Genomic DNA, 57069 nt, shown 5'->3' on the forward strand with positions numbered 1-57069 from the left:
TGACTTTCGAAACAATTAAAACAAGCTCTGCAAAAGGTGTTCTAACGGTTACTTTGAACCGTCCTGAAGCCTTTAATGCACTTAATACATTGCTACTAAAAGAACTTGCCGACCTACTTGAGCAAGTTGAACAAGACCATGAGATCGGTGCCGTAGTGGTAACTGGTGGTGCAAAAGTGTTTGCGGCAGGGGCTGACATCAAAGAGATGGCTGCACTAGATGCTGTAGGCGTAATGAATGATGCTCGCCCAAAACACTGGCGTCGTATTTATCAGTTCTCTAAGCCATTAATCGCGGCTGTCAATGGCTATGCCTTGGGCGGCGGTTGTGAGTTAGTGATGCACTGCGATATCGTCATTGCAGGCGACAACGCACTATTTGGCCAGCCTGAGATTAATCTAGGTATTATCCCTGGAGCAGGCGGTACACAGCGCTTGATTCGAACTGTGGGTAAACCTCTGGCGATGAAAATGGTACTAAGCGGTGAAATGATCGATGCTAAAACCGCCTTAAGCGCAGGTTTAGTAGCTGAAGTAACCATTCCTGAGAAAACCATTGAACGTGCCACTGAGCTAGCTCAAACCATTGCTCGTAAGCCACCTATCGCGGTACGTTTAGCCAAAGAAGCCTTGCTCAAAGCCTTTGAAACTGACCTAGAGTCAGGCTTAAACCTTGAGCGTAAATCTTTTACCTTGCTGGCTGCGACTGAAGATCGCCAAGAAGGTATTGCTGCTTTTATGGAAAAACGTAAACCCAACTTTAAAGGATGCTGATCCATGTCTTTTAACAATATCGAATTCGTAATTGAGGATGGCGTTGCCATTCTGACCTTCAACCGCCCTGATAGCTTGAACAGCTTTAATGCTGAAATGCATGCTGAAGTGCGTGAAGCTTTAAAAGAAGTGAAGAAAAACGCAGAAGTACGTGCGCTGGTCATTACAGGTAATGGTCGTGGTTTCTGTGCAGGTCAAGACTTAAGTGATCGTAACGTTGCGCCAACGGCAGAAGCACCGAATTTAGGTGAGTCGATCGAGAAAAACTACAACCCTATGATTCGTACCATTCGAGCCTTAGAGATGCCGGTAATATGCGCTGTAAACGGTGTGGCGGCAGGTGCAGGTGCCAATATTGCACTGGCTTGTGACATTGTTTTTGCGGCACGCTCTGCAAAATTTATTCAAGCATTCTGCAAAATTGGTTTGATTCCTGATTCAGGTGGTACTTGGACGCTACCAAACATGGTTGGCCAAGCCCGTGCTATGGCATTGTCTATGCTGGGTGATCGTGTTTCAGCAGAGCAAGCGGAACAGTGGGGCATGATCTGGAAAGCGGTTGACGATGAAGACGTGAAAAATGTCGCTATCGAAACGGCTAAGCAACTGGCAACACAGCCTACAAAAGGCTTAGCACTAATCAAGCGTGCGATTCATGCCTCTGCCACCAATACAATGGATGAGCAGTTAGATCTTGAACGTGACTTGCAAACCATCGCGGGCCGCACAGAAGATTATCGTGAAGGCGTAGCCGCATTTATGGCAAAACGCCAGCCAGAATTCAAAGGCCGTTAAGATGACCGTAGCAATGAACCCTTTAAGTAAAAATGATGTGGTTGCGGTTATCGGTGCAGGCACTATGGGCGCAGGTATTGCACAAGTTGCCGCACAGTTTGGTCACAGCGTACTGTTGTTTGATAAAGCGGAAGGCGCCGCACAAGCGGGTCTCGACCGTACCGCCAAAGGTTTGGTGCGTTTGGTTGAAAGCGGCAAAATGAGCGCTGAGGCAAAAGATGCCCTGTTGGCACGTATTCAGCCAACAGAAACTATTGCAGATTTAGCGTCTGCACGCTTGGTGATCGAAGCGATTGTTGAGAACTTAGCGGTTAAACAAGCGGTGTTTTCAGAGCTTGAAGGCTTATGTGCTGAGAATACTATTTTAGCCACTAACACCTCTTCAATCTCTGTGACTGCGATTGGTGCAGGTCTGAAGCGCCCTGAAAATCTAGTCGGCATGCACTTCTTTAATCCTGCGCCAGTCATGAAACTGGTTGAAGTGATCAAAGGCTTAGCGACTGATAACCAAGTGGCGCAGCAGGTGTTTGATCTGGCTCAGGCTTGGGGCAAACACACTGTAATGGCAAAATCGACTCCCGGTTTTATTGTCAACCGTGTGGCACGTCCATTCTATGCAGAAGGCCTTCGGGTGCTGCAAGAAGGTGGCGCTGATGAAGCCACAATTGATGCCATCGCCCGTGAAGCAGGTCAGTTCCGCATGGGGCCATTTGAGCTGATGGACTTGATTGGTCATGATGTGAACTATGCTGTGACCTCTTCTGTTTTCGATGCTTACTATGGTGACCAACGTTTTCTACCTTCTTTGATTCAGAAAGATCTGGTCGAAGCGGGTTTCCACGGTCGTAAAACGGGTCGTGGTTTCTATGACTATGCAGCAGAGGCCGTAAAGCCAGAGCCTAGCACTTTTGATCTGCAAGATGCGCCAAACGCCGTGACGGTTGTAGGTAATCTAGGGGTTGCCGAAGCTTTGGTGGCTCGCATTGAATCTGCGGGTATCAGCCTAACGCGGACTACAGGTGTTGAAGATCAAGCGGGTGAAATTCAAATTGGCAGCTTACGTTTGGCGCTGACCGATGGTCGCATGGCGACAGAGCGTAATGCAGCGCAACCTGACCAAGAGTGGGTGCTGTTTGATCTGGCGTTAGACTACAGCAAAGCCACGCGCATCGCTTTGGCTGCTGCAGATCAGGCTTCTGAACTGGCGCTTAAACAAGCCGCTGGTTTATTCCAAGCCTTAGGCATGAAAGTATCTGTCATTGATGATGTTGCGGGTATGGTTCTGATGCGTACCGTGGCAATGCTAGCTAACGAAGGCGCAGATGCGGTTAACCAGCAAGTGTGCGATGTGGCCGCAGTTGATATTGCGATGCAAAGCGGCGTGAACTACCCAAAAGGCCCTCTGGCTTGGGCGGATCAAGTGGGCTTAGCTCACGTTCATCAAGTGCTGTGCAATCTTGTGATCACTTATGGTGAGGACCGCTATCGTCCATCGCCGTTGCTACGTCGCAAAGTATTTGGAGCGCAAAACTTCCATGGCTGATCAACAGACTTTAGATGCTGCCAAGACATTGGCTGAGAACTGTGCCCATGCCATGTATCAACGTGACTATGCCGCCATTGCCCTTGAGATGAAAATTCTTGAAGTGGATGCAGGCTTTGCTCGTCTAAGTATGGTGATTCGCAAAGATATGTCTAACGGTCATGGCATGTGTCACGGCGGTATGATTTTTAGTTTGGCGGATACAGCGTTTGCTTATGCATGCAACAGCTATAACACGACTACTGTTGCTGCGGGCTGCAATATTGAATACATCGCTCCGGGTATGTTGGGTGATACTTTAATTGCAGAAGCGCGAGAGGTAACGGTCAGTGGCCGCAGCGGTATTTATGATGTCGCTATCCGCAATCAAGATGGTAAAGCCATCGCTTTCTTCCGTGGAAAATCGCGCCAAATTAAAGGCACGGTTATCCCTGATCAGGAGTCTTAAAATGAAAGATGCTTTTATTTGTGATGCGATTCGCACCCCTATTGGCCGTTATGCAGGCACCTTAGCCTCTGTACGTGCAGATGATCTTGGTGCAGTACCTTTAAAAGCACTGATGGAGCGCAACCCATCAGTTGACTGGTCAAAAGTTGAAGACATCATCTACGGCTGTGCAAACCAAGCAGGTGAAGACAACCGTAACGTAGCGCGTATGTCGGCACTGTTGGCGGGCTTGCCGACCACGGTTCCGGGCACCACCATTAACCGTTTGTGCGGTTCGGGTATGGATGCACTGGGCATGGCGGCGCGTTCAATTAAATCAGGCGAAACTGATCTGATGATCGCCGGTGGCGTTGAGTCCATGTCGCGTGCACCGTTCGTAATGGGCAAGGCAGAGTCGGCTTATTCACGTACACCAAACGGTTTATATGACACCACCATCGGCTGGCGTTTTATCAACCCATTGATGAAGGCTGAGTTTGGCGTCGACACTATGCCAGAAACAGCAGAAAACGTGGCAGAGCAGTTCAACATCTCCCGTGAAGACCAAGACGCTTTTGCACTGCGTAGCCAACAGCGTACTGCTGCCGCACAAGAGAAAGGTATTTTTAACGACGAGATCGTCCCTGTTGTGATCCCTCAGCGTAAAAAAGACCCTATCGTTTTCGCGCAGGATGAACACAACCGTGCCGACACTACTCTGGAAATGCTGGCAAAACTGCCAACGCCTTTCCGTGCAGGAGGTTCGGTAACCGCAGGCAATGCTTCTGGTGTTAACGATGGGGCTTGCGCCATTTTGGTCGCATCTCAAGAAGCCGTTGAGCAATATGGCTTAACCCCTAAAGCCCGTATTGTAGCGATGGCAACTGCGGGTGTAGAACCTCGTATTATGGGGATTGGCCCTGCGCCAGCCTCTAAGAAAGTATTGGAAAAAGCAGGCTTAACCATTGATCAGATGGATGTGATTGAGTTAAACGAAGCCTTTGCATCTCAAGGTTTAGCGGTTCTACGTGAACTGGGCTTGCCGGATGATGCGCCTCATGTCAACCCTAACGGTGGTGCTATCTCTTTAGGACACCCGCTAGGCATGAGCGGTGCGCGCTTGGTGACCACTGCAATGTACCAATTGCACCGCACTGGCGGTCGTTATGCACTGTGCACCATGTGTATCGGTGTGGGCCAAGGGATTGCGATGATTATTGAGCGGGTTTAACCGATCCGTTGTTTTGGGCTGTGATGCACAGCCCAAAACAGACAAGCTATAAAAATTATAACGACCGAAATGACACAGACCTAACGACAACTATTATAAGAAGAATATTGGAGAGAATAGCAATGATTCTTGACAGACCCTTGAAAGGCTCGCTAGACCCTATGGAAGTTGCCAGCATTGATCAACTGCGTGCTCATCAGCTGGAGCGTATGCGTTGGAGTTTAATTCACGCCTACAACAACGTCCCACACTATAAAAAGGCTTTTGATGAAAAAGGGGTTCACCCTTTTGATCTGAAATCACTGGATGATCTCGCCAAATTCCCATTTACGGGCAAAAACGATCTGCGTGAAAACTACCCGTTCAATATGTTCGCAGTACCGATGAATGAAGTAGTACGTGTACATGCTTCAAGTGGTACTACAGGTAAGCCAACCGTTGTGGGCTATACCCAAAACGACATCAACGACTGGGCCAATGTTGTGGCTCGCTCTATCCGTGCCGCAGGTGGTCATGCGGGCGATAAGGTGCATATCTCTTACGGTTACGGCCTGTTCACTGGCGGTTTGGGTGCTCATTATGGTGCAGAGCGTCTGGGTTGTACCGTTATTCCAATGTCAGGTGGTCAAACAGAGAAGCAAGTACAACTGATCCGCGACTTCAATCCCGATATCATCATGGTTACGCCATCGTACATGCTGAATTTGGCAGATGAGATGGAGCGTCAGGGGCTGAACCCTCATGAGTTGGCGTTGCGTTGTGGTATCTTCGGTGCTGAGCCTTGGACAGGTGAGATGCGCCGTGAACTAGAAGCGCGTTTAGGTATTGATGCAGTCGACATCTATGGTCTATCTGAAGTAATGGGTCCAGGTGTGGCTCAAGAGTGTATCGAAACTAAAGACGGCCCAACCATTTGGGAAGATTATTTCTATCCAGAAATTATCAACCCAGTTACAGGTGAAGTACTGCCAGATGGTGAGTACGGTGAGCTGGTGTTCACGTCACTCACTAAAGAAGCGATGCCAGTGATTCGTTACCGTACACGTGATCTAACCCGTCTGTTGCCAGGTACTGCGCGCCCAATGCGTCGTATAGACAAGATCACAGGTCGTAGCGATGACATGCTGATCATTCGTGGTGTGAATGTGTTCCCAACACAGATTGAAGAGCAAGTGCTGAAAATGCCAGCGCTGGGTGGTCACTATGAGCTGACTGTCTTCAAAGAGGGTAACTTAGACCACGTTGAAGTGCGTGTTGAATTGAAAGAAGCAGGTGTGAGTGATGGCACTAAGGCTGAGATTGCAGCTGAACTGCAACACCACATCAAGTCTTATATCGGTATTAGCACTAAAGTGAAAGTGGCCGATTTAGGCACTTTGGCGCGCTCAGAAGGCAAAGCCAAACGCGTTACTGATTTGCGTAACGCTTAATCAAAATCAGCCCCGTATGCCATGCATACGGGGTTTATCCCGCGTGCTTTTGATGCCCACTTCACTTACCCAATCGTTTCTCTCGTGGTACTAGTCCCTTAATCAGATGGGACAGTAAGGCTCTGATATTACGTTTATTGGGCAACTGATAGCAGGCTTGGCAATAAGCTTGTATCGCCTTCCAGTATCCACCTTTTTGCACTTGCCAATTTTCAGCTTGTGCCAGTTTTAAGCGCGCCACCGCTGGTGCATAGCAGTGTGGGTTAAGCTGCTGCATGGGTTGTTTAAACCTTTCTAGAATGCTTTGGAAGCTAGCAATACGCCGTTCAGCATTGCGTGAAATGGAGTTACTGCGCACTAAGTAGCCCATGTAACTCTGGTTAATGGCAACAAAGTCACCATAAGCCAGTAAGCGCAGCCATAAATCCCAATCACTGGCAGAGTGCAGAGACTCGTCAAAGCCTTGAGCCAAACGCAAACACTCTGTTTTCACCATAACAGTTGAGGTGCCGATCACATTTTCTTCATAAATTGCTGTTTTCAAACGATCTGCCAAGCGAAGCTGGTAAATACTGGGTTTAAGGTGGCGATAAAAACTAGGCCAAAACTGAAAGCATCGTCCAAGATCAGCACCTTGTTCAGAAAAATGGTCGTAGTCAGTAAAGCTTAATACCAGCTCAGGGTCTGCCAGATGTAGTGTTAACTGGTGTTGTAATTTCCCTTGATACCAAAGGTCATCCGCATCAATAAAAGCGACGTAATGCCCTCTAGCATGACTGAGTGCTAAATTGCGTGCAGCAGAAACCCCCTTATGCTGCCCTTTTAATACCACCACATTCTGATGCTGAGCTTGTAGTTGATTGAGCCAATGATCACTACCATCAGTAGAACCATCATCAACGATGATCAACTCTAGATTCACGGCTTGAGAGAGTACGCTGTCAACCGCTGCAGGTAGATAATCCAAACAGTTCCAAGTAGGCATGATAACGCTGATTAATGGATTCATAATCTATTCCTCACTGATAAAGAGATTGCCAGCACTTGTTAATGCACAACTTGTGCGTTGCATTTTGGCTTTGGCACTCCCTTTGCTCTATCGGTATTAAGGCTCAAGAATCTATTTTGGTTTGCATTTTGAAATTGGTCGTTTGAAAACAAACCTTTTGTTCTTAATCAAGCATCTGCCGTGCCAGCTCATGACAGATCGACAACAGCCAAATCACTAGGCTGAGGAGTTGATCATGAAAACCATCGCCTACTTAATGCCCAGCTTTCCTGTGTTGTCAGAAACCTTTGTTGGTAATGAAATACGCGCTATGCAGGCGCAAGGTCATCATATTGTGCCTTTCGCTTTTGAAAGAAATGAAGGTATAGCGCAACCCATTGATTTAATGTTGGCAGATCAGCTGCAACTATTAATTGAAGCCCCTGTAGCCAAAACTTTATGGCAACTCAGCGCAAGTCCTAGTCGTTTGCAATTTGCGATGCAGTTTGTCAATCAGCAACAGGGTTTACCTAAACGCTCATTACTTTGGTATGGCGCGCGCTTAGCTGCTTTGGTTGAAAAACATGGCTGTCAGCACATTCATGCACATTTTGGTTTGGCTTCTGCTGCTACAGCGATTGTTGCAGCGCGCTTGGCGGGTGTAACGGTTTCGTTTACCTGTCATGGATACGATGTATACCGTGCGCCTGCAGATTTGCCGCTAAAACTGCGCGCGGCGAACTTTGTGGTTGCAGTGAGTGATGAGATGAAGCGCGATATGTTGGCGATGGCTCCTCAGGCCAACATCAAGCGTATTCGCTGCGGCGTTGACCTCGCACAGTTTAAAAGTACAGTGCATAACCCATTTAATCAGAAACGGCTGCTGTATCTCGGTCGCTTGTCTGAAACCAAAGGGGTCGATCGGCTGCTCCATGCTCTGGCGAATATTCCTGCCCGTGATCGTCCGAAGTTAGACATTGTGGGCGACGGCCCGCTGCGCTTGCCTTTATTGAAGAAAATGATCGCGCTAGACCTGATCGGTTATGTCTATTTTGTAGGGGCTAAAAGTAGTACATGGCTCTGCAATAACTATCAACGTTATACCGCGTTGGTAGCGCCTTTCATAGTTACAGAAACGGGGGTAAGAGATACTGGCCCCCTAGTTATCAAAGAGGCAATGGCGCTGCACCTACCTATTATCACCACGAATATAGAAGCCTGCCGAGAGATGTTATGTGACGCACAAGGGCAGTTTATTCCCGTTGGTGCAATGGTTGAGTTTGGTAATCACTTTGCCTTGTCAGCTGCCATTAGAAGCTTGTTAAACCAATCCCCTCAGGTACTACGCGCAATGGGCGATACAGGCCATGAGCATCTACTGGCAAACTTTCAGATTAGTACACAAGCTGCGCAACTGTCTCAAGCTATCGCATCCTGTCAGCAGGAGGTACATCATGTGGCCAATGCCGATTACTAAAAGCTTGTTAAAAGCTGATCAGCCTGTAGAGCGAAGCTCATCAATGCACCGCCAACTCAGCAGTGCTTTAGGTCAGCAAGCCTGTTATGCCGCAGGTTTGTTTGGCATGAAGGTGATTAGCTTTTTTCTGCTGCCCTATCTGGCCTCAACATTAGGAACCGCAGAGTTTGCGCGTATGGAAACGCTGCTGGCCTTGGTGAACGGTGCAACAGTTGTAGTGGGCTTTGGTTTAGTGAACAGTTTATATCGTGAGGCTGGTTTAGCAGATTCAAACCAACAAGCCCAGATCGCTGCCACTATTACAGGCAGTGCATTAAGCATTGCTGGTTCGGTGCTGCTGCTAGCCTTAGTGGCTAGCCCTTGGTCACTACCTTGGCTGAATCAGTACTGGCCTATATCAACCCTTGAGTACTGGCTTTTGATGGTCTTGATCAGCACAGAGGGCATTCTAGCCGTGCCTTTAGCATGGCTAAGAATGCAAAACCGAGCAGGGCGCTTTTTACAAGTGATGCTCACTCGCACATTGCTTTATGCCCTGCTAGCTTGGGGATTGTTAAGCCAGAATTGGGGCTTACTAGGGGTTTTAAGTGCTGCCTGTATAGCCGTTAGTTATCAAGTTCTGCATTTACTTTGGCTGCAATACCATGACAGTGGCATTAGATTTAAGGCTAAACCCTTATGGATGCAAATGCGCTATGGCCTGCCCTTTATCATCAGTGGATTGGCGATGTATGCCAGCCAAGGACTCGATATCGTTTTACTGTCGCAACAGATCGATGCGGAGTCTTTAGCGGCTTATAGTATTGCCATCAAGTTTTTTCTAATGGCTGCACTATTAAGCCAACCCTTTCAGTTGTGGTGGTATCCCCGACGTATTCAGTTGCTCAAACAAGTTGATGGCCAACAGCAGGCTGCTGAAGGGGCGGTAAAAGGAGCATTACTAGCCTTAGTATTGGGCGTAATGGTGGTGGCGGTTGCGCCTGTGGCGATTCGCTTATTTTTTGCTGAAAGTTTTTGGGTGGCAGAGCAGTATCTGCCTTGGTTAGTCTGCGCAGGCATTTTAAAACAGTGGGGGGCCTTGTTTAACTTAGGTTGCTTTACAACAGATAAAAGTGAAATTCAGATGAGCATTGAGTTGAGCACTGGATTGTTGTGCTTTTTATTACTGCCATTTGCGATTGGCTATTATCAGATTACAGGAGCACTGGCTGTTTTGCTGGTCAGCCAAGCCTTGCGATTAAGTGCTTATATTATCATCAGCCAACGCTTGTTAGCCCTAAACTACGCTGTCAAACGGTTACTTTACTTATCTCCTGTCGCCTTACTGTCGATGTTCTTTCCGCTGTACTTCGCACAAGCGTTTCCAAACTTGGCACAAGAGTTGACTGTATTGTTGCTATGGGCTGCTTTATGGAGTGGCGTCACGGTGTTAAGCCTATGGTGCTTATTCGTTAGGCACACCTAAGCAATCAGCCGCTGAAAGTCAGAGAGGTGGAGCATGAAATTTAAACATATCTCTAATCCTATCTCTCAGCGTATGGCGGATGAGTCAACAGCAGTGATGCCAATGACCATCTGCTTAGCTCTTGGTTTTTTATGGTGGCTAATGCCCCACCCTCTACTGATTCTACCCCTTGCTATGTTGCCCTTATTGGCTTGGGTGGCGGTGAATAGCACCGTTTGGATCTGCCTAGGGTTTATTATCTTTTCTTTTTTTCGCATTCACGAAGCTTTTCCGATGCTCTACCCCTTTAAAATTCCACAGCTATTGGCCCTTGGTGCCCTTGCCGTAACGGCTTGGCATATGCTGATTACCCGAGAGATTCAGGTGTATTGGAACAGTCACTTTACGGGGATGGGTATTTTCTTTGGTCTTGTGACCTTGGGCTTGCTCTTTGCCAGCAATCGGGGGGAGGCGATTGCCTCTTGGAGCGGTAATTTCATCAAAATCGGTTTAATGACGCTGATTATTGCTTGGTTGCTAAAATGCAAACGAGATTTCGCAATTTGCAACTGGAGCATCTTATTGTCTGGAGTGTTGATTGCTATTGTCGCGCTCAATAACAAAGCCAATGGGATAGGGCTGGTTGAAGGTACTAGGGTGACCATTGGTCGGAATATTGGTTCAATGTTGGGTGATCCTAACGACTTGGCTTTGGTACTGCTATTTCCCACCAGTTTTGCTTTAGCCTTGATCTTTGCTTACCAAGCCAGCAAGAAAAGCCGTTGTTTAGCACTGGTGGGGTATTTGATCATTGTTTCAGCCATTATAGCGACTCAAAGCAGAGGAGGGCTGTTGGGTATTCTTGCGGTCACAGGGGTATTTGCATGGCAGAAGGTTGAAAACAAAGTTTTGCTGATCTCTTGCGGTGGAGCTGCTGCGGGATTACTTCTGGTATTAGCAGGGATATCAGACCGTGCGTCCGGCGGCGCGGCTGAAGAGGGTATTGATGCTTCTGCAATGGGGCGTATTTATGCTTGGCAGGCGGCTTTTAATATGGCCCTAAGTCATCCGTTAAGCGGTGTCGGCTTGAGTAATTTTTATTTCAACTACTATCTTTATAGTCCTCATTGGGATGGTAAAAACCATGCAGTGCACAGTACTTGGTTGGGCGTTCTGGCAGAAACAGGTTTTGTTGGTTTTATTGTCTTCGTCACCGTGGTTATTCGCCTATTAAAAAACAATATTCAACAGGTGCAACAGATCAATCGCTTGCTTTATCCCAAAGCTCCCGAGAATTTCAGCACAGGGAGACCTTTCGTTAAAAAAACTGTCCCTCAGCCTAATCTAGCCAGTGCTGACGCCCCTACGGCTATTGTCACCAGTGCCCAAGCCACATTAGCGGGTGTGATAGGCTTTATAGTTTCAGGTACTTTCTTAACCCAAGGTTTTACTTGGCCAATCTACATTCTCTTCGCACTCAGTATGGCGGTGTCTCATACCTTAAAACCTTGGCTAGAGCGCCATCAAGTAGAGCCTAGCGCAGTGCAAAATGCGAATGGCACAGAAGCTGCAATTATCCCTTCAGAGCCCAATGTAAAATAAGTTTTATCGATCATCAGAACATTGGGGTAGGAGGCGTTATGACTCAGACCAGCTTAATGTTGCAGATGAAAGGCTGGGCAAAAACCAGCCCCAATCCTATCGCAAAATTTATTCGAAATAATTGGAAGCAGTTAAACCGCATTGAGCTTCCGGTTATACCCGTGCTGCATCCTTTGCTTTTTCAAGTTCATCGCAGTATTAGCCAACTGAGTCATACATTGGTTAGTCGACTGTACTGGTTACCGCTATTTAAAAGTCAAATCAAGGGCGGTAAGCGGCTTTACCTCTATTCTGGAATGCCACAAATATTAGCGCCGCTACAGATCCAAATAGGTGATGACTGTCGCATATCCGGTGTTAGCACTTTTTCAGGTCGCTGGTTTAGTCAGAAAACCCCTGAGCTGATTGTAGGTAATAACGTTGATATTGGTTGGCAAACCACTATCGCAGTGGCTGATCAAGTGATTTTAGAAGACAACGTGCGAATGGCAGGTAAAGCATTTCTGGCAGGCTATCCCGGACACCCTGTTGACCCCATCGCTAGAGCAGAGGGTAAACCTGATCTAGACAGCCAAACGGGCACTATTCACTTGAAACAAAACGTTTGGTTAGGCACAGGGGTTACGGTGCTTGCAGGCGTCACTATTGGTGAAAACAGCATTATCGGTAGTGGTAGTGTAGTGACTAAAGATATCCCTGCTAACGTTATTGCCGCAGGCAATCCTGCCAAAGTGGTGCGTCATTTACTCTAGGTTGTTGGTACAAACCGAGCTTAATCAGAAAGTTGAATGTTATCCGTTATAAAAGCTACTTTGTCGGGGTCAGTATTATGCGTTGGATCGTTTTTGGTGAAGATTGGGGACGCCATCCCAGCAGTACACAGCATCTGTTCAAACAGATTATCCCTCAAGATGAGGTGGTTTGGGTTAACTCTATGGGGTTACGTTTCCCACAGTTAAACAGCCATGATCTACAGCGGGCCAAAGAAAAACTCAGCGCAATGCTGAAACAGGCAAGCCATCAGAAAGGCACTCACAACGATGAACTTCAACCACTGTTACAGCCTCAACATCTGATCCAACCTAACACTATCCCCCTGTTCAAAAGTAGCAAGGTGCGGCAGTTTAATTGTCATCAGCTGCGTAAACAGCTTGTGCGGCTACCGAAAGCTGAAACGTCACCCACGGTTTTATGGATCTCACTACCCAGTGCGGTAGATATGGTGGGGTTGTGCAACGAAGACTTCTCGATCTATTACTGTGGCGATGACTTTAGCTCACTAGCAGGTGTTGACCACGATGTGATCAGTAAAATGGAAGCGGAACTTGTTGAACGTTGCGACCTAATTTTAGCTGCCAGCCCAGCTCTCGCTGAGAAGTTTCCTGTTGGAAAAACACGACTGCTAGAACATGGCGTTGACTATGACCTTTTTAGCCAGCCAAGAACTAAACCTTATCACTTTTCTGAGCGCCCAGTTATTGGCTTTTATGGCCAATTAGCCGATTGGGTAGATATTGAGCTATTAGGGAAAATAGCAGACCAATATCCTGAGTACGACTTGATGATTATTGGTGCAGTTAATTGCAGTACTCAAATCTCAACAGGCGATCTGCTGTCAAAAAGTAATGTGCACTGGATATCTGCTCTGCCCCACCATCAATTAGCCGCTTATTGTCAGCATTGGCAAGTGGCTTTGTTACCCTTTAAAGACTGCCCACAAATTCAACACTGTAATCCATTAAAACTACGAGAGTATCTAGCCTCTGGAACCGAAGTGCTCTCAACAGCTTACCCTGCTGCTGTGGCTTATCAAGGCTTGGTGCATTTAAGTCCAGATTATCAGCACAGTAGTTTTTTAAACAGCTTAAACACAGTGCTAGAACAACAAGCCTTACAATCAACTTTGGCCCAACAGCAACGCAAGCAACAGAGACAGCAAGCGGTTATCAATCAAAGTTGGACGCAAAAAGCCATAGAGGTTAGACAGCATGTTCTGCAAGCTACGGGGGCAGCAGGCTCAATAAGCGCTCCGCTCAATACCCTCCACTATATGGGCTAAGTCATGATAATTTATCCGCATTTGGCAATGTTTTATCTTGTATTAACTCTGACTCTGCTCAATAGCACTACAGCGCTGGCAACAGAGGCAGCGGCCAAAATACTCAGTCCTCTGACTGAGCCTTATGGCAAACAATATTGGACACTGCCTACAGGAATTGAAAAAGGGCAGCAGTTAATCATTCATGGACAAGTCATTGGCAATGAGGAAAAACCTCAGCGGCTATTAATCAGAATCGACAGTCAAAATAGCCATAATTACCAAAGTCGTTTTAATTTAGAGCTGCTATTTCCTGCGGGAAATTTCCGCCATCAACTAGACTTGGACCAACTGTTCACCAGCGCCAAGAAAAGGTTGCTCAGCACAGATATTCGACAGCTTTATATTGTTCCCCTAGACCAAGACTTTCGTTTTCAGAAGATTCAATTACAAGTTAAACCTCAGGCACCTGAGGGGATAATCGGTTGGGATTTTGGTGCAAAAGATCAAAATCCTGCTTGGGGATTTACTGCGGTCTCACCGGATAGCACAACAGCAGGCATACAGATTCAAGGGGCGAGTCGTGTACGTCAACGTCCCTATTTTGATGATCTAATTCAAGATGGCATTGAAGGTTTAACCGACCTTCAGCTGCCCTTAGCCAACGGTCTTTGGCACCTCAGATTATGGACTGAAGACATTGGCGAGTGGGAGTATTTTCCTCACGCCCTAGAACAACGTATTAAAGTGAATGGGCAGACTATTTATCAGCAAAACCTGACGCCAACACAATGGATAGCAGAGCATTATCTAACAGCTCTACCGATTTTAAATACGGGGTTTGCCCCAAGTTTGAAACTGGCACAGCAGCGCTTTTGGTACAGTATAGGCAGTAAGCGTGGCAGACCTGTCGACACATTGGTACAAGTCAATAATGGTCAGATTCATCTTAGTTTCAGTAGCCCTGACTCGGCTGGGCGCTTTATTTCAGCACTTATCGCTGTTCCAGTAGAGATGAAATATCCAGAAAGCCGAAAGATTTTGAACCGCTTTGAGCAACTACGTGCAGACCAGTTTGCCAACCACTGGCCTGTAGTGAACAATCACAACCTGCTACAAGCTCTGCCCAAACCTTATCAAGGGGAAACCCTAGCTTATGCGGATCAAGAAAAACTGATTTTGCACTTCACCTTTGAACGGACTTTGCCCGCATTAAATGCCATTAATCTACCCGTTAATAACCTGCAGCTATATCAAGTACGCCAGCAGCTTAAACGTGTTGGCGGTCAAGAGCAGGCACTGCAACAAGAGGCTATTTTAGATCCGTTACCAATCGATAATCTAAGCCTACAACAGCTTCAGCCCAAAGCAGGCGAGCATTGGCTGTTAGTTGCTGATTTTGATGCGTCTCAATGGGTTGAGCATCAACACCGCAATGGAGCGCCGTGGGGGCTTGAGTTTGGCACGCAAACAAGAGCTATCACCTTACAAGCACTAAATCTAAAGCTGCCACCTGCACCTGTACCCGTCGGTATCTATCTAGATTATGCGCCTCATCTCACTTGGTTTGACTCATCTGCCGCTCAACAACAAAGCCAATGTGACTATCGACTGCTCAAAAAGCTTGGTTTAACTGGAGTTGCGCCTGCATTACCCACACCTAGCCTGAACCAAGAGCAAGTGTTTAAACAGGCTGTGCAGCAGCCTCTGTTAGCTGGTTTATTACCACCTTTTCCCGCTTACACCCCCGTCAAACGCTTGCTTGCCCAATATGACCAATCCGCTAGTTTGCAACAACTGGCAAAACTCAGCTCAGTCTCTCCGTTACTGCTATGGTCATTGGCTGATGAACCTGGTTTACACCCTGAACAAGACCAACAACTGAGTTTACTTGGCCAAAGCCTGCATCGCGTACTCCCCAAAGCACAACGCATGGCGCAGTTGAATCAAGCAGAACATGACGCAAGACTAGAGCAGTTTGATGCGGTGTTATTGAATCAAGGTTATCGACTCAATGCTCAGCGTTTGGCGCAGCTACAACAGAAAAACAAAGCGCTTTATCTATATAACTTACCCAACTTGCGTTTAGCAGCGGGTTATTACCTATGGCGAAGCAATGCCAAAGGCTTTTGGCAATGGCATGGCCGAATGCCGACCGCTCACCCTTTTGACCCCACCGATGGCCGAGAGGACGACGTACAGTTTTTGCTACCCAGCGCGGAAGTGTGCGGTGCAACCCAGATTAACAGCCGGCTCATCAGTTTAGTTCAAGGTATAGAGGATTTACGCTGGCTCACTTGGTTAGAGCAACAAGCACAGCAAAACTTAGACGCTGCGTTATTACAACAGCAAATTCAGCAACAGATAAGCTTGAACTGGTCTCAAAACACCATGACCAACCAACAGCTAGACCAACTGACCCAGCAGATCAAGCATCTATGGCAAAATTTTAGTTTCGCTAAACTTCAAAAAATACAGTAAGTTAAAGAGACTATAGATCATTCTGAGGTGGTTATGAAAACATCACTACAGCAGTTAAATGAACGCAAAACCATTGCTTTATTTGTTGATGGAGATAACTTCTCTGCCGAACTGGCACAACCTATGATCGAGCAGCTAAAAACCTTAGGCACGGTGCCCATTCGCCGAGTCTTTGGTGATTGGGCAAAACCTAATAACCATCTTTGGGTAGAGCGCCAGTTTGAAGGTAACTTTCAGCTGGTACATCAATCTAGACTTACTTCACAAGGTAAAAACTCATCAGACATCGCCCTAGTGGTGGACGCCTGCATAGAAGCCTTTTCAGGACGCTATAACGCCATTGCCATAGCAGGACAAGATACCGACTATACCCCCTTGCTTATCCGTTTAGGGCAGCTAGGATTTGAAACCATATTGATAGGTGACCAAAGTAACACTCCAGACGTGCTGATCAGAAGCGCCAAACATTACATCCCCCTAGAACAACCCAAAACACAGTTTCAGCCATTAGTGCGAGTGATTGACGACATTGAAAAAGAACAGCGTAAAACCCTCACCAGCACTTACCATGAGGCTCTATCACTACAACAAAAAAAGAAAGCCGGACGCAGTTCAACCCAATGTAATTTCAGTATTTTTTGTGCCTTGATCAAGCGAAAGGGGCTATTCCCACAGGATTTTGTCGCCAACCAGAGTAAATGGAAACCTGTGTTAGAACAGCTTTTTGGTAACAAAGTACAGTTTAGCGAGAACAACCAATACTTTAGCCTAGGTGGTAAATAGCTTGTTATTTTTCAAGGATCACGCGGGCATTTTTGTTACTCAGCGCCCGAACAATAGTATTTCGGTACTGTTTAAGTATTCTGCTAAAAAGTAGGTATCAATCAATAGGTTCTCGACACTCATAAATAATGGTCCACGGGCTATATATAGACAGCGGTAACCAAGGAGAGTAAGAAGCTATGACATTAAAACCTGAAAGCTCTACCGTAACAGTATCCCATTGCTGATTAGCGCAGCTATAACTCACATCCAATGGTGGGCTATATTCAACTACGCCGCTTAAACCGAGGTGATGCCATGTTTCGCGCTCTACGGTATCTTCCATTTCAGGACCGTTAACAAAGTTCATTGTACTACAGGCAGTAAGGGGTAAGGAGACAACTAGAAGTACCAACCGAAGCCATTTATTCATTTTTCGCTCCTTTACACCAAACTCGCGCAGATCTTTCTTCACGTATACCAAAAGTAATAATGGTAAAAAACAAGTTAGATAGTGTCGATACCGACTGCATCTGTTCAACTGCACGCCCCTGGCAAACTTCACGCACATTGACAGAATGTTCTCCTTTTAATCCCCACCACCAATAAACATAGGTTTGTTGGAAGTCTGGAGGCACTTTTGTTTTCCCTGCACTATCTGTCCGAATAGTAACGGACGTGCATGCTGCCAGTGCAAGCACCAAAACTAAAACTAACATTCTTTTCATTCATCCCCCTTTTGAGTTGGAAAAGTCAGAGTAAAACAAGCGCCACCCAGTGTAGATCGACCAGCGGTAATACCACCGTCATAACTATTTACGATATCAAAAACTACAGAAAGCCCTATACCTTGACCAAAGCCTTGACTATCCAAACGCTCTCCTCGCTTAAATATATGTATGGCTTGATCGTTAGAGAATCCTTCGCCATCATCCTCAATCGTCAGTATTAATTGCTGAGAATCTTGTTTGGCGTATATATTGATAGTCTTTTTTGCATACCGGAATGCATTGTCTAGCAGGTTACCTAATATTTCCATTAGGTCATTTTCGTCACCATAAAATTGAGCATCTGAATCAACATCAATTTCAACGACTAGGTTGCTATCTCTGTAAGCATGATTAAGCACATCTATCAAGTCGTCTAATACTTCAGTGATGCTTGTACCTTGATGAAGTAAACTGTGTCCCGAAATAACTGCTCGGCGCAGTTGATACTCAATACTTTGATCAATACGTACCATCGCTTTTTGTAGTACATCATTCTTATTAGGTAAAAGCTGTAGTTCGCCTTTTACTATCGCTAAGGGCGTTTTTAAGCTATGCGCCAAATCAGCCATTGCGGCTCGGTATTTTTCCCTTTGTGTATGCTCTTTGCGAATCAATGCATTAAGGTTAGTTGTTACGCCGAACAGCTCAGCAGGATAAGTTCTAGATAGCTGTTTTTGTTCACCTTTCTCAAGGCTTCGAATTTCCTTCTCAAGCGTGTTAATTGGCTTAAAAGATGAGCGAAGCACCAAGTGTTGACCTAACAACAAACTCAAGGTGATTAAGGAAAACCCACTACCCAACCACCAGCGGAATCCTGTTAGCTCTTGCTGGATAAACGTTTCATCTTCCGCTACAACAAATTGATAGCGCTCCAACCCATTAGGTGTATCCCAAGCAATTGTGTAACTCATTGTCAGCAATACTTGGCCGTTAATGGTTTGCTTTTGCCAGACCCAAGTACCGGTTTCTTGAGTGGTAGAATTGAGATCAGGTACTTGTCCCAGAGATAGGGAGTGCCAAAGAGGTTGTAGCTGATAATCTAGTACCAAAGCCCATAGGCCTGAATTTAGTGTATTAAAGCGTGGGTTACGTAGTATATCTGGTAACGATAAGGAGTGAGGCTTCTTTTCAGCAACTGATAATAGATTAAAAATATGTAGACGTAAGCGTTGAGCCGAAGACTGCTCAAGTTCGGAGCGATAGCTATAATCCATGACAAATAGGCTTACGCACATTACTATAACTAGCGTAATCGCGCTGTGTAAAAAAAAGCGTCGGCGCAAAGATATTTGAGTCATAATTCACTTTTTATTGAAAAGCGATAGCCACGTCCGCGTAACGTCTCAATAGGCTTGATAGTGTTGGTTGGATCCAGCTTGCGTCTTAAGCGCCCTATAAGCACCTCGAGCACATTCATATCTCGATCATTGTCGTCATTATACAGGCAATCCATAAGCGCAGCCTTAGATATAATGCGTTTAGAGTTCCTTAAAAAATAATCAAGTAACTTATACTCAAACGCAGTTAAATCTATTTCTTCATCATTCACCCAAAGCTCTTGGGTTTGAGTATCAAGTTTAATTGCACCATGTTGAATTATATGAGAACTATAGCCAGATGCACGTCTAAGTATTGCCTCTACCCGTGCCAATAGCTCTTCAATTTCAAAAGGTTTAACTAAATAGTCATCAGCTCCAGCCTTTAAGCCTTGCACTTTATCTCGCCAACTACTGCGAGCAGTCAAAATTAGAATCGGCAAGGTGTTGTTTTCTGAGCGCAGGCTTTTGATCACTTCCAAACCAGATATCTTAGGTAAACCAATGTCAATAATGGCCATATCATATTCATATTCACGAGCACGATATAAACCATCGTCACCATCGGAGCTTATGTCTACTTCATATTGCTCTAAAACTAAGTTCTCAGCCAACTGGCGCTGTAATTCAAGGTCATCTTCAATGATTAAAATTTTCATCTTACTTGCTCTCATCACTGGCGTTTGAAGCATTAACTGTAATAGTTTTTACCACACCTTCTTCAGAAATAATTCGAACGAGATAAGTCGCAACACCATTTCTAGTTTGTTTTTCCGCATTAAGTACCGTGCCTGGGTAAAGGATAGAAGCTTGTTTAATCGCTGAACGTAAGTCCAAAGTTCTAGATGTGCCATCTTTAGACAACGATCCCTTCGGCGTGCGAATCATGGGTGAGCGTTGCACACGTTCTTCAACCCAACGGGTAAATGGCCAAGTAATACGTTCGACTTTGTTCGTTACATCATCGTTATCGCTATTGTACTGTTGCTCAGTATCTGATAATGGCTTATCACCAACATTCGATGGCAGATTATCAGCTAACACAAAAGGAGGTAGTGCTAGGATATTGATTAATAACAACAAATTGAGGAAGAGTTTCATCAGTGCAGTAACGACCGTAATGAGCTATATCTATTTTCTTGTGGGCTAAGGCACCCTTCACTAGACAGTATAACCTCAGTAGTTGAACTGAGACTGACATTTGGTACAAGTGCTGCAAATTATTTCTGAAAAAAATACCACTTTCAGGTTCAGTTCAGCTTTTTGCCAGTTTGAGTTCAGGCGAGCGCTGTAAAATTCATCTTGTCATCAGATTTTAATCAGCTCATAGCGGCTAAGCTTAAATAAGAGAACCTATCATGCTAACCAACTATATCGACAAGACACAACAATCAGCAGCAAATAATGGTAAAAACTGTACTATTCGCACCTCTGCTAGCTTGTTACTCACAGGCCTAATTTCATTTAATGCAATTGCCAGCGATAGTGACTCATTTGCACCAGGTGATAGTGGTAGCAAATGGGTTGTTGGAGGTTATGTTGGCAGTTTTAACAATCCTCTCATCGGTGAAGGTAGGGAAGGCTATGCTGGCTTGAATATTGAATATCGTGGCGAAAAACTTTTCGTCAAAGATAATGAGTTAGGTTACAACTTGTATCGCAATGCTGAGTTTAGCGTGGGTGTACTACTGACAGGCAATGGTTCATTACTGTCGGATAAAAATGATTATAAAAATAATAGCAAGCTTGTAGGGCTGAAAGAGCGTGATGGTACATTAGATGCGGGCTTTTATCTAATGCATAAAAATGAGCGAGGCCGCTTAAAAGTTAAATTATTAGATGAAATAACAGGCAAGCATAGTGGCATGTCTGCGAATGTGGACTATATGTTTGACTACAAAGTAAGTGACTGGAATATTACCCCATACTTAGGTGCAAACTGGAATAGTGCCAATATGGTTAACCATTTTTATGGTGTGAGCATAGCAGAGGCCACTGTGAACCGTGCAGCTTACAGTGGTAATAGTACAGTCAACCTCTATACAGGTATTAATGGCCGCTATGACATCACACCACATTGGGATATTGAAGTGGGTGCTAGTTATATTCATATTGGTAAGGGGATTCGTGACAGCAGTATTGTTAACGATAGTCATGTAATCGCAAGCCATGTTGGTGTGAACTATAACTTCTAATTTTAAGTCAACAAACTGGCTATTATTGAATCGGTCGAAATTATATTTCAGTGGGTTCTAGCGTCAGGATTTAAAAAAAGGCGCAGATACAATACTGTATCTGCGCCTTTACTCTCAATATTGAACGAGATGTATAACAGAGGACAATGAACACTGATGCTCTCAGTCTTTTTCAGGTTGTGCTGATGAAAAATAATTGTTCAACTGAGTCACCAGCATAGATTTATCCCCTTCGTTAAGAATAACTTTGATATTACTGTCAGGTTGCTCAAAATCACGTCTCAAGGCTAAAGCGCTGGCGCCTGTAATACCGCCATTTCTAGTCGTTAAACGCTGAGAAATTACAGCATCAGAGGCATCAATAAAGATCATCTCCATATTGGGTATATTTTTGCAAAGATACTCTCTATGACGTTGTTTATAAACGGCCTGTGTTACTACTAAAAAATTATGATGCTGACGTAAATGCAAAATTTTCTCAGTTATGATAGGAAAATAGCGATCTCTCATCTCATTGGTAAAAGGGCGCTTCTCTTGCAGCGCTAAAATCATTTCATCGGTAATATCATCATCAGCATGATAGACATAACATCCTGTTAGCTCACCAATAAGATTGCCAACATAGGATTTTCCCGATCCAGACAAACCAAATAAGAATAGAATTGCTGGTGCGGAACTAAGATCTAAAGTCTGACTCATGTTGTGCATAGCTCATTATCAAAACAAATTTTCTGGTGCAAATGTGATTTATACAGACAAATCAGCAACCACTGTTTTTTAGCAGGCGTAGCCTACTTTTTGATGGCACCGAAGAAAAGCACATTTTAGTGCCAGATAGATGAAAATGCTTTTAAAATCAGAAAGAAAAGAGGAAATCAGATATCCATAACGCAAAGTTAGGACTCAGACTAGACAAACGCCTTATTTAGTTATGGCACTCTTCAGTGCCACCCTAGCCAAATCTAGGTCTAGAATCGCTCCCCCCTTTAGATAAAAAAAATAGTCAAAATACTGCTCAATCTCAACGAATTAGACCAGTGGGTCACTAATGCTACAGAAATAATATATCTATTAACATATTATTACACTGTAACTCCTGATAGAATTTTGCACCAATTTTGGGCGTGCACCATCGCTATATGCTCTAAAGTGTCAAGGATATGACGCCCACCATGTGTTTCCCATTTTTGACCTAAAACAAAATTCCATTTTTAACTTGGCATATTTGGCCGAATTGTTCGCCCCTACCCCACAAATGTACAAAGTATTGGAGATACTGTTATGGATTCCATTTTTGGAGGAATGACTGTAAAGCGTAAATTTTTGCTGATTATTAGCTTAACGGCTATAGGCATGCTGGTCATGCTGTCCATCGCACTGTTTGCGCTTAAAGCAAACCTGTTGGATGATCGTAAACTGAAAACTCGAAATGTTGTCGAAACGGCTCATAGCCTTGTTGTTTACTATCATGGTTTATCAGAGCAGGGGGTACTGTCCTCAACAGAGGCACAGGCTCAAGCCATGAATGCTGTCCAAGCACTGCGTTATGAAGAAAAAGATTATTTCTGGATTAACGACATGTCACCCAAAATGGTTATGCACCCATTTAAGCCTGAGCTTAATGGTCAAAATTTAACTGATTTCAAAGACCCTGACGGTAAGCGTTTATTTGTAGCCTTCACAGAGAAGGTGAAACAAGAAGGCTCAGGCTTTGTACCTTACCTATGGCCCAAGCCTAAATTTGACCAGCCTGTTGAGAAAATCTCTTATGTAAAAGGTTTTCAGCCTTGGGGCTGGGTTATTGGTTCAGGTATCTACATTGATGATGTAGATGCTATTTTCTGGAGTAAATCAGCACAACTCTTGACAATAGTGACCGTTATTCTGGCAATGATGATGGCGCTGTCTTATTGGGTTGGCCGTACGATTACAGGGCCAATTCAAGTGCTACAGAACATCATGCATGATGTTGAAACTAATGGTAATTTATCTAATCGTGCTCACATTGCCCAAAAAGATGAACTAGGCCAAATGGCGAGCACCTTCAACAGCATGCTAAACAAACTACAAAACTTTGTTTCTGGCGTAAATAATGCGTCTCACCATCTGACTGAGTCCGCACAAAAGCTTACAACAGTAAGTGAAGAAACCCATCAAGGCGTGATGCAGCAAAATGCAGCTACTGAGCAAGTTGCCGCAGCTATGAACCAAATGTTAGCAACGGTGCAACAAGTTACAATACATGCTCAAGATGCAGCATTTGCGGCACAAAGTGCCAATGGCGAAGCCCAAAGCAGTCAAGGTATTGTAGATGCAACTATACGTTCCATTAACTCGCTGGCAGATGAGGTTGAGGGCGCATCAACGGCTATAGCCAAACTAGAGAATGACACTCAAAATATAGGCCGAGTACTCGAAGTAATTGGTGGTATTGCAGAGCAAACCAATCTTTTGGCTTTGAATGCTGCTATTGAAGCTGCCAGAGCAGGCGAGCAAGGTCGCGGGTTTGCTGTAGTAGCGGACGAAGTTAGAACCTTAGCCCAAAGAACACAAACTGCTACTAAAGAGATTCAAACCATGATCGACTTACTACAAAACACCAGTAGTACAGCCGTTGATTTGATGAAAAAAGGTAACGCACAAACCGCTATCTGCGTTGAACAAGTCGCGAAAGCAGGCAGTTCTCTGGCAACAATTACGGAAGCCGTAAGTCATATTAATCAGATGAACACTCACATCGTAACAGCAGCTGAAGAGCAAGCAGCAACGGTTGAAGAGGTAAATAGAAGCATTGTACATATCAGCCATATTGCGCATAAAACCACCGATGGTGCCAGTAAAACTGCTACCACCAGTGATGAGTTTATCTCTTTGGCTCTTAATCTTAAAAAGCTATCTAACCAATTCAGTGGCTGATATTAACTTATCTGCTAAGGATGTTTTGAGTCATTCGCTTGTATAGAGCTTTTTGGCAACACTAAAAGCTTAACTTAAGTAAACTCTGATCAGCCTAAAGCCGATATAGGTAAACTGGGGTTTGGTAAAAGTCAGACACTTTTACCTTCTCCAGCGCATTGTGATTAGGTAGTGCAAAGCAGATGCTGATTAAATAACTTGGACGCCAGTGCTGAACTCGTCCCTGATCAGCCAGTTTTGTCATCCCCTCAGGATAAAGATAACAAACAACAATATCTGCAGACGGTAATGGTTGTTGCAAAAAGTTTTGCCGATAGAGCTTTAGGTTATGTAGCCTGAGCACCCTCTGTATGACTTTGGATGTAAACCAAGGTAACCAAGATAGTTCATAGCCTACAATTTGACATTCAGGAAAGCGTAAAGCGAGTGGAATGACCAACCCACCCCAACCTGAGCCTAAATCAACAATGGTTTGCTTGGGGCGGGGTGAAACTTGTGCTAAAAACTGCCAAACCTCTGCTCGTGCCTTAGCAGAGCTGGGCATTGGGGAAATGCCCGTTTTTAATGTGTAATAAACTATACTACAGAGCGCCAGCAAGGCGCTCGTCAACAATACAAGCTCAAAGGCTGATATCACAATAACCTTATATGCTGTAATGCTTAGCCAGCTCTGCAATGCGCTGTAACATTGAGTGTAAGCCGTTGCTACGAGTAGGGCTTAAGTGCTTATCTAAGCCTAATTGTGTGAGAAAAACAGGTTCAGTCGTCAAAATTTCTTGTGGGGTGCGATTGTCATAGACTTTCAGTAATAGAGCGATTAAGCCTGATACGATAGCAGCATCACTAATGGCGAATAGCTTGATCTTTCCATCGTTCAACTCATGATGAATCCAAACCTGAGATTGGCAGCCTGTAATCTTATTGGCATCTGTTTTCCATTCATCAGGAAAGCTAGGCAGCTGCTTACCTAAGTCGATGATGTACTGATATTTGTCCATCCAATCATCAAAAAAATCAAACTCATCAACTAAGGTTTGCTGGGCGCTATGAATATCCGACATTTAAACTCCAAGAGGGTTAAAATTTGCAATATTGTACTTGAAACAAAAACCACCGCCATCAGCAGTGGTTTGTAATTATGGTAAATAAGCTCAGATTTTTTTAACCAGCCCATGCTGATAAATTAACGAGACCCATAGACTGGCACCTATGGCTAAAATCTGGTCGTTAAAATCATAGTGAGGGCTATGTAGGCTGCAAGTGCCTTCTGTTGGACCGTTACCTATCCAGAAATAGCATCCGGGCACCGCTTGTAGGAAAAACGAAAAGTCCTCAGCGCCCATGCTTGGTGCTAGCTTATTGTGTACTTTATCATCACCTAGCAGGCCAATTGCTACAGTTTCTAACGCTCTAGATGCCGCTCGGCTGTTAACTGTAGCAGGATAAGTACCGCCAAAAATTACTCGACCTGTTGCCCCATAACCTTCACAAATACCATGTACTAAATCAATCATGCGTTTATGTAGGTATTGATGGCTTTCATTGTCGAGGGCACGTGTAGTGCCTCTTAATGTGACAGTATCAGGAATAATAGTTGCAGCAGTACCTGCTTCCATTTGGGTAATACTGATTACGCCAGACTCTAAGGGGCTGATGTTACGGCTGATAATGGTCTGCAATGCCGTAATAATTTGTGCTGCAATCACCACTGGATCTGTACCCATATGGGGCATCGCGCCATGAGTGCCATTACCATCAATAATAATATCAAAGGTATCCATACCTGCCATAACTGGCCCATCATGTACTGCAATTTCACCTGCCGCTAACCCTGGCCAGTTGTGCAAACCAAAAACATAGTCTGATGGATACTGATCAAATAGGCCTTGATTGACCATTACTCGTGCTCCACCTTCTCCTTCTTCGGCAGGCTGAAATATTAAAACAACCTCCCCTGCAAAATTAGGATGTTCAGCCAAGTAACGTGCAGCACCTAGCAGCATTGTCGTATGTCCATCATGGCCACAAGCGTGCATTTTTCCTTCATGGCAAGATTTGTGAGCAAAAGTGTTTTTTTCTGTCAGAGGCAACGCATCCATGTCTGCTCGTAGCGCAATAGTAGGCCCCTCACCCGCAAGCCCTTTAATGCGACCGACTACACCTGTTTCCGCCCATTGGGTACTGACTTCAATACCCCACTCTTTTAATAGACGCGTCACTAATTCAGCTGTTTTGAACTCTGCAAATGACAGCTCTGGATGAGCATGAATATGATGCCGCCATTCAATCATCTCCAAGTGGCGGGCAGATCCCTGCGCTATCACCGGAGTAAACCTTATATTTTGATTAGACATTTTCAGGACTCTTCTACAAGGGGAGTTGGCGACGGATTAATTGCATTATGCCAAGCGTCGTCCTCAGCATGGAAATAAATCGCAGTAGTTTCAAGTTTACTATGTCGTGCTGTTTTACTCACTAGCCTTAAGTCTACACCTTGATCTGCAAGGTGGGTAATAGCAGTGTGTCTAAACCAGTGTGTTGATGCTGTTCTTAATCGACTGGCTTGTTCTGGCTCGCTATGCTCTATTTGTGCTGCGGCATCCAAGAGTATCTTTTTACTAAGACGATATACCATATTGGCACTGATGCCTGATGTTCCTGCAATAGAGCGAATGAAAGGTGTGTCGTCATTTGGCTCAGGTAAAGGTGACAATTCCAAATGGCTGCGATAGCGCTGAATATAGCTTAATAATGCATCAGGCACTGGTATCTCAGCATATTTTTTACCTTTACCTAGCACTCGCCACCACCAGCGCCCTCTACGTTGAAAAAAGTCATTCATTTTACAACTAGCTACTTCACTGGCTCGTGGTGCCAGATAGTATAGAAAGGCAAGTAAAGTACGCTCCCGCAGCCATTCACGGTGGCTTTTGGCGTTGTCAGCCTGCATAGGCAGCTGCTCAAATAGCAGCGCTATATCGGCCTGTTCTAAATAGCGCTTTGTTTTTCGTGGCGTAGTCTGTTTGGTTATCGACTTAATTAAGGCCAGAGGGTTTCCCCGTAGATAGTCAGCATCTCTCAAATAATTAAATAAGCCTTTTAATATGGTTAAGGTTTGCTTCTGACTGGCTAAACTTAATCCGCCTTGAAAAGGCCTCCAGTGTGGTGAGGTACGAGGGCGCTTGTCACCACACCAGAGGCTACGAGGTTGAGGATCAGCTAAAAAAATTTGATAGTTGGCAATATCTTGACGGTTAAGGTCAGACAGTGCCCGCCCTTGCTGCTGCCAACACCACAAAATCAAACGCTCAGCCTCTCTTTTATAGCTGCGTAAAGTTTCTGGCGAGTCTTTGTATTCATTAAGCCAGCTTTGTATTGCTTCAAGATCATGGTTTGCACCAATTTGCGGGGTGCTGTCTAAACGATTCTTGCCCCAGTAACCTAACAGGCTTTCTGGTAGTTGATGGCTCATGGCAATCAGCTTTTCAAGTGGCAATATCGCTACAGGGTAGTTTGATTGGTCTTTTTCTAATCCCTGCTTTTCTGGCAGGGGTTCATCTTGCTGATGGCCAGCATGTTCAATCAGCATCTTTACCCTCTCGTTTATTCAATGCAGCTTAACTTTAACATTTTGCCTGTGGACTGCAGTTTTGTCGCTTTTGGCCCAGTTTTTCGTAGCCTGCTTTCTTAGCTTATTTCGTAATGGCCTAGTGTAACAGTGTAAAACTAAAAATTCATGGTTATAGCCGTTACCGTGAAATTTAATGCATTTTAATAATTATTTTTACGTAATACATAATACGTATTATAATGCATAAAATAGATCAGCCCACCCTATAAGCGTGAGAATTCGTGAAAAATGGCTAGAACAGGCATTACTTATCAAGATGTAAAAACAGCAATCGACGAACTGCTAGCTGAAGGGATGAATCCAACAATTGCCGGATTAAGGGAACGACTTGGCACTGGCAGCTTCAGTACCATTTCAGAACATTTGAAACAGTGGCGACAAGAACAGCATGACCGACCATCGCTGACTTCTCGCACACCTGCTCCAGATGCACTAAGTGGATTGATGCAAAGCCTCTGGTTGCAAGCTAAAGATGAAGCCAGTAAAGAGCTGGCAGAATACAAAGAAAAAATTGAACAAGAGTTGCGCAACGCGCTAGAAGAGAAAAATCAGGCGCTCAAAGCTGCATTAGATACAGAAAGCAAAAATCGCTGGTTAGAAGAGAAAAACAGCCAGCTCCAAACAGAGTGTCAAAGTCAGCAGCATGAAACAGGGCGGCTACAGGCTAAAATTGAGCACTTAAAAGAGGCTAATTCAGAGGCTAAAAAACAATTAGATGCCAATAAATCTGAGTATAAGCAGCAACTTCAAGATTGGCAGGATAAAAATGCATCCCTACAGCAATTGTTGGCCGAGAACAGGCTTGAAATACAAAAGCTGGCAGAGCAATTTCAACAACAACTGAAAGAAGAGAGAGATAGAGCAGAGCAAACAGATCAACGCTGGCTGGCGCAACTAGATGAAGCGCGTCAGAAAATAAAGCAACTTGAAACTGACTGGCTAGCATCTCAGAAAAAGCAAAGCCAACAACAGGCTGACCAACACAAACAGCTGGCAATACAGCAGGAACATCTACATGCCAAACTTGAACAGCATTCTCAAAAATTGCAGCAGGTAGAGGAAGCGCAAATTGAGCGCGCAAAAACTATGCAGCAGGCTGTTGAGCAGTCAATGTTGAAACTCCATCAAGAACAACAGGCTGACATTCAACAGTTAGAAATGTTATTCCGAAAGGCTAGTCTAGTAGGTATCAATTGGCAGTTGGTGTAGTTAAAACTTAATTGTTGCGTAGCGGCACCAGTAACGACTCAAGTCCGTTAATTTGCAATTCCAGCATTAAACCCATTAATACGCCAAGCTCACCGTTGGGGAAGCCTTTTTTACAAAACCAAAGTAAATAAGGCTCAGGTAAATCCATCAGCACCCGCCCTTGATACTTACCAAAGGGCATTTTTATCGTCGCCAATTTTACTAGATGCTCCGGTCGCAACTCATTCATTTTTAAATCCAATAAAAAAGCCGATAGAGGCTATCTCTATCGGCTAGATTTTAACGCTAAAGAAACTAAGCTAGTCGATCCAGCTTCAAAGTACGCAAGGTGCGCTCACGAACTGTTTTCAATAACTCAGCATTACCTGTCAGAGATTGACCATAGGAAGGCACCATCTCTTTCATCTTCGCCTGCCATTCAGCAGATTGCATACGATCTGCGAAGCACTTCTCAATAATGCCGATCATCGTGTTCACTGACGTAGAGGCACCTGGAGAAGCCCCTAACAAAGCTGCCAGCGTACCATCTTCAGAAGAGATCGCTTCCGTACCAAACTCAAGCTTACCGCCACCGTTCGGATCTTTCTTAATGATCTGCACACGCTGACCCGCCATTGCCAGTTCCCAGTCATCGTCTTTTGCTTCTGGGAAGAAGTTACGCAATGAATCACAGCGTGCCGTATGTGATTGACGCACCTCACTAATCAGGTAGCGCGTCAAATCCATATTATTCATTCCCACCGACATAATTGGGAGCAAGTTACCCGCATTGATGCTCGAAGGCAGATCGAAGAAAGACCCCTGCTTCAAGAACTTTGTCGTGAAGCCTGCAAAAGGCCCGAACAACAGCGCTTTTTTGCCATTGATCACACGGGTATCTAAATGAGGCACAGACATTGGTGGCGCACCAATTGGCGCTAAGCCATACACCTTCGCCATGTGCTGTTCAACAATGGCAGGGTCTTTACATACTAGCCACATACCACTTACAGGGAAGCCGCCGTAACCTTTGCCTTCTTTAATACCTGACTTTTGTAGCAGCGGCAACGCACCACCACCGGCACCCAAGAACACAAAGCCTGCATTCACAACTACAGTTTTACCTTGTTTGTTCTTCAGGGTTACAGTCCAGCGTCCATCCGAACCTTTTTTCAAATCTTGTACATTGTGACTCAACAACAGCTCAAAACCTTCTTGCTGTTGCAGATGCTTCACCATATTGCGAGCGACAGAGCCAAAATCCACATCAGAGCCGTAACGCACGCGCGTCGCTGCAACCTTTTCATTAGGGTCGCGGTTTTTCATCACCAGCGGCATCCACTGACTGATAATGGCATGATCTTCGCTATACTCCATATCTTCGAAGTTAGCGGTTGCTCTCATCGCTTCGTAACGGGCACGCAGAAACTGAACATTTTTCTCGCCCCATACAAAGCTGCTGTGCGGTGTTGGATTAATAAACTGTTCAGGAGAGGGCATCGCCTTCTGTTCAACAAGATATGACCAGAACTGAAGACTGACTTCAAAAGCGGAGTTAATGGCAAAAGCTTTGGAGGTATTAATCGAGCCATCAGCTTGCTGAGGCGTATAATTCAATTCACAGTAGGCCGCATGACCAGTACCAGCATTATTCCAGCCGTCAGTACTTTCGTGCGCAACATGGTCTAAACGCTCCACCATGATCATATTCAATGATGGATCTAGCTGCTTCAGCAGCATGCCTAAGGTAGTGCTCATCGCACCAGCCCCTATCAGCAATACATCTGTAGATTTTGCGGTCATACGAGCTTCGCCATTGGTTTAGGTTGGGATTGAACCGACACCAGAAGTTAGCTTTTGGCTTCATCAAAAGGTCATAAAAAACCTTTAACGTCTCTGGATATCCCTGTTGTAATTATAAATCAGGCACCTCATCTCTGGCCTTGTAACAGACGTAGAGATGTATCTTTTTGTCCATAATGCCTTTGGAATGCCGCGAATTATACGGATTCTAGTCCAAATGTCTTGGTATAAAGCGGTAAAAAGCCTTATCAATTTGGCGAATAACACCTCTAAAGTCTTAGATATAACTTACTGTTAATACGTGACATTTTGAAAAATGTGACTCTACAGCCATTTCTTAGCACTTCAGGCCTGTAGGCTTGTGTAAACAAAAGTCTACAAAAAGAATTGCTAGCCGTATAAATGGCTATAAATGAGTGTTGCGGCTAAACTGCCAAGCAAATAAGTATTGTTGAGCAAACTAAAGGGGCTTTAATGTCAATTTCCAATAGACAAATTAAGTTGATTCAGAAGAGCTTTGCTCAAGTTGAACCTATCGCGGATCAAGCTGCTGAGATTTTTTATAGTTATTTATTTAAGTTTGCGCCTCAAGTTCGCCCTATGTTCAAAGGCGATATGAGCTCGCAAGGTAAAAAGCTGATGGCAACTTTGAAAATAGCCGTAAAAAGCCTTGAGAATTTGGATGCATTAGTTCCAGTGTTACAGAATTTAGCTAAGGGCCATGTCAAATATGGCGTTAAAGCTGAACACTACACCCCTGTAGGTAATGCACTGCTTTATGCTCTACGAGACGGCTTGGGCGAAGACTTTACTCCAGAGGTACGCCAAGCGTGGATTGATGCCTATCGTTTAATGGCAAATGTTATGAAAGATGCAGCTTATCACTGAGCATCAAAAGCACCTGATATTCTCGCAAAAAAGCTGTAAATCTAGTGAGTTACAGCTTTTTCATGGCTAGTTTAAATGCTTATGCAGCTGTAGTTTCTGTCGATAGGATTTGTTTCAATGCTTGTGCATGTTCAGCCGCTTTTAGACCTAATGAGGTCAGATAGCCACCGTCATGCAAGGTGATAAGCCCTTTGTCAAATAAGCGCTGTGTAGCCGCAACCAGTTCAGCATCTGCGCCGGAGTGTACTTTAATGCCTTCTTGCATACTGGACAGATTGAACTGAAGCAAAATGTTCATTTCTTGGTGTTGAGCTTCTGATAGTCGCATAAAATATCCTCTACGTTCTTATTTTTCTCTGGTTTTCCTTCTCTCCGAGAGTAGCACCCTTTTGGGGGGAATCACCAACAATATTATGCAGTTATCAGAAATTCTTAATTACGCTTTCACAACTTTGTAACGGCTTTCCAGCTGACTAATCCCAAGCCCACCCAGTTTCTGTACCCGTATTTGCACTGGAATACGTTCCTTCATCGCTTCGATATGACTAATCACACCTATCATTTTTCCGCTGGCATTTAAGCTGTCTAACGCATCTAGGGCAGTTTCAAGGGTTTCACTGTCAAGGGTGCCAAAGCCCTCATCTAAAAATAGTGAATCAATTTTCACTTTATGACTGACCATATCCGATAAGGCGAGAGCCAAGGCCAAACTCACTAGAAAACTCTCTCCGCCCGATAGGGTTTTAATATCGCGCAATACATCTGCCTGCCAAGTATCGATAATAGCCAGCGCTAACTCTTCATCGGCCTTGCGCTGTAATTGGTAGCGATTGTGCAACCGCTGCAGTTGTCGATTCGACAGCATGATGAGATGGTCTAAGGTTAGCCCTTGGGCAAAACGACGGAATTTAGCCCCATCTGCCGAACCTATTAATTGGTTCAAACGTTCCCAGTCGGCAAGCTGGCTACGTTGTTGATCGATTTGTTCAAAGAGTTGCTGCTGCCCCTGCCTGCGTTGTTGATCGGTGTCGAGCTGTTGTTGAATCTGCACACTTTGGGTTTTCAGCTGCTCTTGTTGCTGACTTAATTCTGCCAGCTGCTGCTCTAGGGTAAGTTGGGTTTGTAATGTGGCACAAGCCTGTGCGTGGGTTTGCTGCACCTCCAGTTGCGCTTGATAAAGCGCCTCTGCTTGATGCAAGGCTTTATCGAGTTGCTGTTTTAATTGTTGCAGTTGCTGTAGCTCATTTTCTGTTAGCAGGGCTTTTTGGTACTCCTCCTCAGTATCAAACGGGCTGGCTTGCAGGGTTTGCTGCCAAGTTTCAATATATTGTTGCAAAGTTTGTTGGCAGGCTTCATCTTGCAGTGTTAATTGCTCGACTTGGTCGCTCAATTTTTGCGCGGCTAACTGGCTTTTCTGCCACTGTTCACGACTTAGGCTTAAGCGGCTTTCTGAATCGGCAACTTGTTCAGCTAAACGGGTGCGCTCTTCTGCAATGCTGGCAGAACCAAAGCTTAACATCCGCGCTTGCTCAAGCTGCTGTAGCTCCACTTTCTGCGTTTGTGCGCTTTCTTTCAGCTGATTCAGTTCAGGCTGATGCTGTTGTAACTGCAGATCAAGTTGAGTCAGGTTTTGTATCACCAGTTCATGCTGATGCTGCAATGCCTGATATTGCGTTTGATTGGCTTTAAATTGATCACAATCTAATTGACGAGTTTGTAACCATATCTCAGCTTTATCCGTCGTTGGCAGTGTTAAACCATAAACACTGAGTTGCGTTTGTAATGCTGACTCCAGTGTTGTGAGTTCATCCTGCGCACTGGTTTGCAATGCCTGTTGGTGCTTGATCTGCTGCTGCACAGAAGCAATATCAAGTTGCTGGCTATTGGTTTGATGCTCTAGTATCTGTAGATTTTTTTGCAGCTCAAAAAGGGTCTGCTGATTAGTTTGATACTGTTGCCATTGCTGGCTGAGCCGAACTTGTACCTCATGCCGCTGCGTTAACTCAGTGCTGAACTGGATGAAAGCCTGCTCAAAGCCTTCCTTATTTTCTAGAGCTAAGCAGGCTTGTGATTCGCTAGAGAGCGCCACTACTTGTGAGTTCCACTGTTGCGACAATTGCTGTAGCTGAGCCTTTAGTCTCTGCTGCTCGGTGTCAGCTTGCTGTAGGCTGAAGTTTAATCGCTCTATCGCTTGTTTATTACTATGACCCTCTTGCTCTAGCTGCTCTAAGGCGAGCTTTTGAGTCTTCAAGCGCTGCTCTGTTTCCGAGGATTCAATCTGCTGATAAGCCTCTACCGCAGGATGCTGACAGGAGCCACAGAGTGGACAAGGGCTGTCGGGTTGTAAACGGGCGCGCTCAGCTTGCAGACTGTTAATCAGCTTTTCTTGCGCCAGTAGGCGCTCAAGATCTTGAACTTGCTGCTTGCACTGCTTGTAATCAGCGCGTAATTTCTCTTGTTGTTGCTGTTTTTCTAATAACGCGGAGCGGTCAATGTGCTGCTGTTGTTCTAGCGCACGTAGCTGCTGCTCTAGCGGCTGATACTGTTCAACAGCCTGTTGCAGTTTTAACCAAACAGACTCTAGCTTTTGCTGTTGTTGCCAGCGCTCTACACTAAGTTGTGCCTGTTGTTGTAGAGTTGAGCTTTCCCCCTGCTGTTGAACTTTGAGCTGTATAGGCTGTAGCTCAAAGCGAGCTTGAGTCAGTTTATGCTCAAGATTGGTTAAGGGTATTGTTTTGCTGTTTAGCGTTTGCTCAAGCGTTTGTAAATTACGCAGGCTTTCATGCAAGCTGTGCTCTATTTTCTGACGTGTTTTCAGTTGCTGCTGCCAGTGCGGCAGTTGTTCTGCCATAGCCTGCTGTGCTTGATGCTGTTGTAGAAACGCAGCTAATTGAACAAGCTGAGCACTGATACGTTGCTCTGTATTAAAAGCCTCTGTACGGCTCTCTTCGGTTTTGGCACACAGTTCTTCCTGCTTTGTTACTTGCGCCATCAACACCTGTTGCTGCTGTGTTAAAACTTGGATTTTCTGATCCAGTGGCACCATGATGGTGTCAATTTCTTGCTCTGCTTTTACCTTATGCGCTTTGTCTGCGGCTAAAGCCTGCTCAGCTCGGGTGAGTTGTTGCTGGTACTGAACTTGTTCGGCCTTGCTTTGAATTTGCTGTTGCTGAACACGAATAAGCTCATTCTTTAGTGTTTGACTTAAGCTGTGTTGCTTTTGTAGCTGTTCAAATAGAGGCTTTAACTTTTGCGCAGGGGCATGAGCAGCTAAACGACCAAACGCGGGGGCCTGTTCGTGCAATGCCTGTTTGGCTTTTTCTAAGGTTTGTTGATGTTGCTCAAGCTGCACTGTGCTCTGGTTTAAATCGAGCCACAATTTAATTTCACGCTGAGCACTACTGATATTAGGCGTTAAAAGCGCTAGTTCATTTTTTTTCTGTGATAATGTATCCGTAAGATCTGCAAGTTGCTCAGCGCTGAACAGTTCGACCCCTTCGGCTTTTGCTTGTAAGCGCTCTAAGGCGTTTTTTTCTATTTTGCAATTTTCAAACACCTGCTTTGAAACCGCACCATAGATTTCAGTCCCCGTGAGCTCTTCTAGTAAGTCTGCCCGCTCATTGGCACTGGCATTTAAAAAGGCTGAGAAGCGACCTTGCGCTAACATCATTGACTTGGTGAAGCGGGCAAAATCGAGTCCGGTTAGGGTTTCCATTAAAGCCAGTTTATCTTTCAGGCTGCTGGCTAAAATTTTACCGCTGCTATCCGCCAGCTCAACCTTTGGCGCTTGCAGCTTACCTTCTGCACTATTTCTGGCTCGCCGTTGAGACCAGTAAGCACGATACTGCTGGCCTTGCACCTCAAATTCCACCTCTGCTTCTGACTCTGAAGTGTGGCGCGTCATCGACTCATTCTGAGAGGCGTTAATCTGTTGCAGGCGAGGTGTTTGGTGATACAGCGCTAAACAAATGGCATCAAGTAGGGTGGTTTTTCCAGCACCAGTAGCGCCTACAATGGCAAATAAGCTGCTGTTGTCAAAAGGAGCTTGGGTAAAGTCAATCTGCCACTCCCCTTTAAGCGCGTTAATATTTTTTAGACGTAGGCGTAATATTCTCACAACGCATCTCCTTGCATTGTGCTTTGCGCAGTGTCTTGCAGCTGCTCTAGAGCTTGCTTAAAGCAAACTCGTAGGCGCGCTTGATATTGTTCATTCAATAGGGGGTCTTCAAGGCTAGGCTCTTGTTGCAGACGACGGTCAAATACTTCTTCAACGCTTAATTCATGCAACTGTTCTTGTTGTTGTGCTGTTATAGTTTGGTTTTTTAGAGCCCGCTCTCGACGTATCAACAAGACTTCAACGGGTAAGTCTGCGCAAAAAGCTTCTATTCTGGGCTGTAAGTCAGAGAGGTAATCTTGGTAGCTGATCACAAGATCCAGCCAAATATCAACACCTGCACCTATTGATGAATGATCACTTACCAGTTGTTCTATTTGTCGTTCAATGCTGACAAGATCGCCTTTTAAACTTTGCATGGGCTGGAAACAGGGGACTTCAATCGGGGTCACAGCGGTCAAAGCCCCCTCGCTGAAATCAACTTGTAAGATTGATTTGGCTTGTGTGCACTCGTCAAAACTCAGCATAAAAGGTGAACCGCTGTAACGGATATGATCACTTTTGGCCACCGCTTGGCTTCTGTGAATATGCCCAAGGGCAATATAGTCCGCAGGCGGAAAGGCCGAGGCTGGGAAGGCTTCTAAGCTGCCAATATAGATCTCACGCACTGAGTTTGAAGTGCTAGCCCCTACTGTGGTGAGGTGCCCAGTTGCGATAATTGGTAGCTTGTGTGGCTGCTCGTTATTTTTGGCCTGCGCCTGTTGAAACAGTTGTTGATAGTAGTCCGCAATTGCGTACTGCAAAGTCTGTTGTTTATCTTCCGCTGTCTGGCCAGCTTGGCTTAGCACCAAATCTTTGGCGCGAATAAAAGGAACCGCACACAACCATGCCCCGAGTTTCCCCATTCGTGTTGAGAGCGGAATCAGGGTACTAGGATCTGTTTCGGAACGGTCAATGCCTGTGACCAGATAAGCCCCTAAGCGACGAAATAGCGCTTGAGACTCGTTCAGCACTGCCACTGAGTCATGATTACCCGCCAGTAAAACCAAAGTGCAGCCAGCGGTGGTTAATTTTAAGACAAACTCATTCAGCAGGGTGCGTGCATAACTGGGCGGTGTTCCAGTATCAAACAGATCTCCTGCCACAACTAAACAATCAATCTGCAAGGTTTCAATCTGTTGCAATAACCAATCTAAAAACGCGCTTTGCTCATGCAAACGCGTTTTACCATAAAAATACTGGCCTAAATGCCAATCTGAAGTATGTAGAATGCGCATTGCGATCCCTTGCAGAGTGTCAAATGATAAATGCAGTTGCCCTGCTAATGGCTTAGTTTTATGGCTATTGGCAGCGATAAACTCTGATCAAATTAAGGTTTTAAGCCAACTTGCACTTGGCCATTGTCAAAAAATTGCGCCACTTGCTTACGCTTGCGACCGACTAAAATAGGGCCGTCATCCATAAACAGAAAGTTTTTCCAATATTTTTTGAAGATCAACCAAGTCGTTTCAATAACATGGTCACTTTCATAACAAAAATATACCACCGTATTATCCTCCCACTGTAGATGGTCGGCTAGTAACTCTGGCAGGTCGTTATTGTCACTTTCCCAGCGCTTCTGCCAGTCCACACTTTCTAACCAAGTGGCGGTATCATAAGCCCAGTCTCCTTTTTGAAACTCAGAGTAGTGCTCACTTAACTCACTAATTTGTGTTTGCCAAAGTTGTGAGGCACGGTGAGGCGTCATCGGCTTGATAAGAGGCAGATCGGCCTCATCAACAGGAAGATCTTTATGGCGAAAAATCCATGCTTTGCTGTATTCAGTTAAAGGGATGTAACTCATCTTGGTCTCGGTTTATTTGGCAATAAGACTTAAAGCAATAAAGCTTGTCGTACGCTGTAAACAACCGCGTTTCAACAAGCTTGTATGACTGGAAAGTAGGAAGTGTAAGCAGCTTACGGCTCACTTTTAGCAATAGCCCCTTTTTCGATACCTTCATAAGCACGTACTCGGGTATTGGGCTGGTTGATCTGCTCACAAATAAAACGTGCAATCAACTCCACTGTGGTATCTGTGGGCATCAGTGTGCAAATTGACTTGGGCACTGTAATTTCAAAGTGCCCTTGGTTGGCTTGATAGGCGAAAGTCAGGCTGTGATCATCTTCTGCTTTGATATCTTCAACTGTGCCGATGTAACCATTTTTTAATTGCTTCGCCCACTGTGTTTCTAAAGCTGTATTGCGCTGGCCTGCAGTTAAAATTTCAATTTGTGAGCGATGCCCGTGTGCAATGCGCTGGCAGTTGCCTTCATGTTTTTTAAGGCCATGACTGTAATGATAATAGGCTTGTTCACTGGGCAGTTTTTCAGCATGTAGAAAAAAACGTACCGACTGAACATTAGGCGGTAAAACAGCACGAGCAGACTGCTCCAACCAGTAAGCAACAGTTTCAGCACTGATGCGCTCTACGGCTAAACGCTGTACCGCACAATGCGGGCTTTTATGAATAAAAGTACCCACTTGGCTTTGAAACCGAAGGCTAAGTTGATCCTCGCACTCTTGTATTAATTGATAACTTGGAGCGCTCTCTGGCACCAGCAAGGCATGATCAACGGTGCTGTCGATCAACTTTTTTAACGTTTTTTTAACATGGCTAAAGTCAAACAACATTCCTTGTTCATTCAGCTCACCATCTAGTTCAACATCCACATACCAACTCTCGCCCACTAAGCCAAGTTGATCATCAAGATAAGAGCAGTCAATAACAGTCAGTTGTCTAACAAAAAGCGTGGTCATAAAAAGTGATATTCCTAGAGCCTATGCTGTAATAAGTGATGTGACAGATGCAAATCAATAAAGCTGATTGTACTTGTTTTTATGGACTGCCGCACATGCTGAACATGTCTTCATCTAAAGCTTAAATCAAGACTGTACTGCTACAAGCTATTTTTTGGGTGTTGGGCTAATGCGCGAATATCTTCACGTAATGCAGCAACTTGCATTTCAGAACGCTCATAAAGCTTTCTAATTTGACTTAGCTCATCTTTATAAGTCTTATTTTCTTCAGTTAATCTTTTGATTTCATTGGCTTGCTCCATCGAAAGCTCTAAAGCCCAACGGCGATGTGCCTGGTCAGCTTTTAAAGCATCTTCTTTGATCGAGAGATCATACTGCAGATCTGATATTTCCTTTTGCAGTTGTTTAATTCTTACTTCTGATTCGGTGTCAAAATCTAAAGCAGCATCAGGTTTAGGCGTGCTAAATTTAGACGTATTGACTGAGTTTACAATTGAGCTATTGCCATACAGCGCCTGCAAAGACCTATTTTTTATTTCAGACTCTAGCAATCTAACTTTCTCATCCATCTGTCTTTGAAGCTGTGCATTCTGCTTTAACGCTTGGTTCCGCTCATCTGCCAACCTTTCATAAGCTAACTTTTTTTCGCTGAGCTGTTCAGAAAGCGCTTTAATTTGCACTTTATCCTGTTGAGACTCTGCCTCCAGTAAATTAATGTCTTTCTGTTTGGCTAGCCATAAATCACGCCACACCTGATCTATAGCGCAAGTTAAAGCCTGTTTTACCGATTCGGGAGGTGTAGGAATGGCTGGGGGATTCAACGTAGAGGTATAAGATTGGAGCGCTTCAACCGCCTGCTCAAACGACCCGCCCACTTGGTGCTTTAGCATATTTGCAGTTAATGACTCTAACGGCTTACCTTCTGATAACCAGCTGTTGATCTGTTCAAAGTAGCTTTCTTTTGGCATTGTAGACTGCGACATTAGTAGACCTCCCGTTAATCTAATAAAAAATCTGGTGAATAGTTTACATACCAACCTATCTGTGACGAATCCATATCGCTATTTTTTCCAACTTATCTTTTTAGTATCTACTCCCAAGCCCTCATTGAAACACTAGATAACCAAGGAATTTTGTAGGCATTATGGTATCATAGTAACATTCAAAAAATTTTTGGCGGCCTGCTCATTCAGGCTGTTTTTTTGGGCTTAAATAGCGTCAATACAGCGGCGCATTTCGCTATGATCACTTGGAGAGTTAGGGTGCGCGATCTACAGACTATTAGTGCAAAAGTTGTACATGAAAACCGAATGACTAGATTAGCCGCTCTTTTAAAGCCTCTTATGCTGATATTGTCAGTACTTTTTGCGTCGCCTGTTTTTGCAGATAGTGCTAAACCGCAAGACTCTACGACAGTTAAACCTCTGGTTTATGTCAGTGTATTACCGCAGAAATATCTATTAGATCAGATTGCAGGCAACAGTCTTGATATTGAAGTATTAGTGCAAGCAGGTCATAACCCTCACAGTTACGATCCTTCTGCCAAGCAGGTGGCGCAGTTATCTAAAGCGCAGATGCTAATGACAACCGGAGTGCCTTTTGAGCGTGCTTGGCTACCAAGGTTAACTGCACTGTATCCTCGTTTATTAGTAGTCGATACAGTAGCGGCGATACCTAAACCGGAACATACCGAAGAAAAACTTGAACACAAAACAGAAAAAGCACAAGCAGAGCACCATGGTCATGATCATAGCCATGATGGCTTAGACCCTCATGTTTGGATGAGTCCAGTAATGGCGCTTATACAAGCTGAGACTATGCTGAATGCGCTAAATCAACAGTTTCCTGAACAAAAAGCAGTGTTTAACCAAGGCTTTGCCAAACTGAAAACACAACTCACACAGCTAGACCAGCAAATACATCATGACCTAGCGCCTTATGATGGCCGTAGTTTTATGGTGTTTCACCCTGCATGGGGTTATTTTGCTCAGCAATATCATCTAGAACAGTTGTCGATTGAGTTTGAAGGTAAAAGCCCAAGTGCGCGTAAGCTCGTTGAGCTTTCAGAGCAGGCTAAGGCTGAAAAAATAAAAGTGATTCTGGTGCAAAGCCAATTTAATCAACGTCCTGCGGAACGTATTGCAAGCCATATTGGCGCTGAGGTTATACATGCAGATCCTTTGCCTTATGACCTACCAGCAGCTTTAACACAACTGACTGGGCAACTATTGGAGTCCTGGCGTTAATGGGTAAGTTTGCTAAAAACATTATTGAGTTTGATCGGGTGGGTTTTCGCTATCAAGCGGCTCCTGTGCTTAATAATATCACTCTAGCGGTACGCGAAGGTGAGTTCATGGGGTTAGTTGGCCCTAATGGTGGTGGCAAAAGCACCCTGCTTAAGCTGATCATGGGCTTGATTACACCTGATACGGGCAATATACGAGTTTTTGGCACCAGCCCAAAAAAAGCCCGTGCACGCTTGGGTTATGTGCCACAATTTGCACGTTTCCCGTCTGACTTTCCCATCACGGTGGAAGAAACCGTTCTTTTAGGCCGTTTGCGCGCAGGCCGCATCTGGCAGCGCTATAACGCTCAAGACCGTGCTATCGCTGCTAAAGTGATGACCGAAACGGGGATTAGCGAGTTTGCACAGCGCCCCATTGATCAGCTTTCGGGCGGTCAACTGCAACGGGTTTTAATTGCGCGAGCCTTAGCCTCTGAGCCAGAACTGTTACTACTAGACGAACCCACAGCCAGCGTTGATGCACACCAAGAAAAAAGTGTGTTTGACCTGTTTCGTGAGCTAAACAAGCGCATGTCCATTATCGTGATTTCCCACGACATTGGTTTTATCACTGATTATGTGGATCGCGTAGCCTGCTTAAACAAAGAGCTACTCTGCCATGAAACACAAGCCATCACCCCTGATGTGATAGAGCAAATGTACGGTGATCATGTGCATGTTATTCATCATCACTCCCACGCGCTATAAGCAATAGTTTTAATATTTTATAAACCCAATGACTCAGATTGAGAGATCATGATGGAATTTTTTGCCGCCTTAGCCGAGCAAAGCTTTTTACAATACGCATTAATTGCAGGTGTACTGGCCAGCATCGCCTGTGGACTGATCGGCACCTATGTTGTGGTCATGCGCATCAGTTATCTTGCCGGAGGCATTGCACACTCCGTCATGGGCGGCATGGGTATCGCCTATTATTTTGGTGGCTCGCCTTTTGTAGGTGCATTAATCGCAGCGGTGATTTCCGCCTTATTGATTGGGCTAGTGAAGCTTTACTGGCAAGCCCGTGAAGACACCTTGATTGGGGCGTTATGGGCCTCTGGTATGGCGCTTGGTATTTTATTTATCAGCCAAACACCGGGGTATCAGGTAGACTTAATGAGTTATCTTTTTGGTAATATTTTATTGGTGGCAGATGGTGATTTATGGCTGATGGCGGGCATGGATGGCATTATTATTCTAACCATCCTAGTACTTTATCGACCCTTTCAAGCGGTAGCCTTTGACCCTGAGTTTGCCCGCTTACGGGGCTTGCCTGTCAATTTGCTATACCTGTTATTACTCTGCATTGTGGCACTAACAGTGGTGCTGCTAATTCAAGTCGTGGGGCTGATTTTAGTCATTGCCTTATTGACACTACCTGCTGCAATTGCTGGACATTATGTCCGCACTTTGTCCGCTTTAATGGGGTTAGCCACTTTACTTGGTTTGGCATTCACCTCAGCAGGCTTGGCAATCTCTTATCAGCCAGACTTACCAGCGGGCGCTACCATTATTTTATTAGCTGCTGGCAGTTTTATTATCTCTAGTCTGATTTCGGCCCGTAAAAAACCGGTGCAAAGCCCTGACTCGGCCTCAAAATCAAACATAGCTAACTGAACCCAAAGGACGCACCATGAGTGAATCATTCAATTGGAAAACCGTAGAAAAAGCGGAAACTAATCAAGGCTTTAACTTGCAAGAAGCCCTAAGTAACATTAAATATAATGCTGATGGTTTAGTACCTGCGATTGCTCAGCAATATGATACTGGCGAAGTTTTGATGATGGCGTGGATGAACTTGGATTCGATTCAAGAAACCCTACGCACAGGTCGAGTGTGCTACTGGTCGCGTTCACGTCAAGCCTATTGGCGTAAAGGAGAATCATCCGGTCAAGAACAACACCTAAAAGCGCTGCGTTTAGATTGCGATGCCGATACTATCTTATTATCGGTTGACCAAACTGGAGCCGCCTGTCACACCGGACGTCGCAGCTGTTTTTATGCTGTGGTGGAAGGCGAACAGTTGAAGGTAGATCAAGATCCTTTGGTTGATCCTGCGCAACTTTATAAATAAAGGCCCAAGGGTTACCACAACAAGTCGTTAAGGCCAAAACAGTAGGGCTAGCACAATGAAATGGTTACTTAAATTACTGGTCAAGTTTTATCGCTATGTCATCAGTCCCGTGCTGCCTCAACGCTGTATTTATTACCCGACCTGCTCAGGCTATGCTCTTGAGGCTCTTGAAACGCATGGGGCAATTAAAGGTACATGGCTTACAATTAAGCGCATTGGCCGTTGCCATCCTTTTGCCAAGGGCGGCTATGACCCTGTGCCTGAAAAATGCTCATCTGCGCAGCCTTGCCAACACCATACCCAAACTCAGAAAAAAGAGCCGTTTGAATAGTTATTATGGCGCGTATTGAATCCCCTTGTATCGGTTTATGTAGCACCACTTTGGGTGATGAATATTGCCGTGGCTGTAAACGTAGTGCAGATGAAATTTTATCTTGGGCAACACTGAATCAAAACCAACGTAACCTTGTACAGCAGCGTATAGAGCAAGCCTCGGAGACAATTGTGGGGCGCTATTTCGTTTTACTTGATAAAGATCAATTAGAGCAGCAACTGCTTCAGCGCAGAATTCGTTATACTCAGCGTTTTTCCCCATTGTGCTGGGTGGTTGATTTATTGCGAGTAGGCGCACACCGTATTCAAAATATTGAGGCTTACGGTTTAGCGCTCACTGAACAGGGTCAAAATCAAAGTTTTGAACACCTTTACCGACAGCTCAATCAGCAGATTTTAGATGAAATAAACAGGCTAATTCGTGAAAAATAATATAGACCTATTACTTGAAGAGATGTATCAATTTCTACCTTGTCGTACCCCTGCGCTTTGGGTAGAGCAAGCGATCGAAAATCTTGATATTTTGCTGATTGATCACGCGCAATGTGAGAAAAAAGCGGCATCTAATGCCATGAACTTGATGTATCGCTACGTAGATCGCACTGAACTACTGAAGAAAATGTCACAGTTAGCCCGTGAAGAGCTACTGCATTTTGAACAAGTGGTGGGCATTCTTGAAGAGCGTAAGATCCCTTATGTACACCTGTCCGCTGCACGTTACGCCAATGGCTTGCGCCAGCACATGCGTAAAGACCATAACGGATTAATTGATATTCTAATTATTGGGGCATTTATCGAAGCTCGCTCGTGTGAGCGTTTTATGGCGCTTATCCCACACTTAGATGCACCACTGGCCAAATACTATCGTTCACTTGTGCGCTCTGAAGGTCGTCATTACCGCGACTATTTAGAGTTAGCCAAACTCTATTCGAAAGAGCCTATTGAGGATCGCATTGCGTTTTTTGCTGGTATCGAAAAAGAACTTATTGAATCTGACGACGATACTTTCCGCTTTCACAGTGGCCCAGTAGTGTTAAAGCCTGAGTTGGCAGCTACTGAGACAGCAGCTTCCTAAACGACTTTGAACTGGCCTAATCATGAAGCGCTAACGAAAGCGCTTCATGATTGCCGAGGCGATTGTTTGGTCGGCCATTACTCGATTTAACTTATTTAATTCAACCCAGCAGCGTTTGCGCTCTTTCTGCTCTGGCCAACGGCGCAGTGTTTTTGTAACTTTAATAACAAAAACCCAAACCGTACGCTTTTTATTTTTCATACCCGAGCAAGTTGAAATTTTGAACTTTGAACTTTGACTTAACCTTCCAATCATGCCCGCTTCTTCATAAGCCTCAAGCCGTGCAACGCCTGCTTTAGAAAGCTTTTTCTCTGTTTTACCCATCGGAATCATCCAGTGACCATGCTTTCTACTGGTTACTAAACATACCTCTGGTGCACGATTTTTCCGATGTCGAATCAGCAGAGCGGCTATACGTTCCTTGTGATCAGCCATAATAATTATAAGCTCTCTAACTGCTGTTGAATTTCTTGCCATAAGTTTAGATAGGCTTCCCCACCTGCTGTTTTGGCTGCAAAACAGGCAACAGGAGTGCGATGCTCGCCCATTTTTTCAATATCACTTGAAAAGGGCACTTGGGTAATCAGCGTTCGTTTGTATCGACTCTGCATCCGCTCAATTGTCGTTTTATGTAGTTGCTTCTGCTTTTGAACCATTGAAAAGAATGGGTAAACTTGACCAACAGGAAGGTCTTTATCACGGAAAAACTCTAGCAACTGCTCATAAGTGCGCTCAGAAAGAGTGGTTGGTATTACTGGTACAACAATCATATCGGCAGCTTGAAACACCGCCTCACTGAGATAGCTTAAACTAGGTGGGCAGTCCAAGATTATCAAGTCGTACTCTTTTTTTAGTCCTTTCAGCACTTGGCGTAAGCGGCGTTGGCGTTTGTTTATATCACTTAGAAAAACATCAAAATGTCGGAACGACTGATGGGCAGGAATGATATCTAAACCATCAAAGTCAGAGGCTTTAATTTGCTTTAAAAGACTCTCATAGGTATCAAAAAAACGCTTTCCCCATTGCTTTTTACCGGAGCGTACACGAAAGTAAAAAGAGGATGCGCCTTGTGAGTCTAAGTCTATTAATAGCGTGCGATAACCTGCTTGAGCTGCGTTATAAGCTAAATTCACAGAGGTTGCGGTTTTACCAACACCGCCTTTAATACTGTAGCAAGCGAGTATCTTCATACTTCAATCCTTTTGATGTGCAGGCAGGGTCGTAGTTTCAGGTTTTAAGTACAGCTGCGCTAGAGCTAGACTCATATCATTTTCAATAAAAGCCTTCAGTTGGATCTCTGCATCAAGACGTTGGTCTTGTTGTTTTACGAACAAAACGCCAGACAAGGCATGCACTGCAGCAACAATACTGTCTGATGACTGGGCACCACTATGGTTTTCTAGCTCGCCAATGTCTGGGGAGCTGATCCAGTGCTCAAGATACTCTCGCTGTACGGCAAAATCGTTAAAATCCCCTAGGCTATCTTGTAATTTTTTCAGTGCCTTAAGTAGTGTTTTCAAGCTCTTTCTTGCCTGTTTTTCTTGAAATAGCCCAGTAAAAAACTCTAGTAGATAGCGAAGCTTTTTCGCCTCTAGACGAATATCATGGATCTCATCATCAACAGACTGCGGTGTAATAAGCTGAGCTTGAGCAACGATTTTTTCGTAACTCTTAAGCAAACGCTTGGCGGCTAGCTTTTGAACGGGCTGAAGTGCTTGTTTACTTTCTTTAAAATCAAGGCTAGCAAGTTGCTGCTCGATTTCTTCAATTTTACTTTGATAGGCAGGGCTTTTTATCCAGCGCGCAAGTGAACGATGAGCCAACTTACGCTTATTAGCAAACTCGCTAAATAGTTCATCAAGCCCTTGATGAAACTGCTGTGGCAGCAGCTGTTTATATTCATCTTGACGCTGAAGATAAACGTCTAGGTCACGCAGGGTATTAGTTCTACGTGCCAGATCACCTAAACTGAGTTTAAAATACTGGCTCGCTTCTATACCTACAACCTGTTTAAGCTGAGTAAACAAAGCTCGGCTACGACGTAATGCAACACGGTATTGATGCAAAAATAGCTTATCCCAGTCAGCGGCAATACCTGTTTCGTTTAACCGTACATTCTGCCAAAGCGTCGTATGAATACTGGTTAGCGCTGTTGCGGCATTGTCATTCTCACCCATTATAAATACAGGTCTGCGGCTATAGCAGGTTGGGCAGATAGCCAACAGCTCTAAACTGAGCTGAAATATGTGACGCTCTAGACTGTCTGGCTCAGAGGATAAAATAACACCTAGTGCTTCTCGGTATTCCTTCTCATACCCACGCAAACCACTTAACTCCAGCATCGCGCCTAAGCCTGTTTGTGTGATATTCAAATCACACACTTTTTTCAGGTCTTCATTACGCAGTGCATATTGATAGTATTCAACCTCCATATCGGCCATTGGAAATAGACGACGAATATCAGTATGCGCAGAGACATAGGCTTTTAGCTGAGGATCGACGCAGTTCTCTGCATAACTAGGCACAGGTTCTGCACGATAGACATTAAGGTCAAGGTGGTTAATAAAGAAGGTTAATCCTTTATGGTTACTGGCTAATAGTCTATTTTTTTTCCAAAGACGCCATTCAAAATCATCATAAAAGGTTAAGGTTTCTTGCTGAATCTGCATCGGCTCAAGGGTAAAGTGCGCTTGCAGTTTTTCCAGTATCTGTTCGGTTTTCTGACTATCCTGAACCAGCCACCGGGAATGCTTAATCATTTTGACTTACTTCCATTTGTTTTCAGTTTTACCCTTCCAGCAAGATAATCTTCGACCAGTTGCTCAACAATTTTTTGAATGCTACTGTCTTGCTCTATCGCTTTGATCTTTAAGGCTTTAAGGGTCTCATTTTTGAGCCTGAGCGATGTGTTTTTTTTGGTTTTTTCGCCAGATTCATCTTTATCCATCAGGCGTTACTCATTCCAATCATGACATAATGACGTCATTTATTGTGCAAAAATTGGCATGCATAATCAAATGACAAAATAATGACAACCTGCAAATATAACTGAAATGCTTATATAGCCCCTATTGATCTAGCTGCTGCTGAAAGTAATCCATTAACTGGCCAGATATTGCGTAACTACCAGGACGTGCAGGAAAGTCCTCTAACCGCCCCCATCGTGCTTCGACAATCTCATGACCATCAACCTTAACTTCACCACCTGCATACTCACAGATAAACCCTAACATTAATGAATGTGGGAAAGGCCAACTTTGGCTAGAAATATAATGCAGATTTTTAATTTCAACGCCCACCTCTTCTTTGACCTCTCGATGAAGCGCTTGTTCGGCACTTTCACCGGGCTCAATAAAGCCAGCAATACAACTGAAATAATTGCTCTTAAAGCTGGCATTTCGCGCTAATAACACTTGGTCACCTTGAGTAATCAACACGATGACACAAGGGTTGATACGTGGATATTGACGATAACCACAGGCACTACAGCACATTGCATTTTCGTGCTGATGAATATGAGTACGAGTACCACATCGGCAGCAATAGTTATGGTCTTGCTCCCAAGTCAATAGTTGGCTGGCACTGGCAATAAGTTCAAAACAGGATGCGTCGATACTCATCAAGAGCGATCTAAAACTGGCTTGACTGAAAGGCTTATCTTCAAGCCAGTCTTGCCATTCAGGACTGCGGGTACAATAAACAGGATAGCCTTGATATTCCGCCACAAAACGCCATGTTTGCTCTGGAAGTTCATGTGCGACTTGATTGGCAGCCAATAGCGGTGACGCTTGATCTACCTCTACGATTAGATTATGACCGATAAAAATCAAGAGTCTGCTTTGGACAGGTAGCTCTGCTGTTCCACAATGACGAGTCCACAACATGATGTTTCCTTAATACATTTGATTAAAGCAGTTTATAACAGGGACAAATGAATGACAGCCCTAAAGTTATTTCTCTCACCGATTCATCGCGGTATGCTCAGATTCCGTTTATAATGTCCGCTCAATTAGTCAGCAGGTGTGTTATGAGAGTTTGTGGTGTTGAACTGAAAGGCAATGAAGCTTTAATTTGTCTGTTATCCAAGTCTGGGGAGCTGTTTGATATCCCTGATTGCCGTCAAGTGCGCTTCAGCATCAAAGACAGTGATGATCAACAGCAGATGCGCTTTTTTCAACAGTCTTTCCGTAAGCTAATGGAAGACTACAAAGTAGAGCAAGTCGTGATTCGCCAGCGCTTGCACAAAGGTAAATTTGCAGGCGGTGCAGTTGGTTTTAAGCTTGAAGGCGCTTTACAGGCTTTAAGCAATATGCCAGTTACAATCTTCGCTCCAAGCAAAATTAAAGAGCAGTTGAAGCACACTCCGCTGCCTATCGATTTCTCACAAACAGGCTTAAAAGCATTTCAAGAAGTTGCGTTTGTGACGGCTTTTGCGTTCCTCAACAAGCCTGAAATTGTTGCTTTGGCTAACAAAACTAAACCCGAGCTTAATACTGCAAAAGCTAGTGATGCTGTCGAAACAGCAAAAACAAAACAAGCAGTGGAAACTCCGATAGAACAACCAGCTGCGGCTCAAGAGCCAGAGAATGCCTCAGCAGAAAAATTTAACCCATGGAAACGTTAATCTACCAATAGCGTTTTCTACATAGCATCATTAAAGGTGTCGAGTGCCAAGGCGCTCGATACCTTTTTTATGACCAAAAGAGATGCTGTACCAGACTTTTTCTCGACTTAATAACATGCTATTTTCAGCAGCATAACGTTTCTTATTTAGTCTTATGAGAAGGAGTTTTACGATGAAAAAGCGGCCTCCTGGATTTTGGGGTGGTATTTCTATTGTCGCCGTTATGCTATTGATTTTAATCTGGTTTACACTTTTGGCCGATGAGTACGCGGCATATTTTAACTAATCAAACTAAGGCGATAGACAGTGGCAGGCATTGCGTTTTTAAACGGTTATTCAGAGACTGTTCTACAGCAAGTGCAACGCTTACTCGATGATCATCAGCTGGATGCATACCTTAAGAAGAAATACCCCAGTAGTCACAACATAGTTACAGATGCACTTTTGTATGATTACGCTATGTCGCTAAAGAATAGCTACATGAAAAAAGCACCACCTTTGCGCCGTATCAGCTTTGATCCAAAGATCAGTGTCGAGCACCATGCACTTGGAATCAATGCCCATATTGCCCGTGGTCATGGCGGAAAGCTCAAAGCCAGTCATGAAATACGCATTGATCCTGTCTTTAAGCACTGCCCAGAACTATTTTTACGCATGATAGTTGTACATGAGTTAGCGCATTTGAAAGAACGTGAACATAATAAAGCGTTTTATCAACTGTGCACTCACATCGAACCTGACTATTTTCAGCTAGAACTTGATTTACGCTTGTTGCTACTTTGGCAGTCTCAGTCTAATGAACGGCTGTATTAGGTTGCTGAAGAAGAATCTGCAATAAAATCAGGCCGAATCTAGCCTATATTAATAATTAAAGTACCTTGGATATTGATCAATAAGGATTGGTGGCATGAGCATGATCCACAGTTGGAAAAACCAAAAAGCTGGGCAGAAACCTTATGTCATTCCCTCTAGACCCGAGTCATTGGTTTCTATTGTTGAACTTATGAAGGCTCAGGAGCCAAATACTGAGCAGATAGCTGCTATTTTACGCAAAGATGTTTATCTATATAGCAGTGTGCTAGCCGCAGTAAACGTCCCAGTTTTCGCCCTCAATCATAAAATCACCGACATTAATCACGCTATTACACTTTTAGGCTTAGACCGTTTATTTTCAATTGTGCGTTTAGCCGCCTTAAAGAATAGTTTAAGCACTACAGAGCGGTTAGACCGCTTCTGGGATAGTGCTACAGAGGTTGCGGAGATTTGCGCAAGCATTGCCGTAAAGTATACAGGTCTTGACATTCACACAGCCTACTCTATAGGGATGATGCATGACTGTGGTATACCGCTGATGTTAGAAAGCCATCCTGATTTCAAAGCATTTTTACGCGAAGCAAATGCGCAAGACTTATTGTCATTGCAAAATGACGAACAAAAGCGTTTTGGTAGCAACCACTTTCAGGTCGGCGCTGAAATAGCACATCTATGGTATATGCCAGATTCAATCTGTGAAGCGATCGCTTACCAACCAACAGTTATAACTGTTTTAGAAGGCACGCTACCATGTTCGGATGAGGGCAAACTTCTACTATCAGTACTCACTTTAGCTAAAGACATCAGCACCGTTTATCGACGTTTCTGGCGTATTTATGACAGCAGTGAACCTGTGCCCCAGCTCAGTGTGGTTCTAGAATATATAGGGTTACCCGACATTGAGTATTTGGATCTGCGTGAAGACTTTATCAGCCTACTAGAAAGTCGAGAGAATGACTGAATAGCAGCCATTTGAGGTGTTACTGCATTGAGTATTATTGTGCGCACAGTTTTGGGCACTGCCCTTAGTTATTTCATTCTGGGTATGCTTGGGCAGCTTATTGCTATCCCCCCTGGCTTTGCCACTATCATCTGGCCTGCATCAGGTATTGCTTTGGGTGCGGTGCTTCTTTTAGGCCGCTGGTCTTTATTAGGTGTCTTTCTTGGCTCTTTTTTAGTTAACACTTATATATCTTTAACCACTAATACACAAGAGCTACAGTTTTTAATTCCAGCAGCAATTGCAATGGGAGCAAGCCTACAAGCATGGGTTGGCGCTTGGGCTATTAGATCTTTTGTAGGGTTTCCTTTTTCGTTTAACAACTTAGCTCTCTCAGCAAAATTTCTCTTCATTGGCGGCCCAATCAGCGCGTTGGTAAATGCCTCTCTAAGCTGTAGTACTTTATTAATGCTAGGTGTTTTACCTAAAGCACAGTTTTTAGGCAATTGGCTCAGTTGGTGGGCCGGAGATAGTATCGGCATTATTGTTGTAATGCCTTGGTTACTCGCACTGTTCCCTAAACTCACGCACTTTGAGCTGTCTAAGAAACCCCTATTAATTGTCGCTCTCGCAATTATTACCCTAGTGACCGCAGTATTATCTGTTATGGCCGCTGGTTTTGAACAAAACAAACAGGCCAATGAATTTAAAAACAACGCCAAATTATTGAGCGAATCATTACAAGCACAAATTCATAATGCAGCAGATGTACTCTATGGATTGAAAGGTTTACTGCGTGTCTTACCCAACCCAACCCCCGATGAGTTTTATCAATATACTCAGCCTATTCTAACGCGTAGCGACGTGCTACACGGCCTATCTTGGAACGCCGTAGTAACAGGTTCAGACTTACCTAAGTTTAATCAAAAAATGCAGCAGCTTTACGCTTCGCAAGCACTATCTAAACCATTTCAAGCAATGGAGCGCGCAGCACATGGGCAGTTAGTCCCAGCTCAGCCTCGTAAGCAACACGTAGTGGTCAGCTTAATTGAACCATTTGGTCGAAACCAGCAAGCCCTTGGCTATGATGTTTATTCACAAGCCGATCGAAAAGCAGCTCTAGATCATGCAGCAGAGCTTCGAATGGAGTACCCCACTGCGCCTATACAGTTGGTGCAAGCATCAGGTTCTCAGGCAGGCGTGCTAATGTTTTTACCTGTGTTTGAGTCAGAGTCCTATAACGCCTCATTACTAGGCTATGCCACTGCTGTACTAAAAGTAGGTGATATTGCTAAAAAAGCATTTTCTGACGAACTACTACCTAACACAAAGCTGGCATTGTTAGATATTGATGCGCCTGAAGGCAAAAAACTCTTATTTCAATCGTCATGGAGCGATATTGACGCTGACGCTGTTGCCTTAGAGCACGACAGTGCTACCTTTCCCATGTACCAAAGTCACCATATTGCGGTTGGTGGCGACCAATGGTTACTTGTTCAAGTCAGCGAATCAAGCTTTATCCATCAACCTTGGGGCGTGCATTTATTACTTGCCAGTGGTTTTCTAGTATCGGGTTTACTAGGCTGGCTGGTCATTATTGTCTCTAGCCATACAGCTGAAATTGAGCGCCAAGTGCGTGTCCGTACCGATGATTTAATATCTGCCAACCAACGTTTAAAGCGCTCAGAAATAGAGCAAACTAAAACAGCGGAGGCGGCTGAGGCAGCCAGTAAGGCTAAAAGCGAATTCTTGGCGAATATGAGTCACGAAATTAGAACACCTATAAATGGTGTCCTAGGCATGATTGATCTTTTACTAGACAGTAATCTATCAAATGAACAGCGCCAGTTAGCGCAGATCGCTCAAACAAGCACCCAGTCACTTTTGAGCATTATTAACGAAATTTTAGACTTTTCAAAAATTGAAGCTGGCAAACTTGAAATAGAAAATGAGCCTTTTGAACTGACAGAATTACTCAGCACAATTCACCAAAACTTCGCGCTACAAGCCAGCTCAAAGGGGCTAGGCTGGGCCTGCCCTGCTAATCACGTGCAAGCACAATGCTTTGAAGGCGATATGAATCGCATACGTCAGGTACTGACCAACCTAGTGGGTAATGCCCTCAAATTTACCCATCAAGGGCGAGTTTCGGTTTATTGTGAAGTAGAGCCAATGCAGCTGGCACTTGAGAACGCAAAGCTATCGTTATTGCACTTCCGTGTTGTAGATACAGGGATAGGTTTAACTGTTGAGCAACAAGACAAGCTATTTGAGCGTTTCACTCAAGCTGATGGCTCTGTAACCCGGAAGTTTGGCGGCACAGGTTTAGGACTTGCGATTTGTAAGCAGCTTGTTGAAATGATGGGAGGACATATCACTGTTGAGAGCATTCCAGAGATGGGCAGCAGTTTTATTATTACTTTACCGCTCAATATGCTTGAAAATACCTGTGATAAATGCAAACCAGTAGAGCCTAGTCAATCACAAGCATTAGTACAGCATTTTCCTGACAGTAATGCAGCGCCTAGCTTCGAGCAAGTAAACTCATGGCAAGGTCGAACAGTATTAATAGTTGAGGACAACTTAACCAATCAACTTGTTGCCCAAGGGGTGATGAATAAATATGGCTTTGACGTAGATATCGCCAATAACGGCGAAGAAGCCGTCGAAATGATTACAGAAAATCATTACGACCTTGTTCTAATGGATTGCCAAATGCCTGTGATGGATGGCTACGAGGCAACTCGTCGTATTCGAGCTAATGAAATTACCCGCGGAGTTCTACCAGAACAAGCCCTGCTTATCATCGCAATGACAGCCCATGCGCTACAAGGTGACCGAGAGGCATGTTTAACTGCTGGTATGAACGACTATATCAGTAAACCCATAGAAAGAAGTATTTTGGTACAAACCTTACAAAAATGGCTACCTGCCAATGCAGAAGGCACCATTGAACAACCTTATGTATCATCGAATAATGCGCAGGTAAAGACATCCATAAAGTCTACAGAGCCTGTAAAAACGCCTACCGATTTTGACATTAAAGCAATGGAAGCGCGGCTATTGAATGAGCCTGAGCTGATTCGAAATGTGCTGGAGGTTTTTCAACAAGATTGCGACATTGATATTATTGCTTTACGAGAAAGCTTTACAGAACAAAAGCTTACGGCAACCGCCAAGCTTGCTCACAGAATTAAAGGTGCTTCCTCTAACGTGGGGGGCATTAAAGTACAGCAATTGGCATTAGAGCTAGAACAAGCGGTTAAGAATAAAGACATCGAAAAGAGCAACCTGTTGCTAACAGAGTTAGAACAAAGCTACCAAACACTTAGAGAAGCAATGACTGAGTATCTATCCAGTCAAAAGCGATAAAACGTAACTAGGGCTTACCTTTGAGAGGTGAGCCCTAGTCACTTAAAAACCAAGCTTTAACCTTTACCGCTGCTCATACGATTGAACCTAGTAAAGAATGCATCACGCCAGCTTATTGAGACAATGACACCTGAAAACCAGGTGCATTTTTTGGATGGTTTTCTTGAGTAAAGACACCACGGTCATTTTTCAGTGCAAGCACTTCAAAGAAGGGACGGAAGCGATCTTCTGCAATGCCAAATGCTTGTAGGAATTTGGCAAACATAACTTGCTCTTCAGGCTCTGCTTGGCCATCAGAAAGAGAAGAGTCTACCAAGTTTGTCAGAATGCACATCTTCTGAGCGTCAGACAGCAAAGGCGCTGCCTCTTGCAAGAACTGCTCAACCGTATGGCTACGGATATAACGCTGAGCAGAGTCTAGTAACGCACGGTTATTGGCGCCAACACCAATAGAACCACCACTTTTCTCACCACCTAGCACTGACAGTAGCTGGCCAACTTCTTCATTATCAAACTCGCCATCTGCTGCAATCATGTACAATAAAGAGGTCGCAAACGCCAGATGAGGTGTCATCTGAGTGCCAGTATCCCCTTTAAACATATCAAACAAACCCATTTCGTGACTCCTGTTGATAGTGATATTACTTTGCGACAGGCTTGGTTTCGCCTGTTTGCCCTATCGTAGGCCATTAATTTGCGTAAAAGTTCCTAACACAAGAAGAATATTTTAAAAGCTATGCGAGGAGTAAGCGCTATTGCAATGTTGATTTTTCAGATATAAATGAGTGAGTGTCCGAATTTTCCGTTAGTAAATTGGTTATCATCAAGGATGTAAACATGATGAGTTGCAGTGATTATGACTACATTGAGATAGTTTGTTTGTTCAAGTATCCAGTGGAGCTGACGATGAAGTCGGGCTCAATAATCAGTGGAAAAGCTATAGATACAGCTCGAAATCAAGCTAATGAAGAATGTATCAAGCTTCAAACTAAAGGTGTTGATCTCTTAGTGGTTTTAGATTCAATAAGTAAGCTGAAGGTGTCGGTCAATAACCCACATTTTCAAGAGGTCTCCTTTGATTGAGAGCCAGCACCTAACAAAGCGTTCAAGAGGGATTCGATAGATTATGTATGGCGTTTTTGATGAAAAAAGATAAAGCGCTTAATCCAGTGAATATACGTTTTCTCCGTTCGCATACTGTAGCCGCGCAGCCGTATCTCTGATCGGATACCTTCCAGAAATGGACTTTTAGCCATAAATCACCCTCCATGTGATACTTGTGCTTTTATGGTTTAATATACAGTATATTTTGGTTTTTGCAGGAAAATGTGCTCAGTTTGCTCGACTTAATACTCGGTTTACCAGTACGATGAAACCGGATAAGCTGCAAAATCAATGATTTATAGAAATCGTGACCGAAATAACAGGCGCACGGTTATTTGTGATAACGCGCATGCGCGTTTAGCAGGGAAGCAGTCAGGTCAGAAAATGGATTTTTCCTTTCTAATCAAACACTTCTTTGTTTATATGTCGGTATATTGAAATCGGCAAAATGAGCATGCCTGATATTAAAATGTTATGTGCAAAAGAACCAACCGGACACGTAAATAATGGAGAAAGTAATTACCTCGTTAATTGAGCAATGGCCCGCATTGACGGGATTGATTGTGATTGCTGGCGTATTCTGGGTGTTGTTTAGGCGCTATCTTGATGAAAATAAAATATTGTTAGAGGGCGTAAAATCACTCTCCTCGGAACATAAAGATAGCATTAACCAAGTGCTGGATAGGTATCGCGTTCTTTCCGAAGACCAAGTTAAAGAAATTGATCGGCTGCGAATTCTGGTGTCATCACTAGTTACTGAAAATGAAAAAATCGGGAAGAGATATGATGATATAAAGTCAGAGTTTCATAAGGTGGCTTTAGAAAATGGAGCATTAAAAAGAGCCATAGACAACCTTGAAGAAATGATGCGAGCAACTGGTGGGGACGTCAAAGTCATATCTACTCAATTAAGAAAAACACAAGAAGATATAGAAGATGTTTCAAGCAAAATCATGCTGTTGGAGCGACATTCAGATGAATCCAGCACATAACAATGCCATAAACTCGGACGTCAAAAAGTTGCGCCGCTCGTTCCTTGCTCTGCAATTTTTTGCCTCCGGTTATGGCTGGCGTTCAGGCTGTAGAAAAACCTCCAGAACTATGCTCTGATCGGGTTTTCAAACGCAGGAGGCGGTGATGGCTCGATTCAGGCACTACGACTACAACCAAACGTCGATGGTGGTGATCAATTATCAGGATCAGTTGCAGCTCGGTACTTTTGAGCATGCCCTGCATTATCTGATCTCTGAAAAGTTGAATCTTTCCGCGTTTCATCAGCCTTACAAAAATGACCGAGAAGGCCGTCCGGCTTATGATCCGGCTATTCTGCTGAAAATTATCCTGTTTGCTTATTCTAAAGGCATCACCTCCAGCCGTGAGATCCAGTGGTGTTGTGAAACCAACATCATCTTTAAAGCCCTATCCTGCGATACGGTGCCGCACTTTACGACAATCGCTCATTTTGTCAGTAGCCAACCCCAGTCTATTGAAGATCTGTTTGAACAGGTACTGTTGGTCTGTTCTGCTCTAATCAAACAGGACACTTTGAGCTTTGGCTGCTAGGGCAAACAAAGGATGTTCAGATTAGTTTTTGGAAAAAATTGAGAAGTGGGTAGACGAAGATTCAATGCCAGAATGGTCAGTCTTTGAAGTTGTAATACTCGCCAATCCTGATTTTGACAATATCGAGAAGTTATCAGTATCTATTCACAGTTTATTTGTCGAACTATCAAAGGAGATTTTTGAAGCGCTAGAGGCGTACGAGTAGTGGCGCATAACAAACCAATTAATCCGACCGCAATACGCTGTACTCCTTTCGGGGCTGGGTCTCGCTACGCTCGG

General features: G+C 44.4%; 56 protein-coding genes and 2 pseudogenes (1 of these 58 cut by a window edge). 32 read left to right on the plus strand and 26 right to left on the minus strand.

Annotated elements, in window-relative coordinates; translation table 11 throughout:
- From paaF to paaK, 6 genes are all read left to right on the plus strand, one after another.
- On the plus strand, positions 1-773 hold the 3' portion of the coding sequence (gene paaF, locus B5D26_RS07130) for a 2,3-dehydroadipyl-CoA hydratase PaaF (RefSeq protein WP_078745048.1). 1 nt of this gene lie to the left of the window's left edge; 773 of the gene's 774 nt are visible here — the last part of the coding sequence; only part of the start codon is in view: it crosses the left edge, with 2 bases visible at positions 1-2; the stop codon is at positions 771-773.
- 3 nt (positions 774-776) lie between these two features.
- Entirely contained in the window at positions 777-1568 is a 792-nt protein-coding gene (gene paaG / locus B5D26_RS07135) for a 2-(1,2-epoxy-1,2-dihydrophenyl)acetyl-CoA isomerase PaaG (RefSeq protein ID WP_078745049.1), read from the plus strand.
- Between the two features lies 1 nt (position 1569).
- Entirely contained in the window at positions 1570-3111 is a 1542-nt protein-coding gene (paaH, locus tag B5D26_RS07140; RefSeq protein WP_234985222.1) for a 3-hydroxyacyl-CoA dehydrogenase PaaH, read from the plus strand.
- Entirely contained in the window at positions 3104-3559 is a 456-nt protein-coding gene (gene paaI / locus B5D26_RS07145) for a hydroxyphenylacetyl-CoA thioesterase PaaI (RefSeq protein WP_078745050.1), read from the plus strand. The genes paaH and paaI overlap by 8 nt, the downstream gene beginning before the upstream one ends.
- Before the next feature lies 1 nt (position 3560).
- On the plus strand, positions 3561-4769 hold the full coding sequence (pcaF, locus tag B5D26_RS07150; RefSeq protein ID WP_078745051.1) for a 3-oxoadipyl-CoA thiolase: 1209 nt from the start codon (positions 3561-3563) through the stop codon (positions 4767-4769).
- A gap of 122 nt (positions 4770-4891) precedes the next feature.
- A complete protein-coding gene (gene paaK, locus B5D26_RS07155; RefSeq protein ID WP_078745052.1) occupies positions 4892-6199 on the plus strand; it encodes a phenylacetate--CoA ligase PaaK in 1308 nt (435 codons plus the stop codon).
- 61 nt (positions 6200-6260) lie between these two features.
- Here paaK and B5D26_RS07160 read toward each other — a convergent pair whose 3' ends face one another.
- A complete protein-coding gene (locus tag B5D26_RS07160) occupies positions 6261-7208 on the minus strand; it encodes a glycosyltransferase family 2 protein (RefSeq protein WP_078745053.1) in 948 nt (315 codons plus the stop codon).
- Between the two features lie 235 nt (positions 7209-7443).
- On the opposite strand from B5D26_RS07160, the gene B5D26_RS07165 reads away from it, so the two are divergent.
- From B5D26_RS07165 to B5D26_RS07195, 7 genes are all read left to right on the plus strand, one after another.
- Complete coding sequence (locus B5D26_RS07165) at positions 7444-8664, plus strand: glycosyltransferase family 4 protein (protein ID WP_078745054.1); 1221 nt, start codon at positions 7444-7446, stop codon at positions 8662-8664.
- A complete protein-coding gene (locus tag B5D26_RS07170; RefSeq protein ID WP_159445612.1) occupies positions 8642-10129 on the plus strand; it encodes a lipopolysaccharide biosynthesis protein in 1488 nt (495 codons plus the stop codon). The genes B5D26_RS07165 and B5D26_RS07170 overlap by 23 nt, the downstream gene beginning before the upstream one ends.
- A gap of 33 nt (positions 10130-10162) precedes the next feature.
- Positions 10163-11710, plus strand: coding sequence for an O-antigen ligase family protein (locus B5D26_RS07175; RefSeq protein ID WP_234985223.1), 1548 nt, complete (start codon positions 10163-10165; stop codon positions 11708-11710).
- A 38-nt stretch (positions 11711-11748) separates the two neighbouring features.
- The gene (locus tag B5D26_RS16380) at positions 11749-12462 is read left to right on the plus strand and encodes an acyltransferase (RefSeq protein WP_234985224.1); all 714 of its coding nucleotides are present in this window, start codon (positions 11749-11751) and stop codon (positions 12460-12462) included.
- A gap of 77 nt (positions 12463-12539) precedes the next feature.
- Complete coding sequence (locus B5D26_RS07185) at positions 12540-13769, plus strand: glycosyltransferase family protein (RefSeq protein WP_200810635.1); 1230 nt, start codon at positions 12540-12542, stop codon at positions 13767-13769.
- A gap of 3 nt (positions 13770-13772) precedes the next feature.
- A complete protein-coding gene (locus B5D26_RS07190) occupies positions 13773-16229 on the plus strand; it encodes a hypothetical protein (protein WP_139776626.1) in 2457 nt (818 codons plus the stop codon).
- 33 nt (positions 16230-16262) lie between these two features.
- Positions 16263-17012 carry an NYN domain-containing protein gene (locus B5D26_RS07195; protein ID WP_078745057.1) on the plus strand — a complete coding sequence of 250 codons (750 nt, stop codon included), beginning with the start codon at positions 16263-16265 and terminating at the stop codon, positions 17010-17012.
- 97 nt (positions 17013-17109) lie between these two features.
- Here B5D26_RS07195 and B5D26_RS07200 read toward each other — a convergent pair whose 3' ends face one another.
- Genes B5D26_RS07200 through B5D26_RS07220 form a run of 5 tightly spaced genes read right to left on the minus strand, consistent with a single transcriptional unit; the run spans position 17110 to position 20178 of the window.
- Positions 17110-17424 (minus strand): hypothetical protein, encoded by a 315-nt coding sequence (locus B5D26_RS07200; protein ID WP_078745058.1) that lies wholly within the window; start codon positions 17422-17424, stop codon positions 17110-17112.
- On the minus strand, positions 17417-17719 hold the full coding sequence (locus B5D26_RS07205) for a Bor/Iss family lipoprotein (RefSeq protein ID WP_078745059.1): 303 nt from the start codon (positions 17717-17719) through the stop codon (positions 17417-17419). Before B5D26_RS07205 ends, B5D26_RS07200 begins: the two co-directional genes overlap by 8 nt.
- Positions 17716-19059 carry an ATP-binding protein gene (locus tag B5D26_RS07210; protein WP_078745060.1) on the minus strand — a complete coding sequence of 448 codons (1344 nt, stop codon included), beginning with the start codon at positions 19057-19059 and terminating at the stop codon, positions 17716-17718. The genes B5D26_RS07205 and B5D26_RS07210 overlap by 4 nt, the downstream gene beginning before the upstream one ends.
- A complete protein-coding gene (locus B5D26_RS07215; protein WP_078745061.1) occupies positions 19056-19736 on the minus strand; it encodes a response regulator transcription factor in 681 nt (226 codons plus the stop codon). The genes B5D26_RS07210 and B5D26_RS07215 overlap by 4 nt, the downstream gene beginning before the upstream one ends.
- Before the next feature lies 1 nt (position 19737).
- Complete coding sequence (locus B5D26_RS07220) at positions 19738-20178, minus strand: PepSY domain-containing protein (RefSeq protein ID WP_078745062.1); 441 nt, start codon at positions 20176-20178, stop codon at positions 19738-19740.
- A gap of 257 nt (positions 20179-20435) precedes the next feature.
- Between B5D26_RS07220 and B5D26_RS07225 the strand changes: the two genes are divergently transcribed.
- Positions 20436-21272, plus strand: coding sequence for a MipA/OmpV family protein (locus B5D26_RS07225; protein WP_078745063.1), 837 nt, complete (start codon positions 20436-20438; stop codon positions 21270-21272).
- A 162-nt stretch (positions 21273-21434) separates the two neighbouring features.
- On the opposite strand, the gene B5D26_RS07230 is transcribed toward B5D26_RS07225, so the two are convergent.
- Positions 21435-21971: a shikimate kinase gene (locus tag B5D26_RS07230; protein ID WP_159445613.1), complete on the minus strand. Its 537-nt coding sequence runs from the start codon at positions 21969-21971 to the stop codon at positions 21435-21437.
- A gap of 582 nt (positions 21972-22553) precedes the next feature.
- Between B5D26_RS07230 and B5D26_RS07235 the strand changes: the two genes are divergently transcribed.
- Positions 22554-24188 (plus strand): methyl-accepting chemotaxis protein, encoded by a 1635-nt coding sequence (locus tag B5D26_RS07235; protein ID WP_078745065.1) that lies wholly within the window; start codon positions 22554-22556, stop codon positions 24186-24188.
- A gap of 94 nt (positions 24189-24282) precedes the next feature.
- Here B5D26_RS07235 and B5D26_RS07240 read toward each other — a convergent pair whose 3' ends face one another.
- The 4 genes from B5D26_RS07240 to B5D26_RS07255 form a co-directional block, all read right to left on the minus strand.
- Positions 24283-24732, minus strand: coding sequence for a class I SAM-dependent methyltransferase (locus B5D26_RS07240; protein ID WP_234985225.1), 450 nt, complete (start codon positions 24730-24732; stop codon positions 24283-24285).
- Between the two features lie 100 nt (positions 24733-24832).
- Positions 24833-25249 (minus strand): SufE family protein, encoded by a 417-nt coding sequence (locus B5D26_RS07245; RefSeq protein ID WP_078745066.1) that lies wholly within the window; start codon positions 25247-25249, stop codon positions 24833-24835.
- Positions 25250-25339: 90 nt separating this feature from the next.
- Positions 25340-26542: a M20 aminoacylase family protein gene (locus B5D26_RS07250; protein WP_078745067.1), complete on the minus strand. Its 1203-nt coding sequence runs from the start codon at positions 26540-26542 to the stop codon at positions 25340-25342.
- Positions 26543-26544: 2 nt separating this feature from the next.
- Positions 26545-27777 (minus strand): tyrosine-type recombinase/integrase, encoded by a 1233-nt coding sequence (locus B5D26_RS07255; RefSeq protein ID WP_078745068.1) that lies wholly within the window; start codon positions 27775-27777, stop codon positions 26545-26547.
- A 270-nt stretch (positions 27778-28047) separates the two neighbouring features.
- Between B5D26_RS07255 and B5D26_RS07260 the strand changes: the two genes are divergently transcribed.
- Positions 28048-29028 carry a DNA-binding protein gene (locus tag B5D26_RS07260; protein WP_078745069.1) on the plus strand — a complete coding sequence of 327 codons (981 nt, stop codon included), beginning with the start codon at positions 28048-28050 and terminating at the stop codon, positions 29026-29028.
- Positions 29029-29035: 7 nt separating this feature from the next.
- On the opposite strand, the gene B5D26_RS07265 is transcribed toward B5D26_RS07260, so the two are convergent.
- Positions 29036-29257: a DUF3820 family protein gene (locus B5D26_RS07265; protein ID WP_078745070.1), complete on the minus strand. Its 222-nt coding sequence runs from the start codon at positions 29255-29257 to the stop codon at positions 29036-29038.
- A gap of 65 nt (positions 29258-29322) precedes the next feature.
- A complete protein-coding gene (mqo, locus tag B5D26_RS07270; protein WP_078745071.1) occupies positions 29323-30810 on the minus strand; it encodes a malate dehydrogenase (quinone) in 1488 nt (495 codons plus the stop codon).
- A 474-nt stretch (positions 30811-31284) separates the two neighbouring features.
- Between mqo and B5D26_RS07275 the strand changes: the two genes are divergently transcribed.
- Entirely contained in the window at positions 31285-31698 is a 414-nt protein-coding gene (locus B5D26_RS07275) for a globin family protein (protein WP_078745072.1), read from the plus strand.
- A gap of 79 nt (positions 31699-31777) precedes the next feature.
- Here the strand turns inward: B5D26_RS07275 and B5D26_RS07280 are convergent, their stop codons facing one another.
- The 6 genes from B5D26_RS07280 to B5D26_RS07305 all read right to left on the minus strand — a co-directional run bounded on the left by B5D26_RS07280 (position 31778) and on the right by B5D26_RS07305 (position 39591).
- Positions 31778-32026, minus strand: coding sequence for a TIGR02647 family protein (locus tag B5D26_RS07280; protein WP_078745073.1), 249 nt, complete (start codon positions 32024-32026; stop codon positions 31778-31780).
- Between the two features lie 108 nt (positions 32027-32134).
- Positions 32135-35815: an AAA family ATPase gene (locus B5D26_RS07285; protein ID WP_078745074.1), complete on the minus strand. Its 3681-nt coding sequence runs from the start codon at positions 35813-35815 to the stop codon at positions 32135-32137.
- Positions 35812-37089: an exonuclease subunit SbcD gene (gene sbcD / locus B5D26_RS07290; RefSeq protein ID WP_078745075.1), complete on the minus strand. Its 1278-nt coding sequence runs from the start codon at positions 37087-37089 to the stop codon at positions 35812-35814. Before sbcD ends, B5D26_RS07285 begins: the two co-directional genes overlap by 4 nt.
- 92 nt (positions 37090-37181) lie before the next feature.
- On the minus strand, positions 37182-37655 hold the full coding sequence (locus tag B5D26_RS07295; protein ID WP_078745076.1) for a DUF2947 domain-containing protein: 474 nt from the start codon (positions 37653-37655) through the stop codon (positions 37182-37184).
- A gap of 113 nt (positions 37656-37768) precedes the next feature.
- The gene (locus tag B5D26_RS07300) at positions 37769-38608 is read right to left on the minus strand and encodes a 6-carboxytetrahydropterin synthase (RefSeq protein ID WP_078745077.1); all 840 of its coding nucleotides are present in this window, start codon (positions 38606-38608) and stop codon (positions 37769-37771) included.
- 140 nt (positions 38609-38748) lie between these two features.
- On the minus strand, positions 38749-39591 hold the full coding sequence (locus B5D26_RS07305) for a coiled-coil domain-containing protein (RefSeq protein ID WP_080051866.1): 843 nt from the start codon (positions 39589-39591) through the stop codon (positions 38749-38751).
- 279 nt (positions 39592-39870) lie between these two features.
- Between B5D26_RS07305 and B5D26_RS07310 the strand changes: the two genes are divergently transcribed.
- From B5D26_RS07310 to miaE, 7 genes are read left to right on the plus strand one after another with little or no spacing between them, the layout of a single operon-like run.
- Positions 39871-40854, plus strand: coding sequence for a metal ABC transporter solute-binding protein, Zn/Mn family (locus B5D26_RS07310; RefSeq protein ID WP_159445614.1), 984 nt, complete (start codon positions 39871-39873; stop codon positions 40852-40854).
- Entirely contained in the window at positions 40854-41600 is a 747-nt protein-coding gene (locus B5D26_RS07315; RefSeq protein ID WP_078745080.1) for a metal ABC transporter ATP-binding protein, read from the plus strand. The genes B5D26_RS07310 and B5D26_RS07315 overlap by 1 nt, the downstream gene beginning before the upstream one ends.
- Before the next feature lie 48 nt (positions 41601-41648).
- Positions 41649-42509, plus strand: coding sequence for a metal ABC transporter permease (locus B5D26_RS07320; RefSeq protein ID WP_200810636.1), 861 nt, complete (start codon positions 41649-41651; stop codon positions 42507-42509).
- A gap of 16 nt (positions 42510-42525) precedes the next feature.
- Positions 42526-42966, plus strand: coding sequence for a phosphoribosyl-AMP cyclohydrolase (hisI, locus tag B5D26_RS07325; RefSeq protein WP_078745082.1), 441 nt, complete (start codon positions 42526-42528; stop codon positions 42964-42966).
- Between the two features lie 55 nt (positions 42967-43021).
- The gene (gene yidD, locus B5D26_RS07330; protein ID WP_078745083.1) at positions 43022-43297 is read left to right on the plus strand and encodes a membrane protein insertion efficiency factor YidD; all 276 of its coding nucleotides are present in this window, start codon (positions 43022-43024) and stop codon (positions 43295-43297) included.
- Positions 43298-43302: 5 nt separating this feature from the next.
- Complete coding sequence (locus tag B5D26_RS07335) at positions 43303-43731, plus strand: DUF1289 domain-containing protein (protein ID WP_078745084.1); 429 nt, start codon at positions 43303-43305, stop codon at positions 43729-43731.
- A gap of 22 nt (positions 43732-43753) precedes the next feature.
- The gene (miaE, locus tag B5D26_RS07340) at positions 43754-44374 is read left to right on the plus strand and encodes a MiaE family protein (protein WP_078745136.1); all 621 of its coding nucleotides are present in this window, start codon (positions 43754-43756) and stop codon (positions 44372-44374) included.
- Positions 44375-44404: 30 nt separating this feature from the next.
- Here miaE and B5D26_RS07345 read toward each other — a convergent pair whose 3' ends face one another.
- From B5D26_RS07345 to nudC, 5 genes are all read right to left on the minus strand, one after another.
- Positions 44405-44809 carry an NUDIX hydrolase gene (locus B5D26_RS07345; protein ID WP_080051865.1) on the minus strand — a complete coding sequence of 135 codons (405 nt, stop codon included), beginning with the start codon at positions 44807-44809 and terminating at the stop codon, positions 44405-44407.
- A gap of 5 nt (positions 44810-44814) precedes the next feature.
- On the minus strand, positions 44815-45564 hold the full coding sequence (locus tag B5D26_RS07350; protein WP_078745086.1) for a ParA family protein: 750 nt from the start codon (positions 45562-45564) through the stop codon (positions 44815-44817).
- 3 nt (positions 45565-45567) lie between these two features.
- On the minus strand, positions 45568-47133 hold the full coding sequence (locus tag B5D26_RS07355) for a CHAD domain-containing protein (RefSeq protein WP_078745087.1): 1566 nt from the start codon (positions 47131-47133) through the stop codon (positions 45568-45570).
- Positions 47130-47321 carry a hypothetical protein gene (locus B5D26_RS07360; RefSeq protein ID WP_078745088.1) on the minus strand — a complete coding sequence of 64 codons (192 nt, stop codon included), beginning with the start codon at positions 47319-47321 and terminating at the stop codon, positions 47130-47132. The genes B5D26_RS07355 and B5D26_RS07360 overlap by 4 nt, the downstream gene beginning before the upstream one ends.
- Positions 47322-47442: 121 nt before the next feature.
- Entirely contained in the window at positions 47443-48258 is an 816-nt protein-coding gene (gene nudC / locus B5D26_RS07365) for an NAD(+) diphosphatase (RefSeq protein ID WP_078745089.1), read from the minus strand.
- A 143-nt stretch (positions 48259-48401) separates the two neighbouring features.
- Between nudC and B5D26_RS07370 the strand changes: the two genes are divergently transcribed.
- The 4 genes from B5D26_RS07370 to B5D26_RS07385 all read left to right on the plus strand — a co-directional run bounded on the left by B5D26_RS07370 (position 48402) and on the right by B5D26_RS07385 (position 54123).
- A complete protein-coding gene (locus tag B5D26_RS07370; RefSeq protein ID WP_078745090.1) occupies positions 48402-48998 on the plus strand; it encodes a DUF3010 family protein in 597 nt (198 codons plus the stop codon).
- A gap of 306 nt (positions 48999-49304) precedes the next feature.
- Positions 49305-49811: a M48 metallopeptidase family protein gene (locus tag B5D26_RS07375; RefSeq protein ID WP_078745091.1), complete on the plus strand. Its 507-nt coding sequence runs from the start codon at positions 49305-49307 to the stop codon at positions 49809-49811.
- Positions 49812-49905: 94 nt separating this feature from the next.
- Positions 49906-50772, plus strand: coding sequence for an HDOD domain-containing protein (locus B5D26_RS07380; protein WP_078745092.1), 867 nt, complete (start codon positions 49906-49908; stop codon positions 50770-50772).
- 27 nt (positions 50773-50799) lie between these two features.
- Complete coding sequence (locus B5D26_RS07385) at positions 50800-54123, plus strand: CHASE domain-containing protein (RefSeq protein WP_078745093.1); 3324 nt, start codon at positions 50800-50802, stop codon at positions 54121-54123.
- A gap of 112 nt (positions 54124-54235) precedes the next feature.
- Here B5D26_RS07385 and B5D26_RS07390 read toward each other — a convergent pair whose 3' ends face one another.
- Positions 54236-54739, minus strand: a complete 504-nt coding sequence (locus B5D26_RS07390) for a tellurite resistance TerB family protein (protein ID WP_078745094.1) — start codon at positions 54737-54739, stop codon at positions 54236-54238.
- A 224-nt stretch (positions 54740-54963) separates the two neighbouring features.
- On the opposite strand from B5D26_RS07390, the gene B5D26_RS07395 reads away from it, so the two are divergent.
- On the plus strand, positions 54964-55206 hold the full coding sequence (locus B5D26_RS07395; protein ID WP_234985230.1) for a Rho-binding antiterminator: 243 nt from the start codon (positions 54964-54966) through the stop codon (positions 55204-55206).
- A gap of 41 nt (positions 55207-55247) precedes the next feature.
- On the opposite strand, the gene B5D26_RS16520 is transcribed toward B5D26_RS07395, so the two are convergent.
- On the minus strand, positions 55248-55379 hold the full coding sequence (locus B5D26_RS16520; protein ID WP_078745096.1) for a phage integrase N-terminal SAM-like domain-containing protein: 132 nt from the start codon (positions 55377-55379) through the stop codon (positions 55248-55250).
- Between the two features lie 354 nt (positions 55380-55733).
- On the opposite strand from B5D26_RS16520, the gene B5D26_RS07405 reads away from it, so the two are divergent.
- The 3 genes and pseudogenes from B5D26_RS07405 to B5D26_RS16685 all read left to right on the plus strand — a co-directional run bounded on the left by B5D26_RS07405 (position 55734) and on the right by B5D26_RS16685 (position 56995).
- Positions 55734-56219 carry a hypothetical protein gene (locus B5D26_RS07405; RefSeq protein ID WP_078745097.1) on the plus strand — a complete coding sequence of 162 codons (486 nt, stop codon included), beginning with the start codon at positions 55734-55736 and terminating at the stop codon, positions 56217-56219.
- Between the two features lie 145 nt (positions 56220-56364).
- A pseudogene (locus B5D26_RS07410) lies at positions 56365-56748 on the plus strand (transposase); the annotation flags it as partial.
- Between the two features lie 62 nt (positions 56749-56810).
- Positions 56811-56995, plus strand: a pseudogene (locus tag B5D26_RS16685) (DUF7000 family protein).
- Positions 56996-57069 lie beyond the last annotated feature (74 nt).

Origin of the sequence: Oceanospirillum multiglobuliferum (genome assembly GCF_900167095.1) — a bacterium.
Taxonomy (GTDB): Bacteria; Pseudomonadota; Gammaproteobacteria; order Pseudomonadales; family Halomonadaceae; genus Oceanospirillum; species Oceanospirillum multiglobuliferum.

Bases quoted from the DNA above. Each gene is read 5' to 3' on its own strand.
- paaG (WP_078745049.1), top strand. From the start codon at position 777: ATGTCTTTTAACAATATCGAATTCGTAATTGAGGATGGCGTTGCCATT.
- paaH (WP_234985222.1), top strand. From the start codon at position 1,570: ATGACCGTAGCAATGAACCCTTTAAGTAAAAATGATGTGGTTGCGGTT.
- paaI (WP_078745050.1), top strand. From the start codon at position 3,104: ATGGCTGATCAACAGACTTTAGATGCTGCCAAGACATTGGCTGAGAAC.
- pcaF (WP_078745051.1), top strand. From the start codon at position 3,561: ATGAAAGATGCTTTTATTTGTGATGCGATTCGCACCCCTATTGGCCGT.
- paaK (WP_078745052.1), top strand. From the start codon at position 4,892: ATGATTCTTGACAGACCCTTGAAAGGCTCGCTAGACCCTATGGAAGTT.
- B5D26_RS07160 (WP_078745053.1), bottom strand. From the start codon at position 7,208: ATGAATCCATTAATCAGCGTTATCATGCCTACTTGGAACTGTTTGGAT.
- B5D26_RS07165 (WP_078745054.1), top strand. From the start codon at position 7,444: ATGAAAACCATCGCCTACTTAATGCCCAGCTTTCCTGTGTTGTCAGAA.
- B5D26_RS07170 (WP_159445612.1), top strand. From the start codon at position 8,642: ATGTGGCCAATGCCGATTACTAAAAGCTTGTTAAAAGCTGATCAGCCT.
- B5D26_RS07175 (WP_234985223.1), top strand. From the start codon at position 10,163: ATGAAATTTAAACATATCTCTAATCCTATCTCTCAGCGTATGGCGGAT.
- B5D26_RS16380 (WP_234985224.1), top strand. From the start codon at position 11,749: ATGACTCAGACCAGCTTAATGTTGCAGATGAAAGGCTGGGCAAAAACC.
- B5D26_RS07185 (WP_200810635.1), top strand. From the start codon at position 12,540: ATGCGTTGGATCGTTTTTGGTGAAGATTGGGGACGCCATCCCAGCAGT.
- B5D26_RS07190 (WP_139776626.1), top strand. From the start codon at position 13,773: ATGATAATTTATCCGCATTTGGCAATGTTTTATCTTGTATTAACTCTG.
- B5D26_RS07195 (WP_078745057.1), top strand. From the start codon at position 16,263: ATGAAAACATCACTACAGCAGTTAAATGAACGCAAAACCATTGCTTTA.
- B5D26_RS07200 (WP_078745058.1), bottom strand. From the start codon at position 17,424: ATGAATAAATGGCTTCGGTTGGTACTTCTAGTTGTCTCCTTACCCCTT.
- B5D26_RS07205 (WP_078745059.1), bottom strand. From the start codon at position 17,719: ATGAAAAGAATGTTAGTTTTAGTTTTGGTGCTTGCACTGGCAGCATGC.
- B5D26_RS07210 (WP_078745060.1), bottom strand. From the start codon at position 19,059: ATGACTCAAATATCTTTGCGCCGACGCTTTTTTTTACACAGCGCGATT.
- B5D26_RS07215 (WP_078745061.1), bottom strand. From the start codon at position 19,736: ATGAAAATTTTAATCATTGAAGATGACCTTGAATTACAGCGCCAGTTG.
- B5D26_RS07220 (WP_078745062.1), bottom strand. From the start codon at position 20,178: ATGAAACTCTTCCTCAATTTGTTGTTATTAATCAATATCCTAGCACTA.
- B5D26_RS07225 (WP_078745063.1), top strand. From the start codon at position 20,436: ATGCTAACCAACTATATCGACAAGACACAACAATCAGCAGCAAATAAT.
- B5D26_RS07230 (WP_159445613.1), bottom strand. From the start codon at position 21,971: ATGAGTCAGACTTTAGATCTTAGTTCCGCACCAGCAATTCTATTCTTA.
- B5D26_RS07235 (WP_078745065.1), top strand. From the start codon at position 22,554: ATGGATTCCATTTTTGGAGGAATGACTGTAAAGCGTAAATTTTTGCTG.
- B5D26_RS07240 (WP_234985225.1), bottom strand. From the start codon at position 24,732: ATGCCCAGCTCTGCTAAGGCACGAGCAGAGGTTTGGCAGTTTTTAGCA.
- B5D26_RS07245 (WP_078745066.1), bottom strand. From the start codon at position 25,249: ATGTCGGATATTCATAGCGCCCAGCAAACCTTAGTTGATGAGTTTGAT.
- B5D26_RS07250 (WP_078745067.1), bottom strand. From the start codon at position 26,542: ATGTCTAATCAAAATATAAGGTTTACTCCGGTGATAGCGCAGGGATCT.
- B5D26_RS07255 (WP_078745068.1), bottom strand. From the start codon at position 27,777: ATGCTGATTGAACATGCTGGCCATCAGCAAGATGAACCCCTGCCAGAA.
- B5D26_RS07260 (WP_078745069.1), top strand. From the start codon at position 28,048: ATGGCTAGAACAGGCATTACTTATCAAGATGTAAAAACAGCAATCGAC.
- B5D26_RS07265 (WP_078745070.1), bottom strand. From the start codon at position 29,257: ATGAATGAGTTGCGACCGGAGCATCTAGTAAAATTGGCGACGATAAAA.
- mqo (WP_078745071.1), bottom strand. From the start codon at position 30,810: ATGACCGCAAAATCTACAGATGTATTGCTGATAGGGGCTGGTGCGATG.
- B5D26_RS07275 (WP_078745072.1), top strand. From the start codon at position 31,285: ATGTCAATTTCCAATAGACAAATTAAGTTGATTCAGAAGAGCTTTGCT.
- B5D26_RS07280 (WP_078745073.1), bottom strand. From the start codon at position 32,026: ATGCGACTATCAGAAGCTCAACACCAAGAAATGAACATTTTGCTTCAG.
- sbcD (WP_078745075.1), bottom strand. From the start codon at position 37,089: ATGCGCATTCTACATACTTCAGATTGGCATTTAGGCCAGTATTTTTAT.
- B5D26_RS07295 (WP_078745076.1), bottom strand. From the start codon at position 37,655: ATGAGTTACATCCCTTTAACTGAATACAGCAAAGCATGGATTTTTCGC.
- B5D26_RS07300 (WP_078745077.1), bottom strand. From the start codon at position 38,608: ATGACCACGCTTTTTGTTAGACAACTGACTGTTATTGACTGCTCTTAT.
- B5D26_RS07305 (WP_080051866.1), bottom strand. From the start codon at position 39,591: ATGTCGCAGTCTACAATGCCAAAAGAAAGCTACTTTGAACAGATCAAC.
- B5D26_RS07315 (WP_078745080.1), top strand. From the start codon at position 40,854: ATGGGTAAGTTTGCTAAAAACATTATTGAGTTTGATCGGGTGGGTTTT.
- B5D26_RS07320 (WP_200810636.1), top strand. From the start codon at position 41,649: ATGATGGAATTTTTTGCCGCCTTAGCCGAGCAAAGCTTTTTACAATAC.
- hisI (WP_078745082.1), top strand. From the start codon at position 42,526: ATGAGTGAATCATTCAATTGGAAAACCGTAGAAAAAGCGGAAACTAAT.
- yidD (WP_078745083.1), top strand. From the start codon at position 43,022: ATGAAATGGTTACTTAAATTACTGGTCAAGTTTTATCGCTATGTCATC.
- B5D26_RS07335 (WP_078745084.1), top strand. From the start codon at position 43,303: ATGGCGCGTATTGAATCCCCTTGTATCGGTTTATGTAGCACCACTTTG.
- miaE (WP_078745136.1), top strand. From the start codon at position 43,754: ATGTATCAATTTCTACCTTGTCGTACCCCTGCGCTTTGGGTAGAGCAA.
- B5D26_RS07345 (WP_080051865.1), bottom strand. From the start codon at position 44,809: ATGGCTGATCACAAGGAACGTATAGCCGCTCTGCTGATTCGACATCGG.
- B5D26_RS07350 (WP_078745086.1), bottom strand. From the start codon at position 45,564: ATGAAGATACTCGCTTGCTACAGTATTAAAGGCGGTGTTGGTAAAACC.
- B5D26_RS07355 (WP_078745087.1), bottom strand. From the start codon at position 47,133: ATGATTAAGCATTCCCGGTGGCTGGTTCAGGATAGTCAGAAAACCGAA.
- B5D26_RS07360 (WP_078745088.1), bottom strand. From the start codon at position 47,321: ATGGATAAAGATGAATCTGGCGAAAAAACCAAAAAAAACACATCGCTC.
- nudC (WP_078745089.1), bottom strand. From the start codon at position 48,258: ATGTTGTGGACTCGTCATTGTGGAACAGCAGAGCTACCTGTCCAAAGC.
- B5D26_RS07370 (WP_078745090.1), top strand. From the start codon at position 48,402: ATGAGAGTTTGTGGTGTTGAACTGAAAGGCAATGAAGCTTTAATTTGT.
- B5D26_RS07380 (WP_078745092.1), top strand. From the start codon at position 49,906: ATGAGCATGATCCACAGTTGGAAAAACCAAAAAGCTGGGCAGAAACCT.
- B5D26_RS07390 (WP_078745094.1), bottom strand. From the start codon at position 54,739: ATGGGTTTGTTTGATATGTTTAAAGGGGATACTGGCACTCAGATGACA.
- B5D26_RS07395 (WP_234985230.1), top strand. From the start codon at position 54,964: ATGAGTTGCAGTGATTATGACTACATTGAGATAGTTTGTTTGTTCAAG.
- B5D26_RS16520 (WP_078745096.1), bottom strand. From the start codon at position 55,379: ATGGCTAAAAGTCCATTTCTGGAAGGTATCCGATCAGAGATACGGCTG.
- B5D26_RS07405 (WP_078745097.1), top strand. From the start codon at position 55,734: ATGGAGAAAGTAATTACCTCGTTAATTGAGCAATGGCCCGCATTGACG.